The organism is Stenotrophomonas sp. ZAC14A_NAIMI4_1 (assembly GCF_003086915.1).
Lineage (GTDB): Bacteria > Pseudomonadota > Gammaproteobacteria > Xanthomonadales > Xanthomonadaceae > Stenotrophomonas.
Genome location: NZ_CP026002.1, coordinates 3,567,498 through 3,622,544, shown reverse-complemented (window position 1 = coordinate 3,622,544; position 55,047 = coordinate 3,567,498). Strand labels below are relative to the sequence as shown.

Genomic DNA, 55,047 nt, shown 5'->3' with positions numbered 1-55,047 from the left:
CCTGGTCGGCCTCGTCGGCTTCCTGATCGCCGGCACGGGCTTCCTGCATGTGCGCCTGTTCAGTGGCGACGTCTCCAGTGCGGGCGGCATCCTCGGCAAACTGGTCGGCAATTCGCTCACAGTGGGCTTCGGCGCGCTGGGCGCCAACCTGTTCGTGCTGGTGCTGCTGCTGGCTTCGATCACCCTGGCCACTGGCCTGTCGTGGTTCGCGGTGATGGAGAAGATCGGCCGTGGCGTCATGTCGCTGGCGCCGCTGCTGGAACGCAAAAAGGAACAGGCCACCGAGTGGCAGCAGACCCGCGCCATGCGCGAGGAGCGCCAGGAAGTGCGCAAGGCTGACGCCGAAGTGCGCGCCAAGCGTGAGCCGGTGAAGATCGAGCCGCGCCCGGAGCCGGTGATCGAGAAGAGCGACCGGGCCAAGCGCGACACGCAGATCCCGATGTTCCGTGGCGTCAATGGCGACGGCTCGGACCTGCCGCCGCTGGCGCTGCTGGATGATCCCAAGCCGCAGCCGGTGGGTTACGACAAGGACACCCTGGACGCGCTGTCGCGGCAGATCGAGTTCAAGCTCAAGGACTTCCGCATCGACGCGCAGGTGGTCGGTGCCAATCCCGGCCCGGTCATCACCCGCTTCGAGATCGAGCCCGCGCCGGGCATCAAGGTCAGCCAGATCAGTTCGCTGGACAAGGACATCGCCCGCGGCCTGTCGGTGAAGTCGGTGCGCGTGGTCGACGTCATTCCGGGCAAGTCGGTGATCGGCCTGGAAATCCCGAACGTCACCCGGGAGATGATCTACCTCTCCGAACTGCTGCGTTCGAAGGAGTACGACAAGTCGGCCAGCGTGCTGACCCTGGCCCTGGGCAAGGACATCGCCGGCCGCTCCACCGTGGCGGACCTGGCGCGCATGCCGCACCTGCTGGTGGCGGGTACGACCGGTTCGGGCAAGTCGGTGGCGGTCAACGCCATGGTGCTCAGCCTGCTGTTCAAGGCCTCGCCGAAAGACCTGCGCATGCTGATGATCGACCCGAAGATGCTTGAGCTGAGCGTCTACCAGGGCATCCCGCACCTGCTGGCGCCGGTGGTCACCGACATGAAGGAGGCCGCCAACGGGCTGCGCTGGTGCGTGGCCGAGATGGAGCGCCGCTACAAGCTGATGAGCGCGGTGGGCGTGCGCAACCTGGCCGGCTTCAACAAGAAGGTGAAGGACGCCCAGGACGCCGGCCAGCCGCTGATGGACCCGCTGTTCAAGCCGAACCCGGAACTGGGCGAGGCCCCGCGTCCGCTGGAGACGCTGCCGTTCGTGGTCATCTTCATCGACGAATTCGCCGACATGATGATGATCGTCGGCAAGAAGGTGGAAGAGCTGATCGCCCGCCTCGCGCAGAAGGCGCGTGCGGCCGGCATCCACCTGATCCTGGCGACCCAGCGCCCGTCGGTGGACGTGATCACCGGCCTGATCAAGGCCAACATCCCGACCCGCATCGCTTTCCAGGTCAGCTCGAAGATCGATTCGCGCACCATCCTGGACCAGTCCGGCGCCGAAACGCTGCTGGGCCACGGCGACATGCTGTACCTGCCGCCCGGCACGGCCATGCCCGAGCGTGTGCACGGCGCCTTCGTTTCCGACGATGAAGTGCACCGCGTGGTCGAGCACCTCAAGGCGATGGGCCCGGCCGATTACATCGATGGCGTGCTGGACGAAGTGCAGACGATGGGCGATGGCGTGGTGGTCGGTGCGACCGGCCTGCCGGAGACCAGTGCTGCAGGCGACGAGTCCGATCCGCTGTACGATGAGGCGCTGCGGGTGGTCACCGAGACCCGCCGTGCGTCCATTTCCGGCGTGCAGCGCCGCCTGAAGATCGGCTACAACCGTGCGGCACGACTGATCGAGGCCATGGAAGCGGCCGGCGTGGTCAGTGCCCCCGAGCACAATGGCGACCGCACGGTGCTGGCACCGCCGCCGCCGAAGTAAGCCCTGCTACGCCTACGACGTCCAAGGATCCGACGCATGTTCCGACCCGTTCCCTGCGCGCTGGCGCTGGCCTGTCTGCTTGCCGCCAGCCCGGCCCTGGCCGGGGCGTCGGCGGCGGCGCCGACACCCGCGCCGCCGTCGGTCGGCAGTGATGCCGAGGCCAGCAACAATTTCAGCTTTGTCCGCTACCGCGCGGATTACGTGGTGCGGCCGGATGCCGGCAACGTGCAGACCGAAACCTACGAGATCCTGCTCAAGACCAAGGCGGCGGTGGAACAGTTCAGCCAGGTGCGGCTGAGCTACAGCGAGAAGATGGAGACCCTGGATGTGGTCAGCGCCTATACGCTGACCGCCGACGGCCAGCGCCGCGACGTGCCCGCCGACCGCATCTACACCCAGGAAAGCTATTCCAGCGCAGCCGCGGCCATGTATGCCGACCGCAAGGTGCGGGTGATCGTGTTCCCGAACCTGGCGCCGGGCACGCGCCTGGTCTACCAGGTGCGCCGCACCCAGCAGACCCCGTATTTCCCCGGCTACTTCGGCCTGTGGGAAACCTTCAACGTGTTCACCCAGTACGACGATGCCGAAGTGACCCTGAGCGCGCCGGCCAGCCTGCCCATGCATGTGGACAGCCGGGGCGTGCAGGGCAGCGACACCCCGACGGTGAAGAACGGCCAGGCGCAGTGGCGCTGGCGCTACCAGCGCCGCGACCCGATGCAGGCGCAGAACTGGGCGGCGGCGGTATGGGAATTCGGCCCGAACATCATGGCCAGCACGTACCGTGACTGGGCCCAGGTCGGGCGCGCCTACCAGGTCAAGGCCGGCCAGGCCGCGCAGGTAACCCCGCAGATCCAGGCGCTGGCCGATGAAGTGACCGCCGGCCTGGGCGACCGGAAGGCGCAGGCCGACGCGCTCTATCGCTGGGTGGCGCAGAACATCCGCTACGTGGCCGTGTACCTGGGCAACGGCGGGCTGGAGCCGAACAGCGCGCAGAGCATCCTCGACAACCACTATGGTGACTGCAAGGACCATGTGGTGATCCTCGAAGCGCTGCTGGCAGCCAAGGGCATCGCCAGTTCGCCGGTGCTGATCGGTGCCGGGGGTGGCCCGACGCTGCCGAAGATTCCGGTGCTGGGCCGCTTCAATCACGCCATCACCTATGTGCCCGAGTTCGATCTGTACCTGGATTCGACCAGTGCCTGGGCGCGCTTCGGCCAGCTGCCCGATGGCGACCTGGGGGCGCCGGTGCTGCGCACCCGTGATGCCACCCTGGCGCGCACGCCGGACAACGACCCGCAGCGCAATGCCACGGCGATGGACGTGCGCTTCACCTTCGATGCGCAGGGCAACCTGCGCGGTGAGACAGTGCCGCAGCTGAGCGACAACGCAGAAATCGGCATGCGCGCGCAGTTCGCCCAGCTCAATGCGCAGAACCGGGCACGTGCCGAAGAGTCGATCATGGCCGCCTCCGGTTTCGACGGGCGCGGCCAGCTGCAGCTGCTGGGCGTGCCGGTCGACCTGACCCATACGTTCGGCTACCGCATGGCGTTCCAGGCCGAAGACTACGTGGACTTCAGCGTGGCCGGCGGCATGGCCGTGCCGGACCCGCCGGGCGGCGAATCGGTGCGCGGGCTGTACGCCACGGCGTCGGCCCCGGCCAACGAAACGCCGTTCTACTGCAACGCCAGCCTGCGCGAAGAGACCTACCGCCTGCAGTTCCCGGGCAGCGTGCCGATCATCGCCATCCCGCAGAGCCAGCATTTCAGCAATGCTGCCGGTGACTACCGGGTGGACTGGACGCGGCAAGGGCAGGAGGTGGTCGTCCATCACCGCCTGCAGCAGAACGCCGTGCGGGGTGCCGATGCGCTGTGCCAGCCGCAGGATTACCCGGCCTTCCGCGCACTGTATCGCGAGGTGCGGCGCGGTTTCCGTGGGCAGGTGCTGTACGGCAGATTGCCGGGCGCGGCCGGCTGAATCGCCGATGCACGCGCGGGGCGGCATAATGTCGCCCTGATCGCCCATTCATCTTCATCCGGGCACACTGGCTCCCAACTTTCCTGGCGCATGCGCCCACAGGATTCCTGCATGAACATCCGCTTCCGTCGTTTCCTTGCCACCACCACCCTGGCCGTGGCCTGCGCCGCTGCCGGCAGCGCCTGGGCCGGCGCCCGCGATGACCTGAAGACCTTCACCAGTGGCCTGAAGGGCCTGGATGGCCAGTTCAGCCAGCAGGTGTTCGACAGCCGTGGCAAGGTGAAGGAATCGACCAGCGGCCGTGTCGCCCTGTCGGCGCCGCGCCTGTTCCGCTGGGAATACGTGCGCCCGCATGAGCAGCTGATCGTGGCTGACGGCAAGAAGGTCTGGATGTACGAGCCGGACCTGGAGCAGGCCACCGTGCGCGAGCAGGGCAAGGAAGAGCAGAACAGCCCGCTGACCGCGCTGATCAATCCGGCGCTGCTGGAGCAGCAGTACGACCTGAGCGAAGAGGCGGCCAAGCGTGACGGCCTGCAGTGGCTGTCGCTGTCGCCGAAGCGCGACACCGAAGCCAGCTTCCAGTACGCCGCCCTGGGCTTCAACGCGCAGGGTCTGGCCAAGATGGAAATCACCGACGCGGTTGGCCAGCGCACCGTCATCACCTTCAGTGGCTGGAAGCGCAACCCGGGCTTCGCCGCCGGCACTTTCAGCTTCACCCCGCCGAAGGGCACCGACGTCATCGGTAACTGATCAAGGTTGCCGACCTGGTGGGTGCCAACCGTTGGTTGGCACGCTTTTGACCTGCCGGCCAACGGCCGGCACTACCGATGCGCCGGACCCACCGCTCTGGTGGGTGCCAACCGTTGGTTGACACGCTTTTGATCTGCCGGCCAGCGGCCGGCACTACCGACATGGTTCGCCGGGCAGGGCCCGGCGCTACGGTTGGGCAGCGCGGTACAATGAGCGCGTGCCAAGACATCGTTCCACTTCATTCCCCGGCCCCGATCTGCTGAGCGTCGATCGGGATCATCTGCGCCCGCTGGCCGAGCGCATGCGCCCGCGCACCCTCGACGAAATGGTCGGGCAGAAGCGCCTGCTGGCGCCTGAAAGCGCACTGCGCCGCGCGGTCGAATCGGGTCGCGTGCATTCGATGATCCTGTGGGGGCCGCCGGGCTGCGGCAAGACCACGCTGGCGCTGCTGCTGGCCGAGTATTCCGACGCCGAGTTCCGCGCCATCTCGGCGGTGCTCTCCGGCCTGCCGGAAGTGCGGCAGGTGCTGGCCGAGGCCGCGCAGCGTTTCGCCGAAGGTCGGCGCACCGTGCTGTTCGTCGACGAAGTGCACCGCTTCAACAAGGCGCAGCAGGATGCGTTCCTGCCGCACATCGAGCGCGGCACCATCCTGTTCGTCGGTGCCACCACCGAAAATCCGTCGTTCGAGCTGAACTCGGCGCTGTTGTCGCGCTGCCGCGTGCACGTGCTGGAAGGCGTTTCGCCCACCGACATCGTGGAGGCGCTGGAGCGTGCACTGGGGGATCGCGAGCGCGGCCTCGGCGAAGAGCACATCGAGGTCGCCCCCGAGCTGCTGCTGGAGATCGCCACCGCTGCCGATGGCGACGTGCGCCGTGCGCTGACCCTGCTGGAGATCGCCGCTGAGCTGGCGGGCGGGGAGGGCGGGCGTATCACCCCGCAGACCCTGACCCAGGTGCTGGCCGACCGCACCCGTCGATTCGACAAGGGCGGCGAACAGTTCTATGACCAGATCTCGGCGCTGCACAAATCCGTGCGCAGCTCCAACCCCGATGCCGCGTTGTATTGGCTGACCCGCATGCTGGATGGCGGCTGTGATCCGTCCTACCTGGCGCGCCGGTTGACCCGCATGGCCATCGAGGACATTGGCCTGGCTGACCCGCGCGCACAGAGCATGGCGCTGGAAGCGTGGGACATCTACGAGCGCCTGGGCAGCCCGGAAGGCGAGCTCGCCTTCGCCCAGCTGGTGCTCTATCTGGCCAGCACCGCCAAGTCGAACGCCGGGTATGCCGCCTTCAACCAGGCCAAGGCTGATGTGCGCGAAAGTGGCACCGAAGAGGTGCCGCTGCACCTGCGCAACGCGCCCACCAAGCTGATGAAGGAACTCGGCTACGGTGCGGAGTACCAGTACGACCACGATGCCGAAGGTGGCATTGCGCTGGACCAGACCGGCTTCCCGGATGCGATGGGCGAGCGCGTGTACTACAACCCTGTGCCGCGCGGGCTGGAGATCAAGCTGAAGGAAAAGCTGGACCGCCTGCGGGCCGAGCGCGAAGCGGCGCGGACCGCCAAGGGCCGCTGACCCCGCTTCTGTAGAGTCGAGCTTGCTCGACTCACAAAAAAGTCGGCGTTCATTGCGCGGTGCATGACGAAGAGTGCCGATTGCGTCACTCTGCGCCGATCAGTATGAGCTTGGCTCCTGTGGGATGAAGCCACAGAAACAACTCCCGCTCGCCCTTGCGGAAGCCGGATGAGCAGACTGCCTGCCACCCTTGGCCACAGTTGACCTCGGGGAAACCCAGTACGGTGGAGTGTGAGTACTCGCGCGGCAATGCGTTCCATCCCGCCTGTAACAGCGCGCTGCGTAGTGTTCTGTAGTCCATTTCCCATTGCGCACCCATCGCTTTGAGTGCGCCAGGCATGGGGGGCGGACTCTTCTTGAGGCTGCCCATGATGTAGCCGGGCTCAATATGGCCGGGGTCCGTGGAGGGCGGCGTGGACGTCAGGACCAAAGCAATCAGAAGGCTCTTCATCCAGCCAGCGTAGTGGTGTTGCTGAGTTGGTCAAATTGCGCTGAATCCGCTTCAGTAGAGTCGAGCCACGCTCGACTGCTTTCGCACCCCAGTCGAGCATGGCTCGACTCTACAAAAGCCGCCGCATTTGTCGCGCCTGCCGGCTTTTGGCACACTGCGCGGCTTCTCCATCAAGGATTGATGCCGTGGATCAGTTGATTCTGCCGTTGAAGCGCTATGCCCAGTTCGAGGGCCGCGCCAATCGCCGCGAGTACTGGATGTTCCAGTTGTTCCTGATGCTGGTCGCCGTGGCGGTGTCGCTGCTGGGGGGCGTGCTGGCCATCATCATGCGCGGCAATGAGGACGCGCTGGCCGCGATCGTCATGGGTTTCATGGGCCTGCTGGGCCTGGTGTGGCTTGCCACGCTGCTGCCACTGATCGCAGTGACCGTGCGCCGCCTGCACGACTGCAACCAGTCGGGTTGGCTGTACCTGCTGGCCCTGGTGCCCGGTGGCGGGCTGGTCATCCTGGTGTTCGCGCTGTTGCCGGGCACGCCTGAGGAAAATCGCTACGGCCCGGTACCGCCGGAATTCGGCTGAGTCCCGGCCGCGCCGCATTCGCCGGGCACGGCCCGGCGCTACCACTGGCGCGTGGCCCCAGGATCGCGCGCGCGATACACAGCGTGACGTTTGATCGATGTGATAATCATTCGCGTTTAAGGTAGACTGCGGTCCCTTGATGAAGAGGCGGCCGCGTCCGCCGCATCCGTCACCCATGATGTTTTCCGCACGTTCCTTCGGCTGTCTGGCCGCCCTGATGATGGGGGTCTTGATGGTTGCTCCCTATGCCCATGCGCAGCAGCGCAATCCGCAGCAGCTGATGGGCCGCACCGTGCTGGACGAGCCTGCGTCCAGCTACCGTTTCGAGCGTTTCGTGATCAACAGCCCCGACCAGCAGCGCCGCTGGCGGGTGAACGTGGGGATCCCGGCCAAGGCCTCGAAGACGCCGTCGCCGGTGCTGTATGCCCTGGATGGCAACGCCGTTGCCATGGTGCTGGACCAGCCGCTGCTGGCCGAGCTGGCAGCGAGCAAGGCACCGCCGGTGCTGGTGCTGATCGGCTACGACAACGAGCTGCGCATCGATTCGCCGGCGCGCACCTGCGACTACACCGCCTGGATCGACCGCGCCGATGACGAGGGTGGCACGACCCAGGCTGTCGGTGGCGGTGCGGATCTGTTCCTTGACCTGATCGAGCGCCGCATCAAGCCGGAAGTGGAGCGTCGCGCCAACATCGACACCCACCAGCAGTCGCTGTGGGGCCACTCGCTGGGTGGCCTGTTCGTGCTCAATGCGCTGTACACGCGCCCGGCTGCATTCCAGCGTTATCTGTCGGCCAGCCCGTCGCTGTGGTGGAGCCAGGGCGCCGCCCTCGGCGACCCGGAGCAGCAGTTCGTGCAGAACGTGCATGGCCAGTCCGCCAAGGTGTGGCTGATGCTGGGCGGTGCCGAGCGGGTTGGTGATCGTGGCAAGCGCGACATGACCAACCCGCGCGTGGTTGCGCACCTGCGTCGCATCGGCGGCGCCACCCCGGATGCGGCCATGCAGCTGTCCTCGCGCCTGGCCAAGGTGCCCGGCCTGAGCGTGCAGTACCGCGAATTCCCCGGCCTCGGCCATGGCCCGATGCTGCCGGCCTCGTTCCACGCCGCCCTGCATGAGCTGTACGGCGTGACCGACCGCAGCGTGGATGACGGCAAGGCGCCGGCACCCGCCAACGCTGCGGAGTGATCTTCCGCACGGCCTGGCCGTGCACCCCCACTACCCAGGCGTGACTGCCGATGTGCAGCGGCCCAGGCAACCGATGAATCCCGCGCCACGTGGCGCGGCCTACGTGTGCAAGGAGCCTTCCATGTCGTTTCGTCCGTCCCTCCGCCTGACCTCCCTGGCTGCCGGCCTGCTGCTGGCGGTCACCGCCACCGCCCAGCCGGTGTTCGACCAGCCGGCCAGCGCCACCTTCAACGGCACGGTGATCTCGCGCGGCGAGAATGTCGTGCCGGGCAGCACCGCCGAGGTCATCGGCCGCGGTTTCGTGCCGGGCCAGCGGGTCAGCCTGGTGCGCGGTGACAGCGTGCTCAACGCGCAGCCGCTGGTGGTCGATGCCGATGGCAACTTCAAGACCCAGCTTGCCATTCCGGCCGACGCCGTCCCGGGCACCCATCCGGTGGTGGTGCGTGCCAGCCAGCCGTCGGCCGCCACGGTGCTGAAGCTGCGCGTCTCGCCGCAGCTGCCGCTGTCGGGCCAGCAGCAGTTCGCCACCCAGTCCAACAAGCTGGTGCCGGGCCTGTACCAGTCGGCCTACAGCGCGGCCAGCAATGCCGTGTTCGTCACCTCGGCCGTCGGCCGTCCGCCGGTCACCCAGTCGCAGCTGCTGAAGCTGGATCCGAAGACGCTGAAGGTGACCAAGGCGATCACCCCAGCACAGGTGGCCGGCACCACCAACGGCGCGGTCTACGCGGTCTATGGCGTGGGCGTGGATGACACCAACGGCAACGTCTGGGTGACCAATACCCGCCAGAACTCGATCGCGGTCTACCGCCAGAAGGATCTGTCGCTGGTCCACCAGTTCCCGGTCGATACCGTGCCGCACGCGCGCGACGTCGTGGTCGATGGCACCCACGGCAAGGTGTTTGCTTCGGCCACCGGCGAAGACCACCTGTCGGTGTTCGATGCCAAGACGCTCAAGGAGCTGCCGTCGATCACCCTGGAATCGGGCGTGGACGAGGGCAAGTTCACCCCGATGAGCCTGGTGCTGGATGAAAAGGCCGGCAAGCTGTTCACCGTCAGCATCGGCACCCCCGAAGCCGCGGTGATCGACGTGGCCAGCGGCGAAGTCGACAAGATCATCGACCTGGGCAACTCGATCAGTGCGTCGGGCGTGGCCTTCGATGCGCAGCAGAACCGTTTGTACGTCGCCTCGCAGGGCACCGACAACCTGCTGATCGTCGATGTGGCCAGCGGCAAGGTCGTGCACGACGTGCCGGTGGGTGCCGGTGCGCTGAACGTCGCCTTCGATGACAAGAGCGGCCTGGCCTATGTCACCAACCGCGGTGCTGGCACCGTCACTGTCGTTGATCGCGCTGGCAAGGTGGTCGGCAACCTCGATGGCGGCACCTTCCCCAACCATGTGCGCGCCGATGGCAAGGGCAGCGTGTTCGCGGTGAACAAGTCGCGCGGCGCCGACGACGCCAAGGGCGACCGCATCACCCGCATCACCCCGCGCCAGCCGTAACCCACGTGCCGGGCGAGGGCAGTGCCTTCGCCCGGCCAGCAAGGAGATTCCGCATGACCATCGCTTCCCGCCTGCGCCTGTGTGCGCTTCCGTTGGCCGTTTCGTTGGCGCTCGCCGCCTGTGGCGGCACGTCCGCGCCGCCTGCAGCGACCGACGCTGCACCGGCCGCCACCGAAGCCCAGGCCACGGCCGCCGAGCTGCCTGCCGGCTGGCAGCGCGTGGCGGGTACCGACCTTCCGGCACTGACCGGCCAAGCGCCGGTGCTGCCGGCCAAGGTGCGCTCCGACGACGGGGCTGATGCCGAGGTGACGGACACCAGCCGCATCATCGCCGGCGGCGACGATGTGATTGCCGTGCTGGAAGCGCTCGGTCTGGGCAAGCAGGTGTTCGCTGCGCCGACCAATACCACCACGCAGGCCGGCCAGGCCGCGCCGCACCAGTTCCTGTTCAACCGCACCACCGGCGTGGAGGGCGTGGTGAGCCTGCATGGCTCGCTGTTCCTGGGCAACAGCCTGCGTCGCCACACCGTGCTGGCCGGCAAGCTGCGCGAAGTGGGCGAGTCGGCCGTGGTCATCGATGACCTGCAGCCGGCGCCGGACAAGGTGCGCAAGGTGGCCGCGGCCGTCGGCCTGGCCGATGCCGGGCAGACGCTGGCCACCCAGGTGCAGCGCCAGCTTGATGAGGCGGCGACGCTGGGCAAGGGCCTGGCGCACGCACCGCGCGTGATCCATGTGTCGGCCACCGGCGGTGGCGGCGCACCGACCGTGGCGGGCGCAGACAGCGCCTCGGCCGAGATGATCGCCCTGGCGGGCGGGGTCAACATCGGCAGCGAGGCAGGCGTCAAGAACTACTCGCAGCTGAGCAACGAGGGCGTCATCGCCGCCGCACCGGAGGTGATCCTGGTGACCGAGCATGATCTGCAGCAGTTTGGCGGCGCCGAGGGCCTGTGGAAGGCCTATCCGACCCTGAAGCAGACCCCGGCCGGCGCGGCCAACCGGGTCTGGGTAATGCCGGATGTGCAGTTGAAGTACACCAGCGTCGGCACCGGTGCCGGGGCGCTGGCCCTGGCCAAGGCCCTGGCGGCGCTTCCGCCGGCATGAGTCCGGCTGATCGGCGCCGTCGTCGCGGGCGGGTGATGCTGCTGGTGGCACTGCTGGCCCTGTTGGGCGCGGTGCTGGCGTCGTTCGCGATGGGGCCGCTGCGCCTGCCGCCTCTGGATGTTCTGCAGGCCCTGGGGGTGAAGCTGGGCCTGGTCGATCCGCAGGCGGTCAGCCGCCGCGACCTCGCCGTGGTGTGGCAGCTGCGCATTCCGCGCGCCCTGCTGGGGGCCATGGTGGGGGCGGCGTTGGCGATGGCCGGTGCGAGCCTGCAGGGATTGTTCGGCAATCCCCTGGCCGACCCCGGCATCGTCGGCGTCAGCCAGGGCGCGGCGCTGGGTGCTGTGGCGGCGATCGTCCTGGGGGCGGCAGGCGCGGCGGGGTGGCTGGTGCCGGTGGCCGCTTTCGCCGGTGGCGCACTGGCCATCGGCCTGACGTATGCATTGGCGCGGCCGGGGAAGGGCAGCGGCAATGCGACGCTGTTGCTGGTGGGCATTGCGATGGCCGCATTCTGCTCGGCGCTGATCGGCTTCCTCACCTACATCGCCAGCGAGAGCGAGCTGCAATCGCTGGTGTTCTGGCAGATGGGCTCGCTGGCGCAGGCCAACTGGTCGGATGTGGCGGCGGTGTTGCCGCTGTTCGCCATTGGCGTCTTCGCGCTGCTGCGGCTGGCGACGCCACTGGACATGCTGGCGCTGGGTGAGCGCCAGGCACAGCACCTGGGCCTGGATGTTGCGGCCACGCGGCGCAGGCTGGTGGCGTTCAGTGCGCTGCTGGTGGGTGCGGCGGTGGCGTTCGCCGGCTCGATCAGCTTCGTGGGCCTGGTGGTGCCACACGTGGCACGCCTGCTGGTCGGTCCCGGCCATCGCTGGCTGCTGCCGGTGTCGGGCGTGTTGGGCGCCTTGCTGATCGTCATTGCCGATACCGCCGCGCGCACACTGGATCCGCCGGCGGAGATTCCGCTGGGCTTGTTCTCGGCCGCACTGGGCGCACCGTTCTTCCTGTGGCTGGTGCTGCAGCAGCGCCGCAAGGACACGCCATGAGCGATTTCCTGCAGTTGCGCGATGTGGTGGTACGCCGCCAGCAGCGCGAGATCCTGCATGGCATCACCCTGGCGTTCGCGCCGGGTACGGTGACGGCGCTGGTCGGCCCCAATGGTGCCGGCAAGTCGACCCTGCTGGCCGTGGCCGCGGGTGACCTGCGCCCGGACGTGGGCGAGGTGCAGCTGCACGGCGCTCCCTTGCGCAGCTACAAGGCCGGCCCCTTGGCGCGCGAGCGCGCGGTGATGCCGCAGGAACACGGCGTGCGCTTCGCCTTCAGCGTTGAAGAAGTGGTGGCAATGGGGCGCCTGCCGCACCCGCCGGACCCCGCAGCGGACGATGCGCGGGTGGAGGCGGCCATCGACGCCGCCGAACTGCAGGCGTTGCGCCTGCGCGAGGTGCAACAGTTGTCCGGTGGCGAATCGGCGCGCACCACGTTTGCGCGCGTGCTGGCGCAGGACACGCCGTTGCTGCTGCTGGATGAGCCGACGGCCGCGCTCGATCTGCGCCACCAGGAGCGCACGTTGCGCAGCGTGCGCGCATGCGCCGAAGCGGGCGCGTGCGTGATCGTCGTGCTGCACGACCTCAATCTGGCGGCTGGCTATGCCGATCGCATCGTGCTGCTGGAGCAGGGCAGGGTGGCGGCCGATGGCACGCCGCTGCAGGTGCTGACGGAAGCAAACCTGCAGCGCGTGTACCAGCAGGATGTGGTGGTGCTTGAGCACCCGCGCCGCGGCGTGCCGCTGGTGGTGGTGACCTGATCGCCGGGGTCAGATCCTTTCGCGCAGCGAAGGGCTCTGACCCCGTTGAGCAAGGCTGGATCCCGCGTCACCCCGTATCATTGGCGGTTCGTTTTTTTCAACGGAATGACCCCCATGAAGCATCACTTCCCGCGCACCGCACTGCTGGTTTCCATGGTTGCAGCGGCGTGCTCCGCCCACGCTGCATCCACGCGTACGGTGTCGATCGAGAAGGCGGCCGACCAGGCCACGTCGATCGAAACGCGTCATGCACAAGGCCCGGGTGCCGCCGCTGACCTGTTCACCACGCACTACTACGCAGGTGGCGCGATGATGATGGCCTGGGCGGACCAGCGCGTGCTGCTGCTCTGCAAAAAGTCGGCGTACCTCAAGCTGCCGGGCATGAAGCCTGCGGCCAGCGAGCTGCCGCTGGAGAAGCGGCAGATGGTCGGCTACCAGGCGATGATGGCCGGCTACGGCGGCATTGCCGCGGTTGGCGGGCTGGTGGATGGCTCGATTGACGTGGCCGATGATGGCAGCGAAGTGCGTCGCCAGGCCGAACGCAGCTGGGCCTACGGCATTGAACGCTACGATGTGATCAGCCAGCGCATGCCCAATGGCGCACTGCGCGTGCGGGCGCTGAAGACCGCAACGGTGAACAACGCCAAGCCGTCCAAGCCGGGTGCCACCTTCAGCACCGATGAGGACCAGGCGGCGCGCCTGGCCGAGCTGGGTGCGGTGGGCAGCTGGACGGAAATCACGATCCACGACACGCCCAAGCGTGGCGAGGTGGATGCCGATTACTCGCTGAAGGATTGGGTGTCGGTGACCGGCGATCATGCCGCGACGGTGGGCGAGGCGCGGCGGATCAACGGCTGCGAGTGATTTTCGCTGCAGGGGTCAGAGCCCTTGGCTGCGCCAAGGGATCCGACCCCTTGGCCGCCCGGGGTCGGATCCTTTCGCGTAGCGAAAGGCTCTGACCCCAGCAAGCCTCATCGTTCCACCTGTGCGCGCAAAATTCACTTGCGCGCCAGAATGACAGGTCTAGAATGCGCCCCATGAACCGGATGCCGCTCCTGAAGTTTTTCACCCTGACCCGCGCTAGCGCGGAACGGGCGTGTCTGCCTGGAGTGCCACGGGGCCGTTGATACGGCCATCGATGGACCATCCACAGAGCGCCCGTCGGGGCGCTCTTTTCGTTTGGGGCGTTGCGGCCTCGGTAGAGTCGACCGTTGGTCGACTGATTCCTGCCCTGGCAGTCGACCAACGGTCGACTCTACCCATCCCATTGTTTTCACCAGATACACCAAGGAGAACGTGCCATGCACCAGATCGCCGAGACCGAACGCTAGCCGCGCGCCCTGTCGCCAACCGGGGTGCGCGGCCCCTGAAGTTGGCTTTGCAGGAACCTATCTCATGAACACCCAAGTCCTTTCCCGCCGTCGCAACCTCGGCATCATTGCCCACATCGACGCCGGCAAAACCACGCTGACCGAACGCCTACTGTGGAAAAGCGGCGAGATCCATCGCGTCGGCGAAGTACACGACGGCAACGCGACCACCGATTTCTCGGCGATCGAGCGCGAACGCGGCATCACCATCGGCGCTGCGGCCGTGCAGGCGCAATGGGCGCCGCGCGACCTGCCGCCGCATCGGCTGACCCTGATCGACACCCCTGGCCACATCGACTTCGCTATTGAAGTCGAGCGTTCGCTGCGCGTGCTCGACGGCGCCGTGGCCGTGTTCTCGGCCGTGGATGGCGTGCAGCCGCAGTCGGAGGCCGTGTGGCGCCAAGCCCGCCGGCATCGCGTGCCGCTTATCGCCTTCGTCAACAAGATGGACCGCGTCGGCGCGTCGTTTGATCGCGTGCTGGAGCAGCTGCAGGACAAGCTGCAGGCGCGACCGTGGGCGCTGGGCGTGCCGCTGGGCAGCGAAAGCGACTTCCATGGCTGGGTCGACCTGGTCGACGAACGCGTGCTGCGTTGGCAGGACGGCGCTGCGGCGTCCATCACCCCCTGGGGCGAGGACGAGCGCGGGCAATGGCAGGTGCAGCGGCAGGCGCTCATCGAGGCGGTGGCCGACCATGACGACGTGCTGGCCACGGCGTGGCTGGAAGGCGGCGTGATCGATGCGGCGATGCTGCGTGCGGCCATCCGTCGGGCCACGCTGGCGGGCGCCGGCGTGCCGGTGCTGGCGGGCGCAGCGTTCAAGGACAAAGGCATCGAAACGCTGCTGGATGCAGTGGTCGATTACCTGCCGTCGCCGCTGGACCGCCCGGCCGTCACTGCCGAAGCGGAACAGGGCGAGGTGTCGCTGCCGCCGGATCCGGAAGGTCCGCTGGCGGGTCTGCTGTTCAAGATCACCCATCAGCAGCACGGTGCGCTGAGTTTCGTGCGGTTGTACTCGGGCACCTTGAAGGTAGGTGATGCCATTGCCAGTTCGCAGCACCCGCAAGGGCGCCGCGTCAGCCGCCTGGTGCGGGTGCAGGCCGACCAGACCCACGACATTGAACAGGCCGTGGCCGGTGACATTGTCGCGGTACTGGGCTGGAAGGATGCCGTCAGCGGTGAAACGCTGAGCGGGCGAGGGCAGCCGTTGCGCCTGGAAAGCATCCAGTCGCAGGCGCCGGTGCTGGCCTGGCGGCTGGAGCCGGCACGCGCGGCCGACCTGATCCGCATGGCGCAGGGCCTGGCCAGCCTGGCCCAGGAAGACCCGTCGTTCAAGGTGGAAACCGAGCGCGACAGTGGTGAAACCCTGGTCTGGGGCATGGGCGAGCTGCACCTGGAGGTGATGGTCGAGCGCCTGCGCAGCGAGTGGAAGGTCGACGTCGGCGTTGGCGCGCCGCGCGTGGCCTACCAGGAAACGCCGTTGCGCGCGGTGTCCGGTGCGGTTGGCCGGGTGTCCAAGCAGAACGGCGGGCAGGGCCAGTTTGCCCATGTGGTGCTGGACGTGGTGCCGCGCGAGGACGACCAGGTCGTGTTCAACGACCGCATCGTCGGCGGCGTGGTGCCGCGCAGCTTCATCGCTGCGGTGGAAAAGGGTGTGCGTGCGGCGCTGACGACCGGGCCGCAGGGACATCCGGTAGTGGGCATCGAGGTAAGCCTGGTGGATGGGGAAACCCACGCCAAGGATTCTTCGGAAATGGCCTTCCATCGCGCCGGTGGTGAGGCGATCAAGGCGGCGCTGGCGGCGGGCGGTACGCAGCTGCTGGAACCGGTGATGGCAGTGACGGTGCATTCGCCGTCGGCCTCGGTGGGTGATGTGGTAAGCGACCTCAACCGTCGCCATGGCCGCATCGCGCGCATCGACGACCAGGACGGTCGCGCCGAAGTCAGTGGTTTTGCACCGCTGGCCAACCTGGTGGGTTACACCACCTCGCTGCGCTCGCTCAGCCAGGGCCGCGCCAGCAGCGAAGCACATCTGCACGGCTACGAGCCCGTGCGCGCTGCATGATGAGTGGAGGAGGGAGCCCGTTCGCGGGCTCCCTTTTTTTGTCTGCAGGTGTCGTGCGCATCCACGCACGGTGTGGATCTACAATAGACGCGGAATGGCGTCCTGCACTGCAACAAAAGTGCAGAAAAAGCTGGATTAAAGTGATGCCTCACGATAAATTGCGCACCCCCAGTTGATTTGCCGCCGACCGCACCCGCCATGCGTGATGACAATGACCCCGGAACCCTGGAGCTGACCTTGCCGCGCAAGCGCGGCCGGCCGCCCAAGTTCGGGTACGCGATGAGCGATGCGCAGCGCGCTGCGCGTTACCGTGCGCGCAGGGCAGGGCAGGCCAACCACGCCGATGTCCGCTCGTGCAGCGACATGGTGCTGCTGGACAAGATCCGCGCGGCGGTCAGCGCCCGCGACACTGAACTGGCCGGCTTCCTGGTCCATGTGCTGTGGCAGCGCTATCCGCTGCAGCTGAAATAAATCTTCGTCGGGGTGGCTCTTGTCACCCGGCTTGTTGATAATGCGGGGTTCAGGTTGTTCCCGCTGGCGCGCCCGGGATGGCAGGCGTGCATGTTCGACATGGCTTTGACGATGACCACCACCAGCGACACCACCACCGAAGCTGCACCGAGCGGCGCACCCCTGTTCTACACCCGTCCGGTGCCGCTGCAGGCCGACCGGCACGCTGACGTGCGCATCCTGCCGGGCAAGCTGGAGTTCGCTGCCAGCAGCAACTCGATCCCGCTGGTGCTCGGCGAATTCTCGCTGGCACTGCACCATTTCCCGATTCTGTTCGCTGGCCCGACCGCCGTGCCGATGGCGGCCGTGGGCGTGACCACCGACAACCTGTTCATCACCGATGGCCTGTGGGCGGACGACACCTACATCCCGGCCTACCTGCGTCGCCATCCCTTCATCTTCATCGATACGGGCGAGGGCAACGATTTCCTGCTGGGCATCGACGAAGACAGTCCGCGCATTGCGCGTGGTGGCGATGAAGGCCAGCCGCTGTTCGTGGACGGCAAGGCTGCCGACATCGTCCAGCAGGCCCTGGATTTCTGTGGCCAGTACACCCGCGAGCACGCGCAGACCCAGACCTTCTCCAAGGCACTGCTGGACGCTGACCTGCTGGTCGAGCGCAACGCTACCATCCGCCTGCCTGATGGCCGTGAGTTCAACCTCAACGGCTTCTTCGTGGTGGACGTGGAGAAGTTCGTCGCACTGCCGGAAGCCACGGTGGTTGAATGGCACCGCAGCGGCTGGCTGGCGCTGATCCACCAGCACCTGATGTCGCTGGGTCGCTTCAACGATCTGACCCGCCGCCAGGCCGAGCGCGACGCCGCCTGAGCTGGGCCTCTGGCGCGGCAGCCCGCCTGCCGCGCCGGATAGTGCTTCGGCACCGTCGCGCATCCACGTGGTGCGCGGCGATCCTGATGGCGCAGGGCGTGTGTTGTGCCGCCTGGCCACTCAAGCAAATACGCATCGGCTGCGATTCGCGGGCCGACAGCGTGCTGGGCGATGCCTGGCACAACGGCAAACGGATCTGTACGGATTTTGCGATCATCGCCAAGCGCGCTGGCGTTGGTGATGCGGCGTGGGCGTTGAATTCTGAGGGCCAAGGCCCTGGTTGGCCGCTCAGATTTCAAGAGATTTTCGCCTATTAACGTGACGCATCACGGTCGAGCGACTGGAAGGCTCACGAGGAGGCAGCATGTCTGTTCCAATCCGTTGGTGCGTGGCGGCGTGTGTGCTGGTGCTTGCGAATGGCTGGGGTGTGCCCGGGCGTGCCCAGGAGGCGTCGGCTGAAGATCAGATCGAGGCTGCCGGCGTCATGGAGATCATCCCGGGTGGCCGAACGCTGGGATCCATCCGGCTGGATGACGGACGTTGCTTTGATCTGGCGTTGCCTAGGGACGTGTTGAAGCAGCCGCGACGTTGGGACGGAAAGCGCGTCGTTGTCAGCGGTCCGCTGATGTACCGGCCACAGGGCCTCATCGAAGGGGTGATGTGGTTCGACATCAAGGACCGGAAGGTGGAGGGGTTCGGGTGCTCGGAGAGCATCATCTATGTGGAGGGGATCAGGAGGCTGTAGAGCCTGGTTGGGGTGGAGTTCGCTAGAACATAATATACATTATGCGAAATCATAGATGACCAGTGCTGTGGCGTTTGTCGCCTTTGCCCGACATCAGCCCCGTTGTTGCTGCGCACGATCCCGCCCAGTCGTGTGGCCGGGTTCGTGCAGCGATTTTGCCTGCGCATCCCCGCCTGTCGATGGTAACGATCAGGCGTGGCAGCTTTTGCGGCTGCCTGGACACGCTCTGCATGCTCTCGAGCTCTCCCTGGCGTTCGCCTATCAGCGGACGCGCTTGCCGTTCTGGTCGATCACCACTTCGCCATCTTCCTTGGTGAAGGGCTTGTTCACCGCTGGCAGGATGTCCAGGACCACCTCGGAGGGCCGGCACAGGCGGGTGCCCATGGTGGTCTGGACGAAGGGGCGATTGATCAGAATAGGATTGGCCAGCATCGCATCCAGCAGTGCCTCCTCGCTCAACGCGGCATCGTCCAAGCCCAATTCCAGATAGGGTGTTCCTTTCTGGCGGATCGCGCCGCGAACATCCAATCCAGCGGCGGCAATCAGCTCAACAAGCCGCGCTCGGCTGGGCGGGTCGACCAGGTACTCGATCACTTCCGGCTCAATGCCGGCGTGGCGTATCAACGTCAATGTGTTTCGCGAGGTGCCGCACTTGGGGTTGTGATAGATCACAGCGTTCATGCGTTTTCCTTTTCATTCAATGCAGTCTCGATGACGCCCGCCGCGGCGGTCAGGGCGGCGGCTTCGACAGCGCCCTTTCGCTCGCTGTAGCGATCAACCAGATAATCGCTGCGCCCACGGATCAAAAGGGTGAACTTGACCAGTTCTTCCATCACATCCACGACGCGATCGTAGTAGGCCGACGGCTTCATTCGCCCCTCGTCATCGAACTCCTGCCAGGCCTTGGCAACCGAGGATTGGTTGGGAATCGTGACCATCCGCATCCAGCGGCCCAGAACACGCAACGCATTGACTACGTTGAATGACTGGGAGCCGCCACAAACCTGCATCACGGCCAAGGTGCGGCCTTGGGTCGGGCGTACGCTCCCCTCCTCCAGCGGCAGCCAGTCAATCTGGTTCTTGAACACGGCGGTCAAGGTGCCATGGCGTTCCGGGCTGACCCACACGTGCCCCTCGGACCACAACGAGGCTTGGCGCAGCTCCTGCACCTTGGGGTGCGAGGCAGGTGCCGAATCGAGCATCGGCAGCTCATGCGGATCGAACAGTCGGGTCTCTGCGCCCAGATGCTCCAGCAGCCGCTGTGCTTCCAACGCCAGCTTGCGGCTGAATGACTGAGGGCGCAGGGAGCCGTACAGGATCAGGATGCGAGGCCGATGTGGCGCGGCATTCGGCTCGCCCAGTTTTTCAGCCGCCGGAGGGTTCAGGGCGCCGGGGGTGACATTCGGGAGTTCTTGCATGGGGTTGTTCCGCCAATTCGATTCGACTATTCTAGAATCATGGAACATAAGACCGCAACCCACGCCTTGGCCGCCCTGGGGCACGCCACCCGGCTTTCCATCTTCCGCCTGCTGGTCCAGGCCGGAAATGGCGGCAAGCTGGCCGGCGACATCGCTCAGTCCCTCTCCCTGCCCGGTGCCACCCTCTCCTTCCATCTGAAGGAGTTGCTGGCCGCTGGCCTGATTACGGCCGAGCAGCGCGGCCGCTCCATCTGCTATCGGGCCGAGTTCGAGGCCATGAGTGCGCTGCTGGCATACCTGACTGAGAACTGCTGCGCCGACGATCAGGCGTGCGAACGTCCCGCCGGCTGCTGACCTCTGCGCAGATCGACTAACCGCTCTCCGAGACCTGTCATGACCACCGATTCCCCCCGCCTGTCCTTCCTGGACCGGTACCTCACGCTCTGGATTTTCTTGGCGATGGCCTTGGGCGTCGGCTTGGGCGCGATGTTCGAAGGCGTGCCCAACGCGCTCCACAGCCTGTCGATTGGTTCGACCAACATCCCGATCGCCATTGGCCTGATCCTGATGATGTATCCGCCACTGGCGAAGGTGAAGTACGAAGATCTGCCCAAGGTATTCGCCGACAAGCGTGTCCTGATGCTCTCTCTGCTGCAGAACTGGATCATCGGCCCGTTCCTGATGTTCGGTCTGGCGGTGCTGTTCCTGCGCGATTACCCCGAGTACATGACCGGCCTGATCCTGATCGGCCTGGCACGCTGCATCGCCATGGTGCTGGTCTGGAACCAGCTCGCCCGTGGCGATGGGCAGTATGTGGCGGGCTTGGTGGCCTTCAACTCGATCTTCCAGATCGCGCTGTTCAGTGTGTATGCTTGGTTCTTCCTGTCGTGGCTGCCGCCGATGTTTGGCTTGCAGGGCAGCGTGATCGACGTCAGCTTCTGGACCATTGCTGAGGCCGTACTGATCTATCTGGGCATCCCCTTCCTCGCCGGGTTCCTCACCAGTCGCTGGCTCAAGGCGCGCAAGGGCGTGCGTTGGTATGAGGAGAGGTTCCTGCCGGCGATCAGTCCGATCACCCTTGGGGCGCTGCTGTTTACGATCGTGGCGATGTTCAGCCTGAAGGGAGGTGATGTACTGCGCATCCCGATGGATGCAGTGCGCATCGCAATCCCGCTGACGCTCTACTTCATCATTCAGTTCGTGCTGAGCTTCTTCATGGGCAGGTTCATTGCCAAGGACTATCCGCGCACGACCGCGATCGCCTTCACTGCGGCAGGCAACAACTTCGAGTTGGCTATTGCCGTGGCCATCGCCGCTTTTGGTCTGGCCTCGCCGGTCGCCTTTGCTGCGGTCATCGGTCCGCTGGTGGAGGTGCCGGTACTGATTTTGTTGGTCCATGTCGCGCTGCGGCTGGGCAAGCGCTACTTTTCCGCCGACGCACGGAGTCATTGAGTCATGACCACGACCCGTTGCTGGCGGCCGACAACGGTAGTGTGTCGTATTTGGCGCACTCAGCGAGACGGTTCGCAAGTGAATGTGGCAGCTGAGGCGTTGCGGGCTGGTGGCCGCCATCCTTTGTGCGGCCTGCGTCTTGCCGCTCTCCACTCCTATGCGACAATGCCAAAAGCGTCAGGGTAATTGGCGGATCTGACCCCTACCCCTTGGCATGTCGCGTAACCGGGCGTAATCCTAGCCGGGCCACCGAAAAAGGGTGGCCGGGGCCTCGAAATCCCCGGTTGTGCAATTGTGAAAAGCGCTTGCCAGCCGGCATCACTCTGCGTGATGTCGGCTGGCAATCCGTCGGCCGGCTATGGCGGGCGGTGCGTGGAGGCCTTGTGCCTGCCGGGATGATTGCACACCGGATTTCGAGCCACGCATCGTCCGCCACCTTTATCGGTGGCGGCTTCTGTCTGCACGCAAGGAGCTATGCCATGACCAAGTCCTACTCCCCTGCCCCCAAGCCCACTCCGGAAGCTCCCGCTTCAGAGCCGGCGCAAGATCCCAACAACCTTGTCGCCCTCCTCCACAGCATCGGCGCCGGTGGTGCGTCCGATGGCCAGCCCTGGCCTGAGCGCCATCCCCTGCCCTGGCGCAGGATCGCTCTTGCCGATGCGGATTGCGCGTTGGCGGGCCAGCGCGTCATCCAGGAAATCCTGCTGGCGGCTGAGCGCGCTCGCCAGAACGGCGATCCGGACCAGTACGTGGGCGACCGCGTGATGGAAGGCCTCGCGATGGCCTGCCTCGCCCTGACGGTATTCATCCAGGAACGGGTGCGGCCCGCGACCTGACCGGGGCATCCGATCTGGCTGGGCCTACGCTCGCGTAGGTCCGGCTGGCGGAGCAGTCGAGCGAGCTCGACTCTACTTGGTCGGCTCCTGCAGCGAGGCTTCAAGAAGCGAGACGTAGGTGTCCAGGCGGGTTCGCTGGGCGATCAGGATCCACCCGACCAGGTACAGCATCACCATGGCGAAGATCAGGATGACGCCTGCCCAGCCGATGTCGAAGACTCCTGTCCAGTCGCCCCAATGCCAGTTTCGGAACTGCAGGTATAGCGCGACCAGCAGCGGGAACGGGCCAAGGCGCTGCAGCCCCCCGTACATGAGGCCCATACGGTCGACCATGCGGGCTTGTCGGATGCTGACGTACCGGAGGCGCTGCTCGCGATCGGCGCGCGGATACGCTCGGAGATCGGCAATGACGTCCTGCCACTGCAGAAACTCGCTGTCCATTTCCAATGCGTGGGAGAGCCTGGGCTGGAAGTACTGGCGGTACTCCCGGCGCAGCGTCAGGAAGCCGCCGAGCAGGAAGCCGCCAATCTCGACAACGAGACAGGCAAGCGCCACGAGCAGCAACACACGCTCAGGTATCCAGCGGTCAAGAAAAAGGCCGCAGATGAGCCCCACCGCCGCCGCGGCAAAGCCGACGAGAAATGACCATTTCTCAGCCTGGCCCGCCTTGGCGTAGATCGATTGGCCCGACAGTTCCTGTATCCGGGTATGGAGCCCGTGGAACGTCAGGGCATCATCGCGTGCCTGCTCTGGCTGCGGTCTGCCGCTGCTCATCTGCATTTCCATTGCGTTTCTCGTCCCGAGAGGCGTCTATTATTTCCACGGCATCTTAGCCGTTGCAGGAGCTGCCGAACGACAGTCGAGCAAGCTCGACTCTACTCAGTCGGAATCCCAGTAGCGATTGAAGCGCCCTGTCTTCTGGTCGTAGAGGAAGAACGAAGTGCTGCTGCCCTCGCGGAAGTAGTTGAGTGCCTGTGTGCGGCTGCAGATCTTTCCGCTGGCATCTACAAGGTCGTTCACGGTGTTGTAGTCGTGACAGCCGGGCGCGCGCACCACCAGCCCCATGTCGTCATAGGAGTCTTCCAGATCGTCATCGACAAGAATGTGGCAGTTGGACGGCGCGCTTGGATCCTTTCTGCCAAAGCAGACTTTCAGCCCTGAGTGGTGCCTGGCGCGATCGATGACCAGTGTTGCTTCGTCCTTCAAGCCATCGCCGTTCATGTCGAGGCTTACTTTGGCAAATGCGGTAGGCGACGCTCGCCGCCATTCGTCCTGCTTTTTGAGGCCCTCAATACTGACTGTCTCCCAATTGCCCGGCTGTTCGCCGGATTTTGCTGCCAGCGGAGCAGTGAGCGCGACTACAAGGACGACGGCCGCGGTTGAAAGAGCATGTCTGCTGATCATATGAAGCATCCGTCCAGGTAGCGGCATGGTGAAGGTTGAGGGGTAAGCAGGGCCATTACGAAGTGCACTGCAGATGCATCAGGGGACATGCCCGCCGGGTACAATGCGCGTTCCCGTGCTCGGGACTCTCTCGGAGTCCTGCGGCTGCTGTGAGCAAGGCCGCCCCATGTTCCAGGCATATGCCCAAGCCGCGAAGCGCAGATGGTCGGCGTGGCTCTCCGCGCCATATGAGTACTGCAGGTGCAATCCATCCATCTGCATTTCTGCACGGTAGATACCCCTGCTCGGTGAGTCGTTCGACCATGCGGTGGCAAGCACCTCGTGTCCGCAGGGACCCATGAAGCGAAGCATGCTGAGCACCTGGGACCCGCTGGCGCGTTCCAGTCGCTCGAACCCATCGCCTTCATCAGTGACGCGCTCATCGCCTCGAAGTGACAATGAAGAAGGCAGCGTGGCGCCGACGCCCACAAGCACGCGGAGGGTTGTCCATGGCGTCCCTGCCGCTCTGCCCGGTCCTTCCCTTACGCGGCCGTCGTCGCGGTTCAGGTAGACCACCACGGCGTTGCCGCCAGCCGGGTCAACGCCGGGCCGCAGCAGGTAAGGGCTGAGCATCACATGCACCGGGCGCTGGGGTGGCGGGTTCTGGCATGCGGCCAGGACCGCCAGAAGCGGAAGCAGCAGGAAACGCAGCATTTGCACGAATGGCCTCATTGATTGAGTGGTGTGAGCAGGCGCCGCAGTTGCCAGCGAGGTCAGCGCTCGCGCATCGCCTCGCCTGCATGCTGGCGCAATGGACTCAGCAGGTAGTCGATAACTCAGCGTTTCCCGGTTTTGATCTCGGCGCTGAGGCTGATGCCGATGGTGGCTTCGACCTCAATCCGAATCCCAGTAGCGATTGAAGCGCTCTGTCTTCTGATCGTAGAGATAGAACGAGGAAGCGCTGCCGACACGGAAATACTCAAGTGCCTGTGCGCGGCTGCAGATCCTTCCGCTGGCGTCAACAAGGTCATTCACGGTGTTATAGATGTGGCAGCCTGGAGCGCGCACGTCCAGCCCCATGATGTCGTAGCCGTCTTCCAGATTGTCATCGACAAGAATGTGGCACTGGGACGGCGAGTTCGGATCCTTCCTGCCAAAGCAGACCCTCAGCCCTGAGTGGTGCCTGGCGCGGTCAACGACCAGCGCCGCCTCGTCCTTCAAGCCGTCGCCATTCATGTCGAGGCTTACTTTGGCGAATGCGGTGGGCGACGTTCGTCGCCATTCGTCCTGCTTCTTGAGGTCTACAATACTGACCGCTTTCCAGCCCGCCGAAGGTTCGCCTGACCGGGCTGCCAGCGGTGCAGCGAGCGCCACTGCCAAGGCGGCTGCTGCGCTCAGAGGAGTAAATCGACTCATGGCTATCCGTGGCCTTTTTGAGGGATTCTGGTCCTGCCAGCGTATACATCATGGGGCAGGCCAATACCAGCGCCAGGAAGCGCAGGCCGGTTGCCACTGCTGCTTCTGAACCAAGCCCCTCGCCGTCACGGGCGGTAAGTCGCGTGTAAGTCGGCACCAACAAGACTTGCCGGGCCCTCCCCAGACCAGATCGCCCAATGTTCAGGACTACGCTTTTCGCAACACTGCTTCTGCCCGCCGTCGCGCAGGCCCAGAGTGCTTCGCCGACCAGCGATCTGCTGACCCGGCTTGATGATGACCGCTGGTCGATCGGCGTTGCCGTTGCGGCACGGCAGAGCCCGTATGCCGGCGAAGGGACGCGGGTGCGTCCCCTGCCACTGGTCACCTACGAGGGGGATCGCATCTTCTGGCGTGGGGTCTCCGGCGGGGTCCATCTGTTCCGTGGTGACAGCGTGACCGTGGATGCCGTGGCCGCGGGGCGCTTCGATGGTTTCAAGATCAAGGACCTGGGCCGTCGGGAGCTGCTTGCCAATGGCATCGACGCGGCACGACTTGAGGATCGCGACGACGGTCTGGATGTCGGGCTGGCAGCCAGCGTGAGAGGTCGCGCAGGCGAGTTCAAGCTCAGTGCCCTGGCGGATGTGACCGATGCCAGTGGTGGCTATGAGATTGCGGCCGAGTATGCCCGCGCGTTCAAGTGGGGGCGCACCACCCTCATTCCTGGCGCTGGCGTCCGCTGGATGTCCGCAGATCTGGTGCGGTACTACTACGGCACGCTCGATGAGGAAGTGGCGCGCGGGGTTGCCCGCTACGCGCCGGGCTCGGCCGTCGTGCCGCAGGTCAGCATCGCCTTCTCGCGCCCGCTGGGTGAAAAGTGGAAGCTGCTGGGCGGGCTGGATTACAGATTCCTGCCCAACAGGATTACCGAGAGCCCGCTCAGTGAGCCTGACAGCGACGGTTCTGCGGGCCTGAGAATCGGTATCACGCGCAGCTTCTGAACCCGCCCTCCGCTACAGTTGGCCACTATGCCTGCCCCCCACCCCACTGCCCTGCCCAACCGGATCGTGCTGGTTGAAGACCATGCCCGCCTGGCCGGGCTGGTGGAGCGTGGGCTGGCTGCGGCCGGCATCGCGGTCGATACCTTTCCCGGCGTCGAGGCGGCGTGGCACGGGATCACCCAGCAAGGGTATGCACTGGCGGTGATTGATCGCGGGCTGCCGGATGGCGATGGCCTGGCTCTGGTCCGCCGCATGCGGTCGGCCGGCAACCAGATGCCGTGCCTGATGCTGACCGCGCGGGACGCCTTGCACGACCGCGTGGATGGCCTGGACGCGGGGGCAGACGATTACCTGGTCAAGCCCTTCGCGATGGAAGAGTTGGCCGCGCGCGTGCGGGCGCTGATGCGTCGCCCGTTGGAGCTGCGCGAACCCGAGCTGGCGCTTCACGATCTTCAGGTGCTGGCCGCTGCGGGTGCCATGCGCTGTGGTGACAGCGAAGTCAGCCTGGCGCCCGCTGAGCTGCAGATCATCATCTCCCTGGTGCACGCCGCCGGGGCGGTAGTGCGGCGCAGTGCCCTTGAGGGCGCGGCCTGGGGCGTGGGATGTCCCGTGACGCCGAACGCCCTGGACGTCGCGCTTCATCGCCTGCGGCGAAAGCTGGCGGCGGTTGATTCGACCCTTGCCCTGGTCAATGTCCGCAACCTGGGCTTTGCCCTGCGCCCCGCCGATGCTGCCGGCTAGCCTGCGTGCCAGGCTGCTGCTGGCCAACCTGCTGGCGCTGCTGGTCGCTGCAGCGGTGGCCGCTGGGGTGATGCTGCTGGTGCGCCACGCCTCCACCGAAGACCTGGTGCGCCAGGATCTGGTTGAGGAACTGGACGAGCTGCAGGCCGGGATGCACGTTGATTCCAGCGGGCGGGTGCAGCTGCATCTGCGCCCGGAAGTGGGCAATGTATATGACGCCATGCCCCGTGATGCGGCGTTCGCGATCATGGACGCCGGCGGGCGCGTGGTGCTCAGCAGCCGCGCCGGCCCGGCATTTGATGCACTGATGATGCTGCCCTCGCAACCGGGATACGCAACCGTGGTGGTTCCCAATGCGGCAGGCCCCATCCAGTTGCAGACCACCGAAAGGCCTCTGCAACTCGGGCAGGCAGCCTATACCGCGCGGATCGCGCGCAGCGATCGGCTGGTGGTCACGCTGAAGAACCATGCAGAGAAGCTGTACCTGCGTGCGGGTTCGGCGATGGTGGCAGTGGCGCTGCTTACGTTCGCCGCAGTGATCTACCTGACGGTGACTCACATGTTGCGGCCCCTGAGCAGGGCCTCCCGCGTAGCGGCAGCGGTCGGGCCGCGCAATCTGGGGGCGCGCCTGCGGAGCGCGGGGCTGCCCTCCGAAGTGGTGCCGCTGATCGATGCCTTCAATGCCGCGCTGGAAAGGTTGCAGCACGGATACACGGTGCAGCAGCAGTTCCTGGCATCGGCCGCGCACGAGTTGAAGACGCCGTTGGCGCTGCTGCAGGCTGAGATCGAACTCAGCAACGCGCCCAACAAGGCGATGTTGCTGAGGGACACCGCGCAGATGGCGCGCCAGGTTCACCAGCTGCTGCATCTGGCCGAGGTCAGCGAGGGGCACAACTATACGTTTGCCCCCGTGCAGGTGAGCGCAGTCGTGCAGGACGCAGTGGACTACATGGCCCGCCTCTCTGCCCAGCATGGCGTTGTCATCGTGGTTGAAGTGCCCGATGACGAGATTCCGCCGGTGGAGGCAGACGCGTCAGCCGTATTCGTGTTGGCGAAGAACCTGCTGGAGAACGCGATCCACCACTCGCCTCGCGGCAGCACGGTGCGCGTCCACGTTCATTCAGGCGGATTCGATGTGCGCGATGAAGGCCCCGGCGTCACGGATGTGGACGCTCCTCTGCTGTTCGTGCGGTTCTGGCGCGGAGGGGGTGAGGATGGCGAAGGTGCGGGGCTGGGCCTGGCGATCTGCCAGGAGATCTGCCAGTCACATGGCTGGCGCATCGCGCTGGCGCCGCGCCCGCCTGGCACGGGCGCCTGTTTCACAGTTGACACACGCGTGGACGTGGATGGCGCGCGAGGTCAGAAGTAGAACCCGACATTCACGTTCAACCGGGAATGCCAACGCGCGGGTCCGCCATCATCGATACCGATGCCTTCGCCGCCGGCAAACCACATGTCACGGCCTGCAATCCAGTCGACGTACGTGGTCATGATGCCCTTTTGCAGGCTGCAGCCGGTGACGTTCTGCCATGAGTTGCGGGTGCCGGCGCCATGCCCCACCGGGCGCGTCATGCTGAGGTTGTTGTAGCAGGTCAGGTCATCCAGCCTGCCCTTCCGCGCAAACGAATAGGCGATGTTGGCACTCGGCACATCGGCCTGCGCCGCAATTTCGAACGGCGCCTGGAAAGCGGACATGGCGATGCGCCCGCCAGGGATGTCATAGCGATAGCGCGCCCACTGCAGCTGCGTCGTCCAGCCATCGCGCTTCCACTGTGCATGCACGGCGGCGCCCTGATGGCCATGATGGCGGCGGGTCTGCGTGTTCTGCACCTTGCCCGCGAAGGCCGATGCGCCCAGCAGCAGCTCGCCGCCCGCCCAGGCATGGGCCTGCTCTACCCGTGCATGCAGCCGCTGCCGCTCTCGGTATGGCAGCGCGTCGGTCTGCGCCACGTCGAACGAGTAGCGGTCGTAGCGCGCCCCGGAGCCGTACTCGTCGCCGGAGAACCCGCCGACATGCCAGGTGGTACCACCGCTGTTATGTACCAGCACCAGGCCAGGATCGTAGTCATCCTCGATGCCCAGGTAATAGCCGGACCCGAACCAGAAGCTCTGCGAGACCGTAGGCAGCAGCCCGAACGGCACCTGCTGGATGCCGGCCTTCAGCTGGGTCTGGTCAGTAAACTGCCAGCCTGCATAGGCGTGATGCACGGCGTGGAAGCCGTCGTACCAGCGGTACTGCGCAGAGAATGAAAAGGGCCCTGCCCCGGCATCCAGGTCTGCACGCAGCAGTTCCAGCTGCAGGCGGCTGGTGGGCGCGTAGTCCAGCCAGCCGTAGTTGAAGCGCACGGCGCCGCCGGGCTCGAAGTACGGCGCGGCATCCCGGCCGCGCTCTGCTGCGCTGGCATGCAGCGTCACGCCTGCCAACACCGTGGCAACAACAAAGGAAATGGGTCTCACGAGGGCGTCGCACGCCTCCCTGTTCTGCGGGGAAAGCGCGACATTGTGGCATTGCTGCGATGAAGAGGGCGTTTTGGCAAGGCACAACGCGACGGCGCTGCGGCACTCATTCAAGCGCGTTTGATGCCAGCGCCGGGCGTGGGGCGCTCAGAAGCGCGGCGGCGGCCATCGCGATGGCGATCATCACGCACGCCACCACGAAGGCCGTGCTGACCTGCTTGGCCCCTGCCCCATCCGGCGCAAGCGCAAAGAACACCCCGCCCACCAGTGCGACCGAAAGCGCAGCACCCATCTGCATGGCTGCGGTGACCATGCCGGCGGCGAGCCCTGCCCAGTGCGGCGCCACCCGGTCGACGTTGAGCCGTACCAGCGCGGGCAAGGCAATGCCCTGCCCGATACCGAGCAACAGCAACGGCGCAGCCAGTCCGCCGGGTTTGCCGGCCGCAGCGAGGCCAGCAGCGGAAAGGAGTGCAAGTGCTTCCAGGCCCATGCCTAGCGCTGCAACGCGTGCGCCCAGCCAACGCGACAGGTACAGCCCGCAGCTTGGACCAAGCAGTTGGCCAACGCCCAGCGGCAGGATGGCCAGCCCTGCGGCAAGTGCATCGTGCTGCAGGCCTGCCTGCTGATACACGGCAAAGACCAGGAAGAAGGCGGCCAGGGCGTAGAAGCACACGGCGGCCAGAAGGCCGCGGGGCAGGCCCGAGGAAAGCGTGAGCGCCGAGGGCGGCACCAGGGGTGACCGGCCCGAGTCCTCCAGATACCTCTGATAGCGCCAGAAGGCGGTGAGCAGCGCGGGGCTCGCCACCATCAGTGCCAGGCTCCACCAGGGCCAGCCACGCTCGCGACCTTCAATGAGCGGCACCACCAGCGCAAGCACACCCGCTGCCAGCAGTGCGGCACCCCGGTAGTCCATCGCCCTCGCGTGCGCTGCCCGTGTCTCACGAACCAGCAGCAAGGCAGCGGGAAGCGCAAGCGCAATGACGGGCAGGTTGATGAGGAAGACGCTGCGCCAACCCAGGTCCAGCACGTTCACCGAGACCAGCCACCCGCCCAGCAACTGCCCGCCCACCGCGGCGATGCCGAAGGTGGCGCCATACAGGCCCAATGCGCGCCCCTTCTCGGCCGGCGGAAACAGCGCATGGATGGACGCCAGGGACTGCGGTGCCATGACGGCGGCGGAAATGCCCTGCAGCAGCCTGCCGGCCACCAGCGTGCCGGCAGAACCCGCCAGGCCGCAGATGGCCGATGCCAGGCCAAACCCCAGCATGCCGCCGACAAAGGCGCGCCGCCGCCCATGGATGTCGCCCAGGCGCCCGCCGAGGATGAGCGTTACCGCGTAGGCCATGGCATAGACCGACACGACCAGCTGGGTGACGTCTGCGGATGCCTGCAGATCGCTGCGGATGGCGGGCAGCGCGACGTTCACGATGAAGAAGTCCAGGGGTGGCAACAGCGTGCCGGTCAGCAGCACCGCCAGTGCCGGCCAGCGGCGCGCATCATGCCCGCCTGGGTTCTGATCGGGTTTCATCGTCCTCTCCTGGAGCATTCATTGGGGTGCAAGCGCGTCTCAGCGCATGCCGCCCGAGCCGAGCATGTTCTCGCCGGTCACCCAGCCCGCATCCGCAGAGACGAGGAAAGCCACGATCGAGGCGATGTCGGCCGCTTGGCCGATGCGGCCCAGCGGTGTCTGCTGCTCATTCCAGGCCTGGAAGTCCGAGCCCATGACGCCATTGGCGTGTGTGCCTTCGGTCTCGATCAGGCCGGGGTTGACCGAATTGACGCGGATGCCGCGTGGGCCCAGTTCACGGGACAGCACGCCGGTGATCGCGTCGATGGCACCCTTGGTACCGGTGTAGATGGCGCTCTCGGCAGGCAGTACGCGGGTGACGAAGGAGCTGACATTGACGATGCTGCTGCCTTCGCCAAGCAGCGGCGCGGCGGCGCCGGTGACCAGCAGGGTGCCCAGGACGTTGAGGTCGAACTGTTGGCGATACCGTTCCTCGGTGGTGTCCTCGATTTTCGCAAACTGGTACATGCCGGCGTTGTTGACCACGATGTCCAGCCTGCCGAAGTGGTCCAGGGCCGCCGCGACCAGCGCGTCCACGTCGGTCTTGCTGCGGACGTCGGCGCGTACCGCCACTGCCGTTCCGCCGTTGGCCTCGATCTCCGCGACAAGGGCCGTGGCCGCATCTTCAGCGGAGGCGTAGTTGACCACGACGCGTGCGCCATCGCTGGCGAGGCGGCGGGCAATGCCTGCGCCGATGCCCTTTGAAGCGCCGGTGACCAGCGCGACTTTCCCGTTCAGTGTGCCCATTGCGTGCAATTCCGGATCTGGCTGCCCCGGTGTGGGGCGGGGAGTGCATGGTGGGCCTTGCATGATTGTTTGGGCACTGACACTGCTGCATAGTTCACGTTCAATTTTGAACGGGTGGGCCTGGCCGTGGAATGGAGTGACATCCGCGTTTTTCTGGCGGTGGTCCGCGGCCGCTCCCTCGGGGAAGCCGCCCGCAGCCTTGGCCTGAGCCATCCCACGGTGGGGCGACGGGTGAAGGCCTTGGAGGACGAGGCCGAGCAGCCGCTGTTCCGCAGAACGAAGGACGGCCTGGTACTGACCGATGCCGGCGATGCAGTGTTGTCGCTGGCAGAATCGATGGAGGCATCCGCACTCGCCATGGAACGACGGCTGGCGGGCAGCCAGGATCGATTGGAAGGCATCCTGCGGATTTCCTCGGCGGACTGGTTTGCCGCCCACGTGCTGGCACCCAGTCTGGCCGAGCTCGGGCGGCAGCACCCAGGGGTGGTACCGGAAATCATTGCCAGCTACCGCCTGCTCGATCTGTCCCGGCGCGAGGCGGATGTAGCGTTCCGCATCGTTCCCTTCAGCGAGCCGGATATCGTGCAGCGCCGCCTGATGGCCATGCCTTACGGTCTGTATGGATCGGAGGCGACGGTACGCGCTGTAACGGATGATCCGCGCTCGGCCAAGCTCATCCTGATGAACGCGGCGCAGGCCCACTTTCCCGACGTGACCTGGCTGATCGAGACCTTCCCGGAGTCGAAGCCGGCCTTCAGCAGCACCAGTCGCAGCGTCCAGGCGCAGATGTGCGCGCGTGGCGGGGGCGTTGCCGTCCTGCCGCGTCCGTTGGGTGAGCAGGTGGACGGGCTGCATCGCATCGACGCATTCGGGCAACCGCCCGGGCGTGATGTCTGGGTGGGCTACCACCAGGATCTGCGCCATATGGATCGGCTGCGGGCATTGTTGGAGATCGCGGAACGGATGCTGCCGCAGAGTTCGGGGATGACAGAGCGGTCTTCCCTGCCCGACTGATGCGTGGCGGCGCTACGTCATTGCGATTCGGTTGCTGTGTTCATTGCGGCTGGCTCGGCCTGCTGAGCCATGCCTGCCGCTCCGCCAGGTACCGCTGTGAGGCCTGCAGTCCACGCACCATGCGCTCGATGAGCGCGATATCCGCGGCGTCATCGCTGGCCGTGTACTGCGCGGGGTCTCGATTGACCTCGGCGCTGATGGCGCGCAGCCCTTCCCCATCGGCGATGAAGTGCACCTCTGCAATGCAGAAGCCGGTCCAGCTGCGGTGCAGATGCAGTGTCCCGCCTGCGTAGTAGAGGAACCACTTGTCTTCCATTTCCAGGGGGATGAGCCCGTGCCGCACGCATGCGGCTTCAGCGGCATCGAGGCTGAAGTCCAGCGCCAGGGTTATGTGACGGGCCGGCAGCGGCTCGGTCTTCCAGTCAGCGGCGGTCGCGATGTGGGGCGTCATGGGTTCGGTACCGTGGGAAACGTGACGTTCTCGCCGTACACGATGCCCACCAGCGTTGCCAGAACGTCGTTGGTCGGGATGCGCTCGCCATTGGTGGAATAGGCAATGGCCGTTCCATCCTGCGGATTGTAGATGACCCGCGAGTGCGAGCCCAGCACATCCCCGCCATGACCAAGGAAGCGGCGTTGGCCATAGGGAAACGCTGCCAGTCCCCTGCCCCAGCCTTCGCCCGTCGCTGGGATCATCTGCTGCAGGGACATGCTGCGCAGGAGCCGCTGCTGGAACAGGCCGGTGATGAGCAGGTTCAGGTCGTGCGGCGTGCCGGCGATGTCGCCGACCCCGACGACATTGGCGTAGTCGATGTCCTTGATCGGGGTCCATTTCCCCGCATACGTGTAGGAGAGGAACGTGTCGGGCTGCGGAACGCCGGCTGAAACGAAGTTCCTGAGGCCCAACGGCGCCGCAATGTCCTGGGCCACCATTTCGGCATAGCTGCGGCCGGATACCTTCTCCAGGATCATCCTCAACAGCAGGTAGGCCGAGTTGGAGTAAGCGGTGCCCTGCCCCGGCGCGAACGAGATGCCCTGCGTCCTGATTTCATCCAGGATCGCCGGTTCGCTGACCTTGTCCACCACCCACACAGTGCCATCCTTGATGGCGAAGTTGCCCAGGCCGCTGGTGTGGCCGAGCAGATTGCCGACCGTGATCGCCTGGGCGGACGGCAGGTCCGGGAACCACTGGGACAGCGTGTCGTCCAGGCTGAGGCGCCCTTCCTCGATGAGTTTGAAGGCAAGGATGGCGGTGACCATCTTGGTGACGGAGGCGATCTGGTACTTCGTATCCGCGTTGTAGCTGACGCCGGCCAGCTGTTTCTGGCCGAAGCGGCGAGCGTAGACCTCCTCGCCATTCCTGAAGATGGACACGCTGCCGATGCCCGCGTTGCTGTCTTCCATCTGGCTGAGAAACGCGTCGAGCCGCTCTGCACGCATGCCCTGCGGTGCGGCGGGGGCGGCGTTGATCGCGCTGGAAAGCAGAAGCGTTGGAAGAAGCAGCAGGGCGGCCAGTCGGCTCATGGTGTGACGGAATCTGAATGCGCAGAACGCCGACTGTACCGGTAAAAGGCACACAGGGCGCCCGTTGCATCGAGCCGATGAGCCGAATAGCTGGTACTATTCGGCTCATTCAATGAGCCGAATAGCCGCCTTTTGCGGCTCGGTGGAGAAATGGCACATGTCTGCACCTCGTTGGATCTGGCAACACCCCGGCTGGCCTGCTTTCACATGGGAGACAACGGCAGTTGCGGAACTGCTGCGCGAATGCCAGCAGGTCCAGGGCCAGCTGCTCGGCATGGCTGGGGCTGCTACGGGCGAGCTTCAAGCCGAGGATGCTCTGGACACGTTGTTGTCCAATATCGTCACGTCATCGGCCATCGAGGGCGAACGCCTTGACGTCGGCTCTGTCCGCTCATCCCTGGCTCGCAGGCTGGGCGTTGCCGATGGCGGTGAGCGGCGGATCAGTGCCCGCGCCGAAGGCCTGGCCGACCTGATGCTGGATGCAACGCGTCACGCAGAGGCGCCTCTGGACACGCCGCGGCTGCTGCAATGGCATCGATGGTTGTTCGCGGCCAACGATGATCTCCTGCCCCACCGTATCAGGGTGGGCGGGCTTCGCGGCCCTGAGCCGATGCAGGTGGTATCCGGCCGGATAGACCGCCCGACCGTGCATTTCGAGGCGCCGCCACGTGATGGACTGGAGGTCCAGCTCGATGCGTTTCTTGACTGGTTCCAGGCCAGCCGCAGTGATGCTGGCCTCGACCCCGTTCTCCGCGCTGGCGTCGCCCACTTCTGGTTCATCACGCTGCACCCGTTTGACGATGGCAACGGCCGCCTGACGCGTGCCTTGACCGATCTGGCTCTGGCACAGGCACAGCCGCAGGCAATCCGCTTTCACGCCATGTCGGCGAGCATCCTCGCTGATCGTGCAGGTTATTACCGGGTCCTCGAGCGCAGCCAGAAGGACGGCCTCGACATTACTGCCTGGTTGCAGTGGTTCCTGTTTACGCTGCACGACAGTCTGGTGCAGGCCCTTCATCGGATCGATCGTGTACTGGGCAAGGCGCGGTTCTGGCAGCGCCATCGGCATCAGCCGCTGTCCAGCGAGCAGGTCAAGGTGCTCAACCGCATGCTCGACGGCGGCGAGCGAGGCTTCGAGCACGGCATCAGTGCGGCTCAATACCAATCAGCTGCCAAAGTTTCCAAGGCCACAGCTACCCGCCACTTGGCGGACCTGCTGGAAAAGGGCTGCATGCATCGTCTGCCAGGTGGCGGCCGTAGCACCCGGTATGTGGTTGACATACCAGCGTCGGACATCGCGTTGCCCGAGCGCTTGGCCCGAGGCAGCGCCACCTGAGAAGCGGGGCCAAGGCCTCAGTCCAGGACCACGGTGAACCGAAACGAAGACAACGATGCGAAGGTGATCGTATCTGGCTGCTGCTGCGGCGCGGAGCGCCCTTCCCGCCGCCCCGGGGTGGGATTGAACAAACCGCGCAATCGCGTGCTTCTGGCCGACGTGTGTTGATGGTTTGCCGGCCAGCGGCCGGCACTACCGAGCATCGGCCGGAAAGAATGCCGACGCAGATCCGGCAGCGGGGCTTCACTTCACAAGCAGCTGCTCGGCCAGGCCGCGATAGATCGGCACCGGGCAGACCAGCCCGGACACCGCGCGGGCGATCAACACCGTAGCCAGGATGGGCAACAGCAGGTCGCCGCTGTCGGTCAGCTCAAGCGAGATCACCGCCGATGTCAGCGGCGCCTGGGTCACCCCGGTGAGGTAGGCGCACATGCCCAGCAGCACGAAGGCGCGCGGGTCGACGGCGGGCATCAATGCGGCAAGGTTGTGGCCGATGCCAGCGCCCACGGCCAGTGCCGGCGAGAACAGGCCGCCGGGAATGCCCGCAATGTACGAGGCCAGGTTGGCGAGCAGTTTCATTAAGCCGAACTCGTGCCCCACCTCGGCGTGGCCCTGCACCAGGCTGCGTGCCTGCTCATAACCGGTGCCGTACGCCCCATCCCCGAATGCGGCGGCCAGGCCGACCACCACCAGGCCGCACCCTGCGGCGAGCAGCACAGGGTGCCGTTGCCGCAGCGTGCCCAACCAGCGCGGCCGGCCGGCAACACTGGCCAGCACCATGCGTGCGAATACCCCGCCCAGCAGGCCGGCGACCACCCCGCACATCAGGATGGCCAACCAGGCCTGGCCGAGCGGCATGCGCGCGGTCACGTGGCCGAAGTAGGTGTAGTTGCCGAGCAGCCCCAGCGAGACTACGCCGCCCACGATGACCGCGGTCAACAGCGTGCCCGAGAACCGATGCTCGAAGCGCCCGCTCAACTCCTCAATGGCGAACACGATGCCGGCCAGGGGCGTGTTGAACGCCGCCGCGATACCGGCGGCACCGCCTGCCAGCAGGAAGTGCGACAGCTCTTTGGGATCCTTGAAGCCGAACCAGCGCCCGAACAGATACATCAGGCTGGCGCCGACGTGGACGGTGGGGCCCTCGCGGCCGACTGATGCGCCCCCGAGCAGCGAGAGCGAAGTCAACAGGAGTTTGCCGGCGGAAACCCCGGGCGAGAGATTGACCTGCCGGAAGGTTTCATCGGGCTTTTCCAGCGCGGCGATGACCTGGGGAATGCCGCTGCCCCGGGTCGGGCGCAGGGCCCCGCTGGTCAGCCAGGCGAGCAAGGCGAAGATACCCGGCGTGAGCAGCAGCGCCCACCACGGCGAGTGGTTGATGGCGCGCTGGAACAGGCCGAACGCTGCGTCGCTGGCCTTGGCGAACAGGATGGCGACCAGCGCGACGGCCACGGCGCCGATCCACAGCGCGGCGCGGCGACGCCAGGCCTCGCTGCGCAGGTGGCCGGCCAGAGAGGCCTGGATGCGGCGGAACGGTTTCATGGGCACCAGTATGGTCAGTCTGGCGGGCCTGCGAAAGCAGCCACCGTGGCGGCCCACCTTGCGGCATGCGGCGGCTGGGCCGGGAAAAGCGGGTGCCGAAGTCGTCCAGCGCCCAGGTGTAGCGCCGAGCCAACGCTCGGCTGCTCTCCGCCAAATGCAGCCGAGCACGGGCTCGGCTCTACCAGCTGATCAGTCGAGCAAACTCGACGCTACCCGCGCGTCGAGCCACTGCTCCAATGCGTCCTTCGGCATCGGCGGGGCGAACAGATAGCCCTGGAAGTGGTCGCAGCCCAGGCCCACCAGCAGCTCCCACTGCGCCGTTGTTTCCACGCCCTCGGCCAGGGCGCTCATGCCCATCACCTGCGAAATTTCCAGGATCTTGCCGAGCAGGCGCTGCGCGTTCTCCTGGCTCACGGCTTCGACGACAAACTGCCGGTCGATCTTCAGCTTGCGCACCGGCAGCGTGCGCAGGGTTGCCAGCGAAGAGTAGCCGGTGCCGAAATCATCCAGCGCCCAGGTCAGCCCCAGGGACTCGAGCGCCTTCATCTTCTCGATCACCATGCCAGCATCGTGCGACAGCGCGGATTCGGTCAGTTCCAGTTCGATCAGCGCGGGATCGATCTCGGCCTGGGCGATGACTGCAGCCACCGAGGGCACGAACGCATCGTCGAGCACCTGCACCGGGCTGATGTTGACCGCCACGCGCAGGTGGCGTGCATGCGCTTTGCTGGACCATTGCTCGAGTGTTTGGCAGGCCTGCCGCAGTACTTCCAGGCCGATGTCCCGGATGGCGCCGCTCTCCTCCGCCTGCGCGATGAACGCACCGGGCGGCAGCAGATCGCCGGAGGGTCGCCGCCAGCGCGCCAGGGCTTCCACCCCGGTGACCACGCCGTTGCCGTGTACCTGCGGCTGGTAGTGCACTTCGATCTCACCATTGCGCACCGCACGGCCGAGCTCGCGCTCCAGCCGCAGCCGGTTGCCTATGTCCTTGCGGTAGATCGCAAAGATCGCGGCCAGCAGGATCATCGAGATGACCGTATTGGAACGGGCGCCCCACACGCGCACTTCGATGGGTGGCGACGTGCCGGGCGCGAGGAAGTCCAGCGCGCCGATGGCAAACGCGGCGAACGTGGCCAGGCAGGCCAGCGGGAAGACCAGTGATCCGTAGCGCTCGCGCGCATCGAAGGTAAAGGCGGCACCGGCGGCCAGCGGCAGCAGGAACAGGTGCCCCGAACGCGGTACCCAGGCGATGGGAGCGTCGATGATGGCCACGCCCACTACCGACAGGAAAACGCCATGGGCAACGATCAGCAGGGACGTGCCATCGGCGCGGCGGCTGCGGACAACGGCCAGCACGCCCACCGCCATCACCCCGAGGAAAGGCGCGGCCAGCTCGGCACGGTCGACGTACAGGTAGCACGCCGTCCAGCCCAGGCCCAGCAGGATCGAGGAAATGCCTGCCAGTGACAGGATGGTGCCGATCTTCCTGCGGCGCGGTGCCTCCTGGAATTTCGGCAGACCCTGCCATTTCCGTGCTGCTCTGTTGGGCATCGGCCGAAGCGTCCTCTTGGCGTCCGGGACGCGCGTGGCCGCGCCCCGGACGAAGGGTAGCAAAGCCCGCGCGCGGGCCAAATAGCGTCGTTTTTCTGGCGCGTGCCGGGTCTACGGCGCCTGCCCTTCGTCACGCCTCGTCAACGTCGTTGAACCATTCAAAAGACGGTTGCAATCCGCCGCATCCAACTGCCCTGCATGGCACGTAGAGATAGGCACAACGCGCTGGCAAGGCTCCCATGGGCGCGTTATCCGCAGGCATTCCTGCATTCATGAAGAGGCCGAAGGGCCTCGTCCAGCGAGGACACGAACATGCGTAGCCAGATCCAGCGTCTTGCCATTGCCGCGGGCATCGCGGTTGCTTGTGCCGCACCCGCAGCGTTTGCCGCCGACAACCCCATGGTGGGCGGCGTGCCGATGTATGCCAACAAGACCATCGTGGAAAATGCCTCGACGGCCAAGGACCTCAGCACCCTGGTGGCCGCGGTAAAGGCGGCCGGCCTGGTGGACACGTTGAGCGGCAAGGGCCCGTTCACGGTATTCGCGCCCACCAACCAGGCCTTCCAGAAGCTGCCCGCCGGTACGGTGGACACCCTGCTGAAGCCTGAAAACAAGGCCAAGCTGAGCAAGCTGCTGACCTACCACGTGGTGTCAGGCACCTACACCTCCACCCAGCTGACGGCGGCCGCCCGCAGCCATGGTGGCACCAGTACCTTGAAGACCGTGCAGGGTGAGCCGCTGACGGTGAAGCTGCAGGACGGCAAAGTCTGGGTGATCGATGCCAAGGGCGGCAAGGCGTCGGTGACGACTGCCGATGTGATGCAGTCCAACGGCGTGGTGCATGTGGTGGACAGTGTGCTGATGCCGAAGTAGAAATTCCCGGCGGGGCTCCTGCTCACGCACGGGCCCCGCCGCTGCTATATGCCAGCGCCCGGCCACTGCTAGACTCGCGTCCTGAACAGGGATGGAGTCTCCATGGATCGTTGGTATCAGGCAACGCTGCTGTCGTTGATCGTGCACCAGATTGATGCTGCTTTCTGGCACGAATGGACCATGTTCCATGTTCCTGGTGGGATCCAGGGTTTCCTGGTCTTCAATCTCCTCGCCGTTGGCGTGCTGCTTCACGGCTATCAGCATGTGGTCCTGCGCACCTCGTCTGCACGAACCTATGCGGGTGTGTGTGGAATGACCGGGGTGGCGACGGCCATTATCCACGTGCTGTTTGCTGTGGCTGGACGGGATGAGTTCCATCTGCCGCTGTCCATCGCAACGCTCTTCGCATGCCTGGTTGCTGGCGTCGGGCTGCTTGCCAGCGCTTTCGGCCGCAGGTAGCCCGACAAGGGTTCAGTGCACCTGCGGCTGGCGGCGCGCATCCAGCGCTTCCTTGATGCGTGCAATATCGCGGCCGCCCGCGTCGGCCAGGCGACGCACCTGCTGTCGTTCGATGGGTGGCAGCGGCGGCGGTGGTGGCGCTACCTGGGGAGGCGGTGTTGCATTGACCAGCCGTGCCACGGCATCGCGCAGCCGCAGTTCCGGGTAGAGACGTGCTGCGCACCAGCGCTCGGCAAAGCGTCTGCCCTGGCGGATGCTGGCAGCACGCACATCCTTGGTCTGCCACATCTTCTGCCCCTTCATCCAGAGACGAACGCCCGGCCGCCCGTCCGGGGCGACCGCAGCGATTTCGCGTGCGTTCCACCACAGCGCCCAGCGCTCACCGGTCTGCACCCAGCCGGAGACGATGCGTGCGCGATTGACGTCTTGATGTGCGGAGGGCGTAAGCATGGCCCAGAGGATACGGAGGGCGGTCTCATGGCCTGCGACGTCGGGGCTATGGCTGGGTTTTCCGCTGCAGTGCCTGTCGGACCCGCTGCGCCGGAACGGCATCCACGCAGGTCTCCAGGGTATCCGCCAGCTCGGCCAGCGCGTCCTTCCCTACGCCGATGTTCATGCTCATCCCGATGTGGGCGATTACCTGTGCATCCGCCCCCTCGATCATGGACAACATGCTGAGCGTGGCCAGTTCACGGCTCTGCCAATCCAGGTTGTCGCGCTCGAAGATGTCGCCGAAAAGATGGGTGCGCAGGTACGTGTTGGCCACGGGTGCGAAATCAAACAGTGGACCCGCCACCGGAGCGCCAGCGAGCACCGTCTGGTTGTCCGTACCGATTTTCAACAAGGCCTCGCCCTGCGGAGCAGGTGTGCTGGGTTGGCGCCCGGGGTCGTCATGCAGGCCCCGGGCCGCGCGCGTTTGCACGACCTCCATCAACTGGCCCAGCGCGTTGAGGCTGCGCGGAAAGCCGGCATAGGCGTAGAGCTGCAGCAGGACCTCGCGTACGTCGCTGATGCTGAGGCCCGCATCCAGTCCTGCTTCCAGCGCTGGCTTCAGGCGCTCGAGGTTGCCTGAGGCCGCGAACGCCGCAATCGGAACCAGCGCCTGCTGCCGTTGGCTCAGCGACGCGAGCGGCGGCATTTCGTTACGGGGTGAAGTGCTCATGGGCAAGGTTTCCCGTGCGTTCGTGGCGGGCAGTCCCGCCAGGATGAGTGTGGCCAGCAGCAGCCACGACTTCGTTCTAGCGGGCGTGGTACTGCGCATCGTCCACCTTCTCCATCCACTCCACGTTGCGGCCATCGATCGTCCCGGTCACGGCAAGGTGGGTCATGGCAGTCTCGGGGGCGGCGCCGTGCCAGTGCTTTACGCCTGGTGGGCACCAGACCACGTCGCCCGGGCGGATGACCTGGACTGGCTTGCCCCATTCCTGCACCAGCCCCACCCCACTGGTGACCAGCAGGCGCTGACCGGCCGGATGGGTGTGCCAGGCCGAGCGCGCGCCCGGTTCGAAGGTGACCAGGCCGCCGGAGGCTGGAATGCCGCCCTCGGCCGGCCAGACCGGGTCGATCCGCACGCGGCCGGTGAAGTACGCCTCCGGCCCGGGCTGCGATGCCTGCTCGCCAGCGCGGGCGATGGTCTGCTGGCCTGTGTCGGCTGCGGCAGCAGTCGCGGTAGGCAGCGCAGTGGCGCCAAGGGCGAGCATGAGGAAGGAAGTGTTCATGGTGTTGGCTCCTGCGTGGAGGATTCGGGCTGATGTGTCCAGGTGGGTTCGGATTGGCTGCGGGTTACACGCGGCGCCAGCGGGCGTTGGCCCGCCGCGGTGCGCCAGGCAAGGACGGCGGCCAGGCCAAGGACGGCGGCGCTGGCGATGAAGGTGCTGCCGTGGCCACCTTGGTCGTACAGCGCGCCACCCAGGGTGGAGCCCACGGCGATGGAGCACTGCACGACCGCCACCATCAGGCCGCCGCCGGCCTCGGCGTCGTCCTTGAAGGTGTCCGCCAGCCAGCTCCACCAGCCCACGGGGGCGGCGGTGGCGAGCAGGCCCCACACCGAGAGCAGCGCCGCGACCGGCCAGAGCTGGGTGCCGAACGGCACCAGCAGCAGGGCGATGGCTGCCATCAGCATCGGGATGCCCACCAGCGTGCGGTACAGCCCGTGCGCGAGTGCGCGGCCGACCAGTACGGTGCCGATGAAGCCGGAAAACCCGATAGCCAGCAGCACCATGGAAAGCGCGGTGGCACCCGCGTGTGTCACGCTTTCGAGGAACGGGCGGACATAGGTGAACAGTGCGAACTGGCCCATGAAGAAGGCACCGCAGGCAGCCATGCCCCATCGCACCGGCCGCCGTCGCAGCAGGGCCAGCACCTTGCCTGGCGCGGCGGTGGCGCGCGCAGGCATGCGTGGCAGGCTTGCCCACTGCCAGGCGAACGCCAGCGCCGCGACCGGAAGCAGGCACAGGAACGCACCGCGCCAGCCGATGATCCCACCGAGATAGCTGCCCAGCGGCGCCGCGACCACCGTGGCCAGCGCGTTGCCGCCGTTGAAGATGGCCAGGGCACGCGGGACCTGCGAGGGTGGCACCAGGCGCATGGCGGTCGCCGCCGACAGTGACCAGAAGCCGCCGACGACCACACCGATGAGCGCGCGCCCGGCCATGTACACCGCGTAGCTGTGCGCGGTGGCCACGACCACGCCGGACACCGCCATCAGCGCGGTGAGCAGCAACAGGACCGTTCGCCTGTCCAGCCGCCCTGCCAGGCGCGCAATGGACAGGCTGGTGAGCACGGCAAACGCACCGGAGATGGCGATGCCGTAGCCCGCCAATCCCTCGCTCACCTGCAGGTCGGCAGCGAGCGGGGTAAGCAGGCTGACCGGCATGAACTCCGAGGCGATCAGCGCAAACACGCACAGGGTCATGGCGAAGACGCCGCCCCAATGTGCGCGCGCCGGTGCGTTCTGGTCGTCGGTCATCACGGCGCCGCCAGTCCCTTCTGGAAGAACGCCGCCAGCCGGCTGAAGGGAATCTGCTGGGTGCGATCGTAGAGATCCACATGCCCTGCCCCTTTCACCCAGTACAGTTCCTTCGGCTGGCCGGCGCGGCGATAGGCATCTTCGCTGAACTCGCGCGAATGGGCGTGGTCGCCACTGATGAACAGCATCGGGCGCGGCGCGATGGTCTCGATGTCGTTGAACGGATAGAAGTTGAGGAACTTCACCAGGCTGCTGAACAGCGGCATGGTGGTCTGGTCCGCCTGCTGCCCGGATGGGGTGTAGGCGCCGCGCGGGGTACGGTAGAAATCGAAGAACTCGCGCTGTACTTCGGGCGTGTCCGCGCTGAGTTCGGTGACCGTGCCCGGCACATAGCGTGGTGCGGCACCATTGAATTCCGCCTGGCGCTGCTCGATGGCGGACTGGATCATCGCCTGGCGTTGGGCAAGGCTCTGCGAGGCATTGAGGCCGTTGCGCATGGCTGCCCCCATGTCGTACATGCTGACGGTGGCGAGAGCCTTGATGCGCGGATCAATCTTCGCCGCGCTGATCACGAAGCTGCCGCTGCCGCAGATGCCGAGCGCGCCGATGCGGCTACCATCGACGATCGACTGGGTCGCCAGGAAATCCACGGCGGCACTGATGTCATCGGCGTAGATCTCCGGTGCGACCATGTGGCCAGGCGTTCCTTCACTCTCGCCCCAGAAGGAAAGGTCGATGGCCAGGGTGACGAAACCCTGCTCGGCCAGTTTCTGCGCATAGAGATTGGAACTCTGCTCCTTCACCGCCCCCATCGGGTGGCCGACCACGATGGCCGGGTACTTCGTGCCGGGTGTGCGGTCCTTGGGCAGGAACAGGTTGCCGGCTACCTTCATCTGGTACTGGTTGTGGAACGTCACCTTTTGCGAGGTGACGCGCTCGCTGCGGTAGAAATTGTCGGCTCCGCGGGAGAGATCCTGCGCGGACGCCGTCATCGAACCGGCCAGCAGGCCGGCAAGGAGGAGGAAGTGCTTCATGGTCGGGGGTCTCTTCAGGCCGAAAGCGTGGCGGTGTCCATCACGAAGCGGTACTTCACGTCGCCCTTGAGCATGCGTTCGTAGGCGTCGTTGATCTCATCGGCGCGGATCAGCTCGATGTCGGCCACCACGCTGTGCGCGGCGCAGAAGTCGAGCATTTCCTGTGTTTCGGCGATGCCGCCGATCATCGACCCGGCCAGCGTGCGGCGCTTCATGATGAGGTTGAATACCGCCGGCGACGGATGCGGCGTTGCCGGTGCACCGACCAGCACCATGCCGCCATCGCGCTTGAGCAGGACCAGGTAGGCGTCGAGATCGTGCGGGGCCGCCACGGTGTTGATGATCAGATCGAACGATTTCGCATGCGCGGCCATTTCGTCCGCCGAACGGGACACGACCACTTCATTGGCACCCAGCGCCAGAGCCGCTTTGCGCTTGCTTTCCGAGGTGGTGAATGCCACCACGTGTGCGCCCAGCGCATGGGCCAGCTTCACGCCCATGTGGCCCAGGCCGCCGATGCCGACGATGCCGACCTTGCTGCCCGGGCCGGCGTTCCAGTGCTTCAGCGGCGACCAGGTGGTGATGCCGGCGCACAGCAGGGGCGCGACGGCGGCCAGCTGGTCTTCCGGGTGGCGGACGTGCAGCACGTAGCGCTGGTGCACGACGATCTGCTCGGAGTAGCCGCCGAGGGTATGGCCCGGCGCATCGCTGGTGGGGCCGTTGTAGGTACCCACCATGCCGTCGCAGTAGTTTTCCAGGCCATCGCCGCAGTCCTGGCAATGACGGCAGCTGTCGACGATGCAGCCGACACCCACCAGGTCGCCGGCGTTGAAGCCCTGCACCTGGGCGCCCACGGCGACTACGCGGCCGACGATCTCGTGCCCGGGCACGCAGGGAAACAGGGTGCCGGCCCATTCCGCGCGGGCCTGGTGCAGGTCTGAATGGCAGATGCCGCAGTAGGCAATGGCGATCTGCACGTCGTCCGCGCCGGGCGCGCGGCGGGTGATGTCGATGGCTTCAAGGGGGCGGTCGCCGGCATGGGCGCCGTAGGCTTTGACGGTCAGGGACATGGCCGATGCATCCTGGGGTGGGAGGTTGCGGCCATTGTGCCGAGCCCCTATTGGCTTGATTAGCCAATTGAACCTTTTAGGGTCTATTAGCTCTGCTAATCAATCCGCCGTGCCACACTTCGCCCCATGGCCAGACGCAACCTCAACGATCTCCTTGCCTTCGTCACGGTCGCCCGGGAAGGTAGTTTCACCCGCGCGGGCGCCGTGCTGGGTGTCTCCCAGTCGGCGCTGAGCCAGGCCATCAAGGCGCTGGAGGAGCGGCTGCAGATCCGGCTGCTGACCCGCACCACGCGCAGCGTCTCGGCCACGCCCGCTGGCGAGCGCCTGCTGGAAGCGATCGGAAATCGCTTTGATGAAATCGAGGCCGAGCTTGATGCATTGACCGAACTGCGCGAGAAGCCTGCGGGTACGGTGCGCCTGACCTGCGGCGATCACGTACTGCGAACCGTGCTGCTGCCGCGGTTGTTGCCTGTGATGCAGCACTACCCCGACGTGAACATCGAGTTTGACGTGAACTATGGCCTGCGCGACATCGTCGCCGACCGCTTCGATGCCGGGGTTCGCCTGGGCGAAAGCATCGACCGCGACATGGTCGCGCTGCCGATCGGCCCCCGGCTGCGGATGGCCGCCGTGGCAACACCGGACTACTTCAGCCGGCACCCGGCACCGAAGGTGCCGGCCGATCTGACCGCGCACAACTGCATCAACATGCGCTTTCCCACCACTGGCGGCCTGTACGTCTGGGAATTCGAGCGACGCGGCCGGCAGGTGAATGTGCGGGTGGATGGACAGGCGACCTTCAACAGTTCGCCGCACATCGTGCTGGCAGCACTGCAAGGCCTCGGCATCGCCTTCCTGCCCGAAGAGGAGTTCGCGCCGCATCTGCAGGAAGGGCGGCTGGTCCGCACGCTGCAGGACTGGTGCCCGCCCTTCTCCGGCTACCACCTGTACTACCCGAGCAGGAAACAGCACTCCCCTGCCTTCGCGCTGGTCATCGAGGCGCTGCGCACCCAGGCCGGATGACATCCGGAACAGGGCCCCGGCACACGCCGGGGCCCCGTCACTCACTTTTCCTGCAGGAAGGTCAGCAGGTCCTGGTTGACCTTGTCCTTGTGGGTGTCGGTCAGGCCGTGCGGTGCACCTGCGTACACGATCAGCTTTGCGCCCTTGATGAGCTTGGCCGACTGGCGGCCGGAGATGTCGATCGGCACGATCTGGTCGTCATCACCGTGGATGACCAGGGTCGGCACGTCGAACTTCTTCAGGTCGGCGCGGAAGTCAGTGGCCGAGAACGCGGCAATGGAGTCGTAGGTGTTCTTGTGGCCACCCTGCATGCCCTGCGCCCACCAGGCGTCGATCAGGCCCTGCGAGACTTTCGCGCCCGGGCGGTTGAAGCCGTAGAACGGGCCGGACGGAATGTCCTTGTACAGCTGCGCGCGGTTGTCCATCTGCGCCTTGCGGATGCCATCGAACACTTCGATCGGCAGGCCGTTGGGGTTGTCGGCGGTCTTCAGCATGAAGGGCGGCACCGAGCTGATCAGCACGGCCTTCTTGACCCGGCTGGTGCCATGGCGGCCGATGTAGCGCGCCACTTCGCCGCCACCGGTGGAGAAGCCGACCAGTGTCACGTCGTGCAGGTCCAGGGTGTTGATGACTGTGGCCAGGTCATCGGCGTAGTGGTCCATGTCGTTGCCATCCCAGGGCTGGCTGGAACGGCCGTGGCCACGACGGTCATGCGCGATCACCCGGTAACCGTGGTTGGCCAGGAAGATCATCTGCGATTCCCAGCTGTCCGAGTTCAGCGGCCAGCCGTGGCTGAAGGTGACGACCGGGCCGTCCTTCGGGCCCCAATCCTTGTAGTACAGCTGCACGCCATCGGCGGTGGTGATGTAGCTGGCGGTGCGCGCGATGCTGGTGATGGCAGCCGGCTTGGCCGGTTCGGCGGCCTGTGCAGACAGGCCAGCCTGGACAGAGAGGGCCAGCGCGGCGGCGGCGAGGGTACGGGTGAAGGTGTTCATGGATGAACTCGCTTGGGTGGGTGGTGTGGGACGTACTGTGCGCCCGATTTCAGGCGCATCGGTGATGTATGGTCCGGAATACTTGATGGATCGTCTTGCACCGTTGTGCGGATCACGGCCGCACGCAGGCGATGGCGTCGCAGCCGCCGGCAGCGATGCGGCCCTTCTCCAGCACCAGGATCCGGTTGGCGGCCCACAGCGCGCAGGACATGGCGATGCAGTCACAGCGCGCAGGTTGCTTCTGCTTTTCCCAGAGCAACTCGAAGTAGCCCTCGCCGACGCGGCCGCGGATCGTGCCCGCCGCCTCGTGGTGCACCGATCCACTGCAGGTCAGCCCCCGGTGCAGGCCCCAGCGATGCAGCTCGGGCAGTGACTTCGAGCGCAGCGCCTCGTCGACCAGGCCCATGAGGCCTGCGGATGTCTGTGGTGCCAGGTACTGCATCGGGGGTTTCCGGAAAGGCCTGATATGCGCAGGGCGCCTTGTAGGGCGCCCTGCGGTGTAGCATCGAGCGACAGACAACGGCGTTGTCAGATGTCCTGGTGGTGGTGTGCAGGCGGAGCCACCGTCGTATCGCCGCCGCCCACGAAGTGGCGGACAACCGGGGCGCGCTCACCCCTGTGCAGCGCCCGCAGCGCTTCCTGGATCTGCTTGTCGTCGGTGGTGATGCGTTCGTGCTGGCGCAGGTGTTCCAGCCAGGACGCGGCGACGAAGTACTCCAGGTGGATGCCTGGGCTGGCCACGTCCTCGACAACACCCCAGACCACGGCACCGTCGCGGCGGCGGATGATGCCCAGCTGATGCATGTGTGCGTGGAAGGCCGCGCGGTCTGCGTCGTCGATGCGGTATTCGAGCGTGACCAGCACCGGGCCGCGATCATGCGAGACGGCCACTGACAGCTCCGGTGCGGGCCAGTGCCCGGCCGGACGCAGGTTCAGTTCTTCGGTACCGGCAATACGCACGCGCCAGACCAGCAGGCCACCGACCGCCGCACCGATGGCGGCCACCATCAGGGCCAGCTCCGGCGAGGTCTGCTGCGCCAGCGCGCCCCAGCTCAGGCCACCGGCGGCCATGCCGGCCGAGAAGATCATGATGTACAGCGCCAGGGCACGCGCACGCACCCACGCCGGCACCGCGGTCTGCGCTGCGATCTGCAGTGAGGACAGCACGGTGATCCAGGCAAAGCCATTGATCATCATCACCGGCGGCAGCAGGTACCAGCTGCGCAGCAGTGCCAGGCCCATCAGGCTGGCGGCCAAGGAGAGCGTGGCCAGCAGCACCAGGAGGTCGCGGTCGAGCTTCGCACGCAGCTTGGGCAGCAGCAGTGCGCCACCGACGGCACCGATGCCGATGCAGCCCAGCAACATGCCGTACTGCCCTGCCCCGCCGTGCATCTGGCCGCGGACGACGACCGGCAGCAGCGCGTTGGCGGCGGCAGCAAAGAAGAAGAAGCCGACCGACTTGATCAGCACCGCCTGCAGCTTGCCCGCCTTCGTGGCGTAGCGGATACCGGCCTTGAGGCCGGCGCCGAAGCCTTCCGGCGGCAGGCTGGATGCGGTTGCGTCGCGCTTCCAGGCCAACACCACCACCAGCATGGCGGCAAAGGTGATGGCGTTGAAGGCAAACGCGTACATTGCGCCGAGCTGGGACACGATGACGCCACCGATGGCTGGACCAATCGAACGCGCGATGTTGATGCCGATCGAGTTGAGTGCAACCGCCGAAGCCAGCATCGGCTGCGGCACCAGTTCGGACACGATTGCGGCCTGTGCCGGCATCGCCATGGCCGCGCCACAGCCCATGCAGAACGTCAGCAGCACCAGCAGTTCCGGGGTGAGCATCTGCAGATGTGTCAGCACGGCCATCACCAGCGCCACCAGCAGCATCCAGCCCTGGGTGAACACCAGGTACCTGCGGCGGTCGACGATGTCGGCCAGCGTGCCGGCGGCCAGTGCCAGCAGCACGATCGGCACCGTGGTGGCCGACTGCACCAGGGCCACCATCAGCGGCGAGCCGGTGCGCTCGGCCATGACCCAGGCCGCGGCCACGTCATTGACCCAGGTGCCGATGTTGCTGGCCAGGATGGCCAGCCACAGCGATCGGAACATGCCGATCTTCAACGGGGACCAGGCACCGGCCCGGGAAGAGTTCTGTGATGCGGCTGCATTCACCATTGCCATGCTCCAACGATCGAGGCGAACAGCGTGTCCTGGCCGCCGGCCTGCCTCAGTGCAGGACCCGCATCCATCCAGGCCAGCTGCAGCTGCCATTGCCAGTGTTCGCTGGCCTGCCAGCGTGTTTCGGATTTGTATTGATTGCCGATGCGGCGGGGGCCGCCTGCCGTACCTGGCAGGGCCACCAGCGGCGCCGGCGTGGTGTAGACCGCATCGGCGCGGCGGTGCTTCCAGGCCAGCTGCACGCCCAGTTCGGTGGTCACCTTTTCATGCAGGCGCAGGGCCAGCGTGGGCTGGATGTCCATCAGGTTGGCCGGCGCCAGCAGGCTGGCTTCACTGAAGTAGGCCGACTTCGGGTACAACGCATTGAACGTGCCGAGGCGACCATCGTGCAGGTTGCCATCGCCACTGGCGATGTCTGCCTTGACGCCCAGCCGCGGCTGCAGCGGCACGTTCTGCCATTGCCAGCCGGTGTCCGTGGCCACCGTCCAGGCGCGGATGTCCAGGTCGGCCGCTGCGGTGCGCAGTTCGCCTCCCTGGGCGACCAGCTCGGTGTTCCAGTCCAAGCCGCCCGCGCGGCCGAACCAGCGCGCACCGAGGGTCTGGCGGCGCTCGATGCCGCTGCCGGCGGCAAAGCGACCCGCCTCCCTGCGGTAGTCGAGCAGGTACAGGTCCCACTGGCCGGGCCCGTGGCCACGGGCGGTGGTGGCATAGGCACCCCACAGGTGCGCGCCCCGTTCGCCACGGTCATCAAACGCGCCCGGGCGGTTCTCGACCGCGCGCAGTGCCATCAGGTCCAGCGTGCCGAGGCGACCGTTCCAGCCGACGCGTGCACCGTCGAACGCCAGGCGGATGTTCGGTCCGTCTCGCACGGACAGCAGCCGCGAGCTGCCGTAGCCGGCTTCCTGCCGCCCCAGCTGCACGTGCATGCCGTTGTTTTCCCAGCGCCAGTACGCCTGCTGGATGTCGAGCGCGCCACGATCGGTCTTGCCCGGGCCGCCGGCCTTGCCTTCCTCGGCATGGGCGCCCAGCTGCAGCATGGCCTGCCAGTTGTCCTGGCGGTACCGCGCCGATGCAAGGGCGCGCAGCAGCCCGTAGCCGTCCTCGCTTTCGCCGATGCCGAACCGGGTCGGGTCGTAGTACATGCCGCGCAGGCGCAGCGAGGCATCCAGCTGCAGCTGGCCATCGCCTACGTCGGTGCAGGCGCCACCGCCGCAGGCCACGGCCAGCGACGGCGTGGCCAGCAGGGCCAGGGTCAGAATGCGAAGCATGAGCATCCCATTGCACCCCAGAACGAGGTCAGTTCATTGGTCGGCGCGGCGTGCAGCGCCGCATGGCCGTGCGCACCGTGGGTACCGCAGGGCGCGCCGTGGTGGTGGTGATGGGCCATGGCCAGGCCGGTGGCGGTGCCGCCGACGTGGTAGCCACCGAACTTGTTCACCGGCGACCAGTCCGGCATCGCTGGCGGCAGCGGTGCAGCGAGGCCTTCGAAATCGCCATCGGAGTGCACGATCCTGCCGCCGACCACGGTGAGCAGGCTGGTGATATCGGCAATCTGGCTGTCGTCGACGCGGAAGAAATCCGAGGACAGGATGCTGAAGTCCGCCAGCTGGCCGACCTTCAGGGTGCCCTTGGTGTTCTCGTCACCCGAGAACCACGCGCTGCCCTGCGTCCACAGGCGCAGCGCCTGTTCGCGCTCCAGCAGGTTCTCTTCGCCATACAGCGCCAACCCACCCACGGTGCGTCCGGTCACCAGCCACGACAGCGCCACCCACGGGTTGTAGCTGGCCACGCGGGTCGCATCGGTACCGGCACCCACCGGCACGCCTTCGGCCAGCATGCGCTTGACCGGCGGTGTGTGCCGCGCGGCCTGCACGCCGTAGCGCTCGACGAACGCCTCGCCCTGGTAGGCCATGCGGTGCTGCACGGCGATGCCGCCGCCCAGCGCACGGATGCGCTCGATGTTGCGCGGGGTGATGGTTTCGGCGTGGTCGATGAACCAGCGCAGGCCGTCGAACGGGATTTCGCGGTTCACCTGCTCGTAGACGTCGAGGATGCGGGTGATGCTCTCGTCATACGTGGCGTGGATGCGGAATGGCCAGCGTTTCTGCACCAGCAGCTTGACCACGTCGTGCAGTTCGGGCTCCAGCTCCGGCGGCAGTTCCGGGCGCGGTTCGTTGAACAGCTCGAAATCGGCTGCCGAGAACACCAGCATTTCGCCGGCCCCGTTGTGGCGCAGCAGGTCATCGCCCTGGCGCGGCGTGAGCATGTCCGTCCAGCGCTCGAAGTCGGCCATCTCCTGGCCCTGCTTCTGGGTGAACAGGTTGTAGGCAATGCGGACGGTCAGCTGGTCATCGCGGTGCAGCTGCTCGATGACCTGGTAGTCCTCGGGGTAATTCTGGAAGCCACCGCCGGCGTCGATCACCGAGGTGATGCCCAGCCGGTTCAACTCGCGCATGAAGTGGCGGGTGGAATTGGCCTGGTACTCGATCGGCAGGCGCGGGCCCTTGGCCAGGGTTGCATACAGGATGAGCGCGTTGGGCTTGGCCAGCAGCAGGCCGGTCGGGTTGCCCAGCGAGTCGCGCACGATCTGGCCACCCGGGGGATCTTTCGTATCCTTGGTGTAGCCCGCCGCGCGCAGCGCCGCGCGATTGAGCAGTGCGCGGTCGTACAGGTGCAGCAGGAACACCGGCGTATCCGGTGCGATGTCGTTGAGTTCCTGCAGCGTCGGCAGGCGCTTCTCCTGGAACTGGGTGGCGGTGAAGCCGCCGACCACGCGAACCCATTGCGGTGCGGGGGTGCGGTCGACCTGGGCCTTCAGCATGGCCATGGCATCGGCCAGCGAGCGCAGGCCGTCCCAGCGCAGTTCCAGGTTGTAGTTCAGGCCACCGCGGATCAGGTGGGTGTGGCTGTCGTTGAGCCCGGGGATGAGCCGGCGCCCCTGCCCGTCGAGGATGGTCGCCTCTGCGGCCCAGCCCCGCATGACGTCTTCGTTGGTGCCCACGGCCACGATCCGGCCATCCTGCACGGCCAGCGCCTCTGCATGCGGCATGGCCGGGTCGAGGGTGGTGATGCGGGCGTTGCGGATGACCAGGGTGCTCATCCGCTTGCTCTGCTCGGGCGAGAACACCTTGGCGAAGCTGCGGCCGACGAAGCCCATGGCCAGGGCGGCGCCTGCACCGACGATGACGTTGCGGCGCGACGGGAGAATCGGTTCGTCACTCATGATCCGGCATCCAGGTTCGCGGCCCGCAGGCCATCAATGGAGAAACGACCGCCGCCGAGCAGCGCGACCGAGAGCAGTGCCGCCAGCCACATCAGCGGGTATTCCACGCCCGTGCCCATCCAGAACCAGCCGTGCGGCAGCGCGATCCACACCGTGGTGGCGATGAAGCCGGCGGCAACGATCGCGGAGATGCGGGTCCAGGCGCCAAGCAGCACGGTCAGGCCGAACAGGCTCTGCACCACGGCCAGCACCAGGGCGACGGCCGGCGTGGCCGGCAGGCCGAACTGGGCCAGCTCCTGCACGAAGCCGCCCAGGCCCGGGCCGCCGAACCAGCCGAACAGCTTGCCCAGGCCGTGCGGCAGCAGGAAGCCGCCCGCACTGAGCCGCAGAAGGAGCACGGCAGCATCACGTTGAAGGTTCACTTCCGCGGCCTTTTCCATCAGTGGCCGCCTTCCTGCGCGCCGAACATGGCCTTGGCGTACTGGATGCCGATGCCGTAGCCGCCGGCGTGGTCGCGGGCGATGCCGGTGGTCAGGCCATAGGTCTCGCCGCGTGCCCAGTCGCGCTGCAGTTCCAGCAGGTACTGCACGCTGGTGATCGGGCGCGCGCCGGCCTGCACCATGCGGGTGATGGCACGCTCGTGCGCTTCGTCGCTGACATCGCCGCAGGCATCGGTGATCACGTAGACCTCGAAACCCTGCTCCAGCGCCGACAGGGTCGGGCCGACGATGCACACGCTGGTCCACAGGCCCGCCAGCACCAGGCGCTGCTTGCCGATGCGGTTGATCTCATCGATCACCGACAGGTCTTCCCAGGTGTTCATCGAGGTACGGTCGAACACGGCCTGGCCGGGGAAGATCTGCGGCAGTTCCGGGAACATCGGGCCGGAGAACGACTGCTCGGCAACCGTGGTCAGCACCACCGGCACGTTGAAGCCCTTGGCGCCCTTGCTGATCAGCGACACGTTGTTGCGCAGCGCGGAGATATCGATGGTGTGGGTGGCGAACGCCATCTGCGACTGGAAGTCGATCAGCACCAGGGCGTGGTCGGTCGGGGAAAGCAGGCCCTTGGCAGGCGTGGCGGTAGCGGTGGCCTTGGCGTACTGGATGCCGATGCCGTAGCCGCCGGCGTGGTCGCGGGCGATGCCGGTGGTCAGGCCATAGGTCTCGCCGCGTGCCCAGTCGCGCTGCAGTTCCAGCAGGTACTGCACGCTGGTGATCGGGCGCGCGCCGGCCTGCACCATGCGGGTGATGGCACGCTCGTGCGCTTCGTCGCTGACATCGCCGCAGGCATCGGTGATCACGTAGACCTCGAAACCCTGCTCCAGCGCCGACAGGGTCGGGCCGACGATGCACACGCTGGTCCACAGGCCCGCCAGCACCAGGCGCTGCTTGCCGATGCGGTTGATCTCATCGATCACCGACAGGTCTTCCCAGGTGTTCATCGAGGTACGGTCGAACACGGCCTGGCCGGGGAAGATCTGCGGCAGTTCCGGGAACATCGGGCCGGAGAACGACTGCTCGGCAACCGTGGTCAGCACCACCGGCACGTTGAAGCCCTTGGCGCCCTTGCTGATCAGCGACACGTTGTTGCGCAGCGCGGAGATATCGATGGTGTGGGTGGCGAACGCCATCTGCGACTGGAAGTCGATCAGCACCAGGGCGTGGTCGGTCGGGGAAAGCAGGCCCTTGGCAGGCGTGGCGGTAGCGGTGGTCATGTGGATGTCCTTTGGGGGTTCAGGTGCTTCGTGCGGAATAGAGCGTGGGGGTGCAGCCCATTTCTTCGCGGAAACACCGCACGAAATGGCTCTGGTCGAAGAAGCCGAACTGGGCTGCGATCTGGGCGATGGGCTGGCGGCGCCGGTGCAGCGCCAGGCTGGCCTGCTGGATGCGCGTGCGGCGGACGTACCGGGATGGCGTGGTTCCCAGCCCGGTGCGGAACAGGCGCGAAAGGTGGAAGCGGCTCACGCAGGCGGCGGCCGCCACGTCCTCGATGCGCAGTGGCGTGTCCAGGTGGCACGCGATGTAGCGCAGGGCGCGATCCAGTGCCGCGCCCTGGCTGTGTGCCTTCGCTGGCCGCGCGGCATCGGAGGGGACGGTGTGGGCCATCGACCGCAGGGATTCGTGGGGGCAGCACAGCTTGCCGGTGCCCTGCCCAACGGCGTAGCCCTGTTGGTTGGCCGCGTTGGTTACTCTTTCGGGTTACGACCCGCGCCTACCAGATCGATCACGCGGCGGCCGAAGGAGCACGCATCCAGCGAATACGCACCTGGCCCGAGCAGCAGCAAGCCCAGTGGAAGCAGCACCAGCGCGGTCAGTGGTCCGGTCCAGAGCATCAGGCCGGTCGCCAGCAGCACCGCGAACAACGTCAGCCATCCGGCCGCGACGAGGGCCGAGACCAGAAGCGATGCCGCGGTGTGCCAGGGGTCATCGCCGATCGACAGGCACAGCGATGCTGCCAGGCACAGGCGCATCCAGAGCAGCCCGATGCCGGGCGCCCTGTCAGGGAACATTACGTAGAGCCGCTGCAAGATCGCTCCCCCTGAGCCATGAAGCGCATTAGTAGCCGATGTAATCGGTTTCCACCTGCCCCGAACGGGGTATGTTGGGCACCTGCGCAGCGCGGGCGACTACTGCCATTTCGTTATGGCTGCGCGGCGTGAACGAGTGCTAAGCTCGGCCCGCTCCCTGCTGGCTGGCCGCTGTCCGCGCCCTCGGGGCCATCCCCTACCCCGCAGTATCCCGCCGTATTTCCCGCATGATTCTCTGCCGCGCCTTTCCCCGCCGCTCGCTCCGCGGGCTCCTGCTGAGCGCGTTGCTGGCGGTGTGTCCGGTTGCCTGG

General features: G+C 66.3%; 57 protein-coding genes and 1 pseudogene (1 of these 58 cut by a window edge). 28 read left to right on the top strand and 30 right to left on the bottom strand.

Going from position 1 to position 55,047, the window contains the following annotated elements:
* From C1926_RS16520 to C1926_RS16505, 4 genes are all read left to right on the top strand, one after another.
* Nucleotides 1-1,972: the 3' portion of a DNA translocase FtsK gene (locus C1926_RS16520; RefSeq protein WP_079221870.1), read on the top strand. Its footprint begins 389 nt before the window's first position; 1,972 of the gene's 2,361 nt are visible here — the last part of the coding sequence; its start codon lies beyond the left edge, outside the window; it ends in the stop codon at nucleotides 1,970-1,972.
* A 36-nt stretch (nucleotides 1,973-2,008) separates the two neighbouring features.
* Nucleotides 2,009-3,946, top strand: a complete 1,938-nt coding sequence (locus tag C1926_RS16515) for a DUF3857 domain-containing protein (RefSeq protein WP_108759967.1) — start codon at nucleotides 2,009-2,011, stop codon at nucleotides 3,944-3,946.
* Between the two features lie 111 nt (nucleotides 3,947-4,057).
* Nucleotides 4,058-4,696, top strand: coding sequence for an outer membrane lipoprotein chaperone LolA (gene lolA / locus C1926_RS16510; RefSeq protein ID WP_079221872.1), 639 nt, complete (start codon nucleotides 4,058-4,060; stop codon nucleotides 4,694-4,696).
* Between the two features lie 301 nt (nucleotides 4,697-4,997).
* Nucleotides 4,998-6,275 (top strand): replication-associated recombination protein A, encoded by a 1,278-nt coding sequence (locus C1926_RS16505; RefSeq protein ID WP_254057417.1) that lies wholly within the window; start codon nucleotides 4,998-5,000, stop codon nucleotides 6,273-6,275.
* 85 nt (nucleotides 6,276-6,360) lie between these two features.
* Here the strand turns inward: C1926_RS16505 and C1926_RS16500 are convergent, their stop codons facing one another.
* Nucleotides 6,361-6,726 carry a hypothetical protein gene (locus tag C1926_RS16500; protein WP_108759965.1) on the bottom strand — a complete coding sequence of 122 codons (366 nt, stop codon included), beginning with the start codon at nucleotides 6,724-6,726 and terminating at the stop codon, nucleotides 6,361-6,363.
* Nucleotides 6,727-6,911: 185 nt separating this feature from the next.
* On the opposite strand from C1926_RS16500, the gene C1926_RS16495 reads away from it, so the two are divergent.
* The 12 genes from C1926_RS16495 to C1926_RS16445 all read left to right on the top strand — a co-directional run bounded on the left by C1926_RS16495 (nucleotide 6,912) and on the right by C1926_RS16445 (nucleotide 18,404).
* Nucleotides 6,912-7,304, top strand: a complete 393-nt coding sequence (locus C1926_RS16495; protein WP_108759964.1) for a DUF805 domain-containing protein — start codon at nucleotides 6,912-6,914, stop codon at nucleotides 7,302-7,304.
* A gap of 175 nt (nucleotides 7,305-7,479) precedes the next feature.
* On the top strand, nucleotides 7,480-8,490 hold the full coding sequence (locus tag C1926_RS16490; RefSeq protein WP_108759963.1) for an alpha/beta hydrolase-fold protein: 1,011 nt from the start codon (nucleotides 7,480-7,482) through the stop codon (nucleotides 8,488-8,490).
* A 121-nt stretch (nucleotides 8,491-8,611) separates the two neighbouring features.
* Nucleotides 8,612-9,991 carry a YncE family protein gene (locus C1926_RS16485; RefSeq protein WP_108759962.1) on the top strand — a complete coding sequence of 460 codons (1,380 nt, stop codon included), beginning with the start codon at nucleotides 8,612-8,614 and terminating at the stop codon, nucleotides 9,989-9,991.
* Nucleotides 9,992-10,044: 53 nt separating this feature from the next.
* Nucleotides 10,045-11,091, top strand: a complete 1,047-nt coding sequence (locus tag C1926_RS16480) for an ABC transporter substrate-binding protein (protein WP_108759961.1) — start codon at nucleotides 10,045-10,047, stop codon at nucleotides 11,089-11,091.
* The gene (locus C1926_RS16475) at nucleotides 11,088-12,131 is read left to right on the top strand and encodes an iron ABC transporter permease (protein WP_079221878.1); all 1,044 of its coding nucleotides are present in this window, start codon (nucleotides 11,088-11,090) and stop codon (nucleotides 12,129-12,131) included. Before C1926_RS16480 ends, C1926_RS16475 begins: the two co-directional genes overlap by 4 nt.
* Nucleotides 12,128-12,889 (top strand): heme ABC transporter ATP-binding protein, encoded by a 762-nt coding sequence (locus C1926_RS16470; protein WP_108746674.1) that lies wholly within the window; start codon nucleotides 12,128-12,130, stop codon nucleotides 12,887-12,889. Before C1926_RS16475 ends, C1926_RS16470 begins: the two co-directional genes overlap by 4 nt.
* A 114-nt stretch (nucleotides 12,890-13,003) precedes the next feature.
* On the top strand, nucleotides 13,004-13,753 hold the full coding sequence (locus C1926_RS16465) for a hypothetical protein (RefSeq protein WP_254057300.1): 750 nt from the start codon (nucleotides 13,004-13,006) through the stop codon (nucleotides 13,751-13,753).
* A gap of 531 nt (nucleotides 13,754-14,284) precedes the next feature.
* Nucleotides 14,285-16,321, top strand: coding sequence for an elongation factor G (gene fusA / locus C1926_RS16460; RefSeq protein WP_108759959.1), 2,037 nt, complete (start codon nucleotides 14,285-14,287; stop codon nucleotides 16,319-16,321).
* Between the two features lie 198 nt (nucleotides 16,322-16,519).
* A complete protein-coding gene (locus C1926_RS16455) occupies nucleotides 16,520-16,792 on the top strand; it encodes a hypothetical protein (RefSeq protein WP_079221882.1) in 273 nt (90 codons plus the stop codon).
* Between the two features lie 111 nt (nucleotides 16,793-16,903).
* Complete coding sequence (locus tag C1926_RS16450) at nucleotides 16,904-17,659, top strand: SapC family protein (RefSeq protein ID WP_108747825.1); 756 nt, start codon at nucleotides 16,904-16,906, stop codon at nucleotides 17,657-17,659.
* 86 nt (nucleotides 17,660-17,745) lie between these two features.
* The gene (locus C1926_RS21580) at nucleotides 17,746-17,976 is read left to right on the top strand and encodes a hypothetical protein (protein ID WP_159095133.1); all 231 of its coding nucleotides are present in this window, start codon (nucleotides 17,746-17,748) and stop codon (nucleotides 17,974-17,976) included.
* A 47-nt stretch (nucleotides 17,977-18,023) separates the two neighbouring features.
* Nucleotides 18,024-18,404, top strand: coding sequence for a hypothetical protein (locus tag C1926_RS16445; protein ID WP_108759958.1), 381 nt, complete (start codon nucleotides 18,024-18,026; stop codon nucleotides 18,402-18,404).
* Nucleotides 18,405-18,665: 261 nt separating this feature from the next.
* On the opposite strand, the gene arsC is transcribed toward C1926_RS16445, so the two are convergent.
* A complete protein-coding gene (arsC, locus tag C1926_RS16440) occupies nucleotides 18,666-19,085 on the bottom strand; it encodes an arsenate reductase (glutaredoxin) (protein ID WP_108759957.1) in 420 nt (139 codons plus the stop codon).
* On the bottom strand, nucleotides 19,082-19,822 hold the full coding sequence (gene arsH / locus C1926_RS16435; RefSeq protein WP_108759956.1) for an arsenical resistance protein ArsH: 741 nt from the start codon (nucleotides 19,820-19,822) through the stop codon (nucleotides 19,082-19,084). Before arsH ends, arsC begins: the two co-directional genes overlap by 4 nt.
* 39 nt (nucleotides 19,823-19,861) lie before the next feature.
* On the opposite strand from arsH, the gene C1926_RS16430 reads away from it, so the two are divergent.
* The 3 genes from C1926_RS16430 to C1926_RS16420 all read left to right on the top strand — a co-directional run bounded on the left by C1926_RS16430 (nucleotide 19,862) and on the right by C1926_RS16420 (nucleotide 22,110).
* Nucleotides 19,862-20,176 (top strand): metalloregulator ArsR/SmtB family transcription factor, encoded by a 315-nt coding sequence (locus C1926_RS16430; protein ID WP_108759955.1) that lies wholly within the window; start codon nucleotides 19,862-19,864, stop codon nucleotides 20,174-20,176.
* A 39-nt stretch (nucleotides 20,177-20,215) separates the two neighbouring features.
* A complete protein-coding gene (gene arsB / locus C1926_RS16425) occupies nucleotides 20,216-21,274 on the top strand; it encodes an ACR3 family arsenite efflux transporter (protein ID WP_108759954.1) in 1,059 nt (352 codons plus the stop codon).
* Between the two features lie 479 nt (nucleotides 21,275-21,753).
* Complete coding sequence (locus C1926_RS16420) at nucleotides 21,754-22,110, top strand: hypothetical protein (protein WP_108759953.1); 357 nt, start codon at nucleotides 21,754-21,756, stop codon at nucleotides 22,108-22,110.
* A gap of 72 nt (nucleotides 22,111-22,182) precedes the next feature.
* Here the strand turns inward: C1926_RS16420 and C1926_RS21685 are convergent, their stop codons facing one another.
* From C1926_RS21685 to C1926_RS16405, 3 genes are all read right to left on the bottom strand, one after another.
* Nucleotides 22,183-22,896: a hypothetical protein gene (locus C1926_RS21685; protein WP_254057299.1), complete on the bottom strand. Its 714-nt coding sequence runs from the start codon at nucleotides 22,894-22,896 to the stop codon at nucleotides 22,183-22,185.
* A 93-nt stretch (nucleotides 22,897-22,989) separates the two neighbouring features.
* A complete protein-coding gene (locus C1926_RS16410) occupies nucleotides 22,990-23,514 on the bottom strand; it encodes a hypothetical protein (protein ID WP_108759952.1) in 525 nt (174 codons plus the stop codon).
* Between the two features lie 78 nt (nucleotides 23,515-23,592).
* Nucleotides 23,593-24,213 carry a hypothetical protein gene (locus tag C1926_RS16405; RefSeq protein ID WP_159095132.1) on the bottom strand — a complete coding sequence of 207 codons (621 nt, stop codon included), beginning with the start codon at nucleotides 24,211-24,213 and terminating at the stop codon, nucleotides 23,593-23,595.
* 2 nt (nucleotides 24,214-24,215) lie between these two features.
* On the opposite strand from C1926_RS16405, the gene C1926_RS21575 reads away from it, so the two are divergent.
* Complete coding sequence (locus C1926_RS21575) at nucleotides 24,216-24,413, top strand: hypothetical protein (protein ID WP_159095131.1); 198 nt, start codon at nucleotides 24,216-24,218, stop codon at nucleotides 24,411-24,413.
* Here the strand turns inward: C1926_RS21575 and C1926_RS21570 are convergent.
* Nucleotides 24,388-24,909: a hypothetical protein gene (locus C1926_RS21570; protein ID WP_159095130.1), complete on the bottom strand. Its 522-nt coding sequence runs from the start codon at nucleotides 24,907-24,909 to the stop codon at nucleotides 24,388-24,390. The two genes, C1926_RS21575 and C1926_RS21570, sit on opposite strands and share 26 nt — an antisense overlap.
* Before the next feature lie 197 nt (nucleotides 24,910-25,106).
* Here C1926_RS21570 and C1926_RS16395 point away from each other — a divergent pair, with 197 nt between their 5' ends.
* From C1926_RS16395 to C1926_RS16385, 3 genes are all read left to right on the top strand, one after another.
* The gene (locus C1926_RS16395) at nucleotides 25,107-25,907 is read left to right on the top strand and encodes a MipA/OmpV family protein (RefSeq protein WP_108759949.1); all 801 of its coding nucleotides are present in this window, start codon (nucleotides 25,107-25,109) and stop codon (nucleotides 25,905-25,907) included.
* Between the two features lie 66 nt (nucleotides 25,908-25,973).
* Nucleotides 25,974-26,648, top strand: coding sequence for a response regulator transcription factor (locus tag C1926_RS16390; protein ID WP_216822019.1), 675 nt, complete (start codon nucleotides 25,974-25,976; stop codon nucleotides 26,646-26,648).
* Nucleotides 26,599-28,017, top strand: a complete 1,419-nt coding sequence (locus C1926_RS16385; protein WP_108759947.1) for a HAMP domain-containing sensor histidine kinase — start codon at nucleotides 26,599-26,601, stop codon at nucleotides 28,015-28,017. Before C1926_RS16390 ends, C1926_RS16385 begins: the two co-directional genes overlap by 50 nt.
* On the opposite strand, the gene C1926_RS16380 is transcribed toward C1926_RS16385, so the two are convergent.
* The 3 genes from C1926_RS16380 to C1926_RS16370 are packed head-to-tail and all read right to left on the bottom strand — an operon-like array spanning nucleotide 28,008 to nucleotide 31,419.
* Nucleotides 28,008-29,219, bottom strand: coding sequence for a hypothetical protein (locus tag C1926_RS16380; RefSeq protein WP_254057298.1), 1,212 nt, complete (start codon nucleotides 29,217-29,219; stop codon nucleotides 28,008-28,010). The genes C1926_RS16385 and C1926_RS16380 overlap by 10 nt on opposite strands.
* A complete protein-coding gene (locus C1926_RS16375) occupies nucleotides 29,212-30,633 on the bottom strand; it encodes an MFS transporter (RefSeq protein ID WP_108759945.1) in 1,422 nt (473 codons plus the stop codon). Before C1926_RS16375 ends, C1926_RS16380 begins: the two co-directional genes overlap by 8 nt.
* 39 nt (nucleotides 30,634-30,672) lie before the next feature.
* On the bottom strand, nucleotides 30,673-31,419 hold the full coding sequence (locus tag C1926_RS16370; RefSeq protein WP_108759944.1) for a glucose 1-dehydrogenase: 747 nt from the start codon (nucleotides 31,417-31,419) through the stop codon (nucleotides 30,673-30,675).
* A 126-nt stretch (nucleotides 31,420-31,545) separates the two neighbouring features.
* Here C1926_RS16370 and C1926_RS16365 point away from each other — a divergent pair, with 126 nt between their 5' ends.
* Entirely contained in the window at nucleotides 31,546-32,433 is an 888-nt protein-coding gene (locus C1926_RS16365; RefSeq protein WP_108760743.1) for a LysR family transcriptional regulator, read from the top strand.
* Nucleotides 32,434-32,473: 40 nt separating this feature from the next.
* On the opposite strand, the gene C1926_RS16360 is transcribed toward C1926_RS16365, so the two are convergent.
* On the bottom strand, nucleotides 32,474-32,884 hold the full coding sequence (locus C1926_RS16360; protein ID WP_108759943.1) for a hypothetical protein: 411 nt from the start codon (nucleotides 32,882-32,884) through the stop codon (nucleotides 32,474-32,476).
* On the bottom strand, nucleotides 32,881-33,957 hold the full coding sequence (locus C1926_RS16355) for a serine hydrolase domain-containing protein (protein ID WP_108759942.1): 1,077 nt from the start codon (nucleotides 33,955-33,957) through the stop codon (nucleotides 32,881-32,883). The genes C1926_RS16360 and C1926_RS16355 overlap by 4 nt, the downstream gene beginning before the upstream one ends.
* A gap of 157 nt (nucleotides 33,958-34,114) precedes the next feature.
* Here C1926_RS16355 and C1926_RS16350 point away from each other — a divergent pair, with 157 nt between their 5' ends.
* Nucleotides 34,115-35,293, top strand: a complete 1,179-nt coding sequence (locus C1926_RS16350) for a Fic family protein (RefSeq protein WP_108760742.1) — start codon at nucleotides 34,115-34,117, stop codon at nucleotides 35,291-35,293.
* Between the two features lie 243 nt (nucleotides 35,294-35,536).
* Here C1926_RS16350 and C1926_RS16345 read toward each other — a convergent pair whose 3' ends face one another.
* Nucleotides 35,537-36,835, bottom strand: coding sequence for a chloride channel protein (locus C1926_RS16345; protein ID WP_108759941.1), 1,299 nt, complete (start codon nucleotides 36,833-36,835; stop codon nucleotides 35,537-35,539).
* Between the two features lie 189 nt (nucleotides 36,836-37,024).
* Entirely contained in the window at nucleotides 37,025-38,467 is a 1,443-nt protein-coding gene (locus C1926_RS16340; RefSeq protein WP_216822018.1) for an EAL domain-containing protein, read from the bottom strand.
* Between the two features lie 231 nt (nucleotides 38,468-38,698).
* Between C1926_RS16340 and C1926_RS16335 the strand changes: the two genes are divergently transcribed.
* Complete coding sequence (locus C1926_RS16335) at nucleotides 38,699-39,259, top strand: fasciclin domain-containing protein (protein WP_108759939.1); 561 nt, start codon at nucleotides 38,699-38,701, stop codon at nucleotides 39,257-39,259.
* Nucleotides 39,260-39,361: 102 nt separating this feature from the next.
* The gene (locus tag C1926_RS16330) at nucleotides 39,362-39,718 is read left to right on the top strand and encodes a DUF6713 family protein (protein WP_108759938.1); all 357 of its coding nucleotides are present in this window, start codon (nucleotides 39,362-39,364) and stop codon (nucleotides 39,716-39,718) included.
* A gap of 12 nt (nucleotides 39,719-39,730) precedes the next feature.
* On the opposite strand, the gene C1926_RS16325 is transcribed toward C1926_RS16330, so the two are convergent.
* Genes C1926_RS16325 through C1926_RS16300 form a run of 6 tightly spaced genes read right to left on the bottom strand, consistent with a single transcriptional unit; the run spans nucleotide 39,731 to nucleotide 44,790 of the window.
* Nucleotides 39,731-40,168, bottom strand: a complete 438-nt coding sequence (locus C1926_RS16325; protein WP_108759937.1) for a hypothetical protein — start codon at nucleotides 40,166-40,168, stop codon at nucleotides 39,731-39,733.
* 46 nt (nucleotides 40,169-40,214) lie between these two features.
* Nucleotides 40,215-40,979, bottom strand: a complete 765-nt coding sequence (locus C1926_RS16320; RefSeq protein ID WP_108759936.1) for a carboxymuconolactone decarboxylase family protein — start codon at nucleotides 40,977-40,979, stop codon at nucleotides 40,215-40,217.
* Entirely contained in the window at nucleotides 40,957-41,436 is a 480-nt protein-coding gene (locus tag C1926_RS16315; protein ID WP_108759935.1) for a cupin domain-containing protein, read from the bottom strand. The genes C1926_RS16320 and C1926_RS16315 overlap by 23 nt, the downstream gene beginning before the upstream one ends.
* Nucleotides 41,433-42,686: an MFS transporter gene (locus tag C1926_RS16310; RefSeq protein ID WP_108759934.1), complete on the bottom strand. Its 1,254-nt coding sequence runs from the start codon at nucleotides 42,684-42,686 to the stop codon at nucleotides 41,433-41,435. The genes C1926_RS16315 and C1926_RS16310 overlap by 4 nt, the downstream gene beginning before the upstream one ends.
* A complete protein-coding gene (locus C1926_RS16305) occupies nucleotides 42,686-43,720 on the bottom strand; it encodes an alpha/beta hydrolase (RefSeq protein WP_108759933.1) in 1,035 nt (344 codons plus the stop codon). The genes C1926_RS16310 and C1926_RS16305 overlap by 1 nt, the downstream gene beginning before the upstream one ends.
* A 14-nt stretch (nucleotides 43,721-43,734) precedes the next feature.
* Nucleotides 43,735-44,790, bottom strand: a complete 1,056-nt coding sequence (locus tag C1926_RS16300; RefSeq protein ID WP_216822017.1) for an NAD(P)-dependent alcohol dehydrogenase — start codon at nucleotides 44,788-44,790, stop codon at nucleotides 43,735-43,737.
* Nucleotides 44,791-44,916: 126 nt separating this feature from the next.
* On the opposite strand from C1926_RS16300, the gene C1926_RS16295 reads away from it, so the two are divergent.
* Nucleotides 44,917-45,813, top strand: a complete 897-nt coding sequence (locus tag C1926_RS16295; protein ID WP_108759932.1) for a LysR family transcriptional regulator — start codon at nucleotides 44,917-44,919, stop codon at nucleotides 45,811-45,813.
* Between the two features lie 41 nt (nucleotides 45,814-45,854).
* Here the strand turns inward: C1926_RS16295 and C1926_RS16290 are convergent, their stop codons facing one another.
* The 10 genes and pseudogenes from C1926_RS16290 to C1926_RS16250 all read right to left on the bottom strand — a co-directional run bounded on the left by C1926_RS16290 (nucleotide 45,855) and on the right by C1926_RS16250 (nucleotide 54,736).
* Nucleotides 45,855-46,808: an alpha/beta hydrolase gene (locus C1926_RS16290; RefSeq protein WP_108759931.1), complete on the bottom strand. Its 954-nt coding sequence runs from the start codon at nucleotides 46,806-46,808 to the stop codon at nucleotides 45,855-45,857.
* A 112-nt stretch (nucleotides 46,809-46,920) separates the two neighbouring features.
* Complete coding sequence (locus C1926_RS16285) at nucleotides 46,921-47,250, bottom strand: hypothetical protein (protein WP_108759930.1); 330 nt, start codon at nucleotides 47,248-47,250, stop codon at nucleotides 46,921-46,923.
* A gap of 86 nt (nucleotides 47,251-47,336) precedes the next feature.
* A complete protein-coding gene (locus C1926_RS16280; protein WP_108759929.1) occupies nucleotides 47,337-48,980 on the bottom strand; it encodes an MFS transporter in 1,644 nt (547 codons plus the stop codon).
* Nucleotides 48,974-50,257 (bottom strand): alginate export family protein, encoded by a 1,284-nt coding sequence (locus tag C1926_RS16275; protein WP_108759928.1) that lies wholly within the window; start codon nucleotides 50,255-50,257, stop codon nucleotides 48,974-48,976. Before C1926_RS16275 ends, C1926_RS16280 begins: the two co-directional genes overlap by 7 nt.
* Entirely contained in the window at nucleotides 50,236-52,083 is a 1,848-nt protein-coding gene (locus tag C1926_RS16270) for an amidohydrolase (protein ID WP_174214132.1), read from the bottom strand. Before C1926_RS16270 ends, C1926_RS16275 begins: the two co-directional genes overlap by 22 nt.
* Before the next feature lie 119 nt (nucleotides 52,084-52,202).
* Nucleotides 52,203-52,646, bottom strand: a complete 444-nt coding sequence (locus tag C1926_RS16265; RefSeq protein ID WP_108759926.1) for a DoxX family protein — start codon at nucleotides 52,644-52,646, stop codon at nucleotides 52,203-52,205.
* On the bottom strand, nucleotides 52,646-53,314 hold the full coding sequence (locus C1926_RS21680) for a hydrolase (protein WP_174214131.1): 669 nt from the start codon (nucleotides 53,312-53,314) through the stop codon (nucleotides 52,646-52,648). The genes C1926_RS16265 and C1926_RS21680 overlap by 1 nt, the downstream gene beginning before the upstream one ends.
* Nucleotides 53,297-53,923 (bottom strand): annotated as a pseudogene (locus tag C1926_RS21725) (hydrolase); the annotation flags it as partial. The pseudogene C1926_RS21725 and the gene C1926_RS21680, both read right to left, overlap by 18 nt.
* Nucleotides 53,924-53,942: 19 nt before the next feature.
* The gene (locus C1926_RS16255) at nucleotides 53,943-54,314 is read right to left on the bottom strand and encodes an AraC family transcriptional regulator (RefSeq protein ID WP_108759923.1); all 372 of its coding nucleotides are present in this window, start codon (nucleotides 54,312-54,314) and stop codon (nucleotides 53,943-53,945) included.
* 80 nt (nucleotides 54,315-54,394) lie between these two features.
* The gene (locus C1926_RS16250; RefSeq protein WP_108759922.1) at nucleotides 54,395-54,736 is read right to left on the bottom strand and encodes a hypothetical protein; all 342 of its coding nucleotides are present in this window, start codon (nucleotides 54,734-54,736) and stop codon (nucleotides 54,395-54,397) included.
* Nucleotides 54,737-55,047: the final 311 nt, after the last annotated feature.

Bases quoted from the DNA above. Each gene is read 5' to 3' on its own strand.
- C1926_RS16515 (WP_108759967.1), top strand. From the start codon at position 2,009: ATGTTCCGACCCGTTCCCTGCGCGCTGGCGCTGGCCTGTCTGCTTGCC.
- lolA (WP_079221872.1), top strand. From the start codon at position 4,058: ATGAACATCCGCTTCCGTCGTTTCCTTGCCACCACCACCCTGGCCGTG.
- C1926_RS16505 (WP_254057417.1), top strand. From the start codon at position 4,998: ATGCGCCCGCGCACCCTCGACGAAATGGTCGGGCAGAAGCGCCTGCTG.
- C1926_RS16500 (WP_108759965.1), bottom strand. From the start codon at position 6,726: ATGAAGAGCCTTCTGATTGCTTTGGTCCTGACGTCCACGCCGCCCTCC.
- C1926_RS16490 (WP_108759963.1), top strand. From the start codon at position 7,480: ATGATGTTTTCCGCACGTTCCTTCGGCTGTCTGGCCGCCCTGATGATG.
- C1926_RS16485 (WP_108759962.1), top strand. From the start codon at position 8,612: ATGTCGTTTCGTCCGTCCCTCCGCCTGACCTCCCTGGCTGCCGGCCTG.
- C1926_RS16480 (WP_108759961.1), top strand. From the start codon at position 10,045: ATGACCATCGCTTCCCGCCTGCGCCTGTGTGCGCTTCCGTTGGCCGTT.
- C1926_RS16475 (WP_079221878.1), top strand. From the start codon at position 11,088: ATGAGTCCGGCTGATCGGCGCCGTCGTCGCGGGCGGGTGATGCTGCTG.
- C1926_RS16470 (WP_108746674.1), top strand. From the start codon at position 12,128: ATGAGCGATTTCCTGCAGTTGCGCGATGTGGTGGTACGCCGCCAGCAG.
- C1926_RS16465 (WP_254057300.1), top strand. From the start codon at position 13,004: ATGAAGCATCACTTCCCGCGCACCGCACTGCTGGTTTCCATGGTTGCA.
- fusA (WP_108759959.1), top strand. From the start codon at position 14,285: ATGAACACCCAAGTCCTTTCCCGCCGTCGCAACCTCGGCATCATTGCC.
- C1926_RS16455 (WP_079221882.1), top strand. From the start codon at position 16,520: ATGCGTGATGACAATGACCCCGGAACCCTGGAGCTGACCTTGCCGCGC.
- C1926_RS16450 (WP_108747825.1), top strand. From the start codon at position 16,904: ATGACCACCACCAGCGACACCACCACCGAAGCTGCACCGAGCGGCGCA.
- C1926_RS21580 (WP_159095133.1), top strand. From the start codon at position 17,746: ATGGCGCAGGGCGTGTGTTGTGCCGCCTGGCCACTCAAGCAAATACGC.
- C1926_RS16445 (WP_108759958.1), top strand. From the start codon at position 18,024: ATGTCTGTTCCAATCCGTTGGTGCGTGGCGGCGTGTGTGCTGGTGCTT.
- arsC (WP_108759957.1), bottom strand. From the start codon at position 19,085: ATGAACGCTGTGATCTATCACAACCCCAAGTGCGGCACCTCGCGAAAC.
- arsH (WP_108759956.1), bottom strand. From the start codon at position 19,822: ATGCAAGAACTCCCGAATGTCACCCCCGGCGCCCTGAACCCTCCGGCG.
- C1926_RS16430 (WP_108759955.1), top strand. From the start codon at position 19,862: ATGGAACATAAGACCGCAACCCACGCCTTGGCCGCCCTGGGGCACGCC.
- arsB (WP_108759954.1), top strand. From the start codon at position 20,216: ATGACCACCGATTCCCCCCGCCTGTCCTTCCTGGACCGGTACCTCACG.
- C1926_RS16420 (WP_108759953.1), top strand. From the start codon at position 21,754: ATGACCAAGTCCTACTCCCCTGCCCCCAAGCCCACTCCGGAAGCTCCC.
- C1926_RS21685 (WP_254057299.1), bottom strand. From the start codon at position 22,896: ATGGAAATGCAGATGAGCAGCGGCAGACCGCAGCCAGAGCAGGCACGC.
- C1926_RS16410 (WP_108759952.1), bottom strand. From the start codon at position 23,514: ATGATCAGCAGACATGCTCTTTCAACCGCGGCCGTCGTCCTTGTAGTC.
- C1926_RS21575 (WP_159095131.1), top strand. From the start codon at position 24,216: ATGGCCTCATTGATTGAGTGGTGTGAGCAGGCGCCGCAGTTGCCAGCG.
- C1926_RS21570 (WP_159095130.1), bottom strand. From the start codon at position 24,909: ATGAGTCGATTTACTCCTCTGAGCGCAGCAGCCGCCTTGGCAGTGGCG.
- C1926_RS16395 (WP_108759949.1), top strand. From the start codon at position 25,107: ATGTTCAGGACTACGCTTTTCGCAACACTGCTTCTGCCCGCCGTCGCG.
- C1926_RS16385 (WP_108759947.1), top strand. From the start codon at position 26,599: ATGTCCGCAACCTGGGCTTTGCCCTGCGCCCCGCCGATGCTGCCGGCT.
- C1926_RS16375 (WP_108759945.1), bottom strand. From the start codon at position 30,633: ATGAAACCCGATCAGAACCCAGGCGGGCATGATGCGCGCCGCTGGCCG.
- C1926_RS16370 (WP_108759944.1), bottom strand. From the start codon at position 31,419: ATGGGCACACTGAACGGGAAAGTCGCGCTGGTCACCGGCGCTTCAAAG.
- C1926_RS16360 (WP_108759943.1), bottom strand. From the start codon at position 32,884: ATGACGCCCCACATCGCGACCGCCGCTGACTGGAAGACCGAGCCGCTG.
- C1926_RS16355 (WP_108759942.1), bottom strand. From the start codon at position 33,957: ATGAGCCGACTGGCCGCCCTGCTGCTTCTTCCAACGCTTCTGCTTTCC.
- C1926_RS16350 (WP_108760742.1), top strand. From the start codon at position 34,115: ATGTCTGCACCTCGTTGGATCTGGCAACACCCCGGCTGGCCTGCTTTC.
- C1926_RS16345 (WP_108759941.1), bottom strand. From the start codon at position 36,835: ATGAAACCGTTCCGCCGCATCCAGGCCTCTCTGGCCGGCCACCTGCGC.
- C1926_RS16335 (WP_108759939.1), top strand. From the start codon at position 38,699: ATGCGTAGCCAGATCCAGCGTCTTGCCATTGCCGCGGGCATCGCGGTT.
- C1926_RS16330 (WP_108759938.1), top strand. From the start codon at position 39,362: ATGGATCGTTGGTATCAGGCAACGCTGCTGTCGTTGATCGTGCACCAG.
- C1926_RS16325 (WP_108759937.1), bottom strand. From the start codon at position 40,168: ATGCTTACGCCCTCCGCACATCAAGACGTCAATCGCGCACGCATCGTC.
- C1926_RS16320 (WP_108759936.1), bottom strand. From the start codon at position 40,979: ATGCGCAGTACCACGCCCGCTAGAACGAAGTCGTGGCTGCTGCTGGCC.
- C1926_RS16315 (WP_108759935.1), bottom strand. From the start codon at position 41,436: ATGAACACTTCCTTCCTCATGCTCGCCCTTGGCGCCACTGCGCTGCCT.
- C1926_RS16310 (WP_108759934.1), bottom strand. From the start codon at position 42,686: ATGACCGACGACCAGAACGCACCGGCGCGCGCACATTGGGGCGGCGTC.
- C1926_RS16305 (WP_108759933.1), bottom strand. From the start codon at position 43,720: ATGAAGCACTTCCTCCTCCTTGCCGGCCTGCTGGCCGGTTCGATGACG.
- C1926_RS16300 (WP_216822017.1), bottom strand. From the start codon at position 44,790: ATGTCCCTGACCGTCAAAGCCTACGGCGCCCATGCCGGCGACCGCCCC.
- C1926_RS16295 (WP_108759932.1), top strand. From the start codon at position 44,917: ATGGCCAGACGCAACCTCAACGATCTCCTTGCCTTCGTCACGGTCGCC.
- C1926_RS16290 (WP_108759931.1), bottom strand. From the start codon at position 46,808: ATGAACACCTTCACCCGTACCCTCGCCGCCGCCGCGCTGGCCCTCTCT.
- C1926_RS16285 (WP_108759930.1), bottom strand. From the start codon at position 47,250: ATGCAGTACCTGGCACCACAGACATCCGCAGGCCTCATGGGCCTGGTC.
- C1926_RS16280 (WP_108759929.1), bottom strand. From the start codon at position 48,980: ATGGTGAATGCAGCCGCATCACAGAACTCTTCCCGGGCCGGTGCCTGG.
- C1926_RS16275 (WP_108759928.1), bottom strand. From the start codon at position 50,257: ATGCTCATGCTTCGCATTCTGACCCTGGCCCTGCTGGCCACGCCGTCG.
- C1926_RS16270 (WP_174214132.1), bottom strand. From the start codon at position 52,083: ATGAGCACCCTGGTCATCCGCAACGCCCGCATCACCACCCTCGACCCG.
- C1926_RS16265 (WP_108759926.1), bottom strand. From the start codon at position 52,646: ATGGAAAAGGCCGCGGAAGTGAACCTTCAACGTGATGCTGCCGTGCTC.
- C1926_RS16255 (WP_108759923.1), bottom strand. From the start codon at position 54,314: ATGGCCCACACCGTCCCCTCCGATGCCGCGCGGCCAGCGAAGGCACAC.